This is a genomic window from Saccharopolyspora terrae, assembly GCF_004348435.1.
In the GTDB taxonomy this organism is placed as follows: Bacteria; Actinomycetota; Actinomycetes; order Mycobacteriales; family Pseudonocardiaceae; genus Saccharopolyspora; species Saccharopolyspora endophytica.
On the sequence record NZ_SMKS01000052.1, the window covers coordinates 1 to 43,272 of the forward strand.

The window sequence follows — 43,272 nt, forward strand, 5'->3', positions numbered from 1 at the left end:
GTGTGGGATGGGGGTGGGGTTGTTGCGGGTCGGGTGATCTGACCGATGTGTGCGCACCCTGCTCGGCGTGGGAGTGGCGGTGTGTGCCTGGGGCTCACCGCGGGGGTGCGGTGTACGCGACCCGGTCTCACGCCGAGCTGGAAGAGATCGTGCGCATTCCGCTGATCGAGTACCTGGTCGTGGCGGTGTTCGTCCTGCTCACGTGGCTCGGCTTGCGCCTTCCGCCTGTTCTGCAGGTCGGAGCAGCAGCGCGAACCCGTCGGGCAGCGCTAGTCGGAGGTCCAGAGCTCGTCCAGCGAGAGCCGGCCGGTTGGGATCGCCGATCGACCCGCCGGGCTCGGTGCGGGATGTCCCAGCGCGATCCCGGTGCGGACCTGCCACGGGGCGGAGAAGCCTGCGAGGGCAGTGACCCGCTCGACGTTGTCCTCCGGGAAGAAGGTCACCGGGCACGAGCCGAGCCCGAGAACGTGCGCGGCCAGCATGATGTTCTGCGCCACTCGGCCACCGTCGAACGCGGCGTCGCTCCAGCTGAGGTCGAGGGCGAGCAGCAGCACCACGGGCGCCGCTCGCAGGTGCACCGCGTAAGCGCCGCGGCGACTCAGCTCCGCGCGCGTGTCCGGACTCCGCACGGTGTGGAACCGCCAGGGCTGGCGATTGCGCGCGGACCCCGTCCACCGCGCGGTCTCCACCACCGACCGCAGCACGTCGTCGCCGACCGCGTCATCGGTGAACCACCGGGTGGCCCGCAACGACGCCAGCGCTCCGAGTGAATCTGCCATGCGGCCGACACTATCGGCCTGCGTCGCGGCTGGTGAGGCGAGTCGTCAGCACCCGCGCCCGGGCCTTTCGCCCCTGCCTGCCGGGAAGACCCACCGGCACCCTTCCGTACTACAGCCGGACAGCAGCCTGAGGGGGATCCGAACATGACCGCCGAACAGCCGTACTACCCGCGACCCGTGCCACCCGCGATGACGTCCCCAGCACCCACCAACGGCATGTCGGTGGCCGCGCTGGTCCTGGGCATTCTCGGGATCGCGCCGCTGGCAGTGATCTTCGGCCACCTCGCCGCGCGCGACATCAGGAACAACCCGCCGCAGTCGGGGTACGGCATGGCGATCGCCGGGCTGGTGCTGGGGTACGTGGTCCTGGCGGTGTGGGCGATGGTCTTCGTCTTCTTCCTCGTCGTCATGATCGGAGCCTCGACCATCCCCACTGCCTAGGGCTCCTGGCGGAGGGGTGGCCGGCCGGTGCCGGGGCAGGGGAAGGAGCACCGGCCGACCTGGAACCGGTCTCGGCGCGGAGCCCGGCCGAGCGGTAACGGGCCGCCTCGGCTGTAGTCCAGTGGTCGCCGATGGCCGTCCCAGGGCTGTTGCAGATCACCGAATACGCTCGCGCCGCTTCAGTCGCAGCGGGCCTGCCGACGAACGAGCTCGAAACCAGAGTGATGGTGAGGGCGTCACGTCGGGAGGTGCTGACCCGCAGGTCTCCTCTTCGGTTCCACGCCTTGATCGGTGAATACGCTCTCCGCGACCAGATCGGCACTTCCGAGGTCATGGCCGATCAACTCGCGCATCTCCGAGACATGGCCAGTCGCGAGAACGTGACGATCCAGGTCGTTCCATCGCTCGTAGGCTGGCATCCAGGGCTGGTCGGGCCGTTCATCCTGTACGAGTTCCCCGACTCTCCGGCGACGGTGCACTTCGAGCACTACAGCTCTGGTGCCTTCGTCGTCGATGTCGTTGATGTGCAGGAGTATCGACAAGCGATCGACGCGATCGGCAAGCTGGCTCTGAGCCCTGAAGCTAGCGCGGAGCTCATAAGCAGGATCGCGGAGGAGAAGGAGAGCGAGAGATGAGTGAGATCCAGGGTTGGCGGAAGTCCTCGCGCAGCCACCCGAATGGAAACTGCGTGGAGGTTGGTCGCGTGGTCGGCTGGCGGAAATCCAGTTTCAGCCACCCCAACGGCGACTGTGTCGAGGTGGGGGACTTATCCGGCCACGCTGCGGTGCGTGATTCGAAGGCGCCGGACGCGGGGTACTTCACCGCGACGCCGTCGCAGTGGGGGGCGTTCCTCGACGCGGTGAAGGGTGGTCGGTTCTCGCTCTGAGGGCATCGCAGCCCCGCCGTGCGCGACACTACTCATCGTGCAAAGCCGACTACGGAACGCCACTTCGCCTGAAGCGGACCTTCCGGGCGGTGGGTGCTCGCCGGATTCGCCGTGAATCGTTGCGCGTGAAGACTCGACCTGGCGCGTCGTCCCGACTAGACAGACACCCAACACAAGGACGACGGAACAACGAGGTTCAGCCATGTCGGACTCCGTGCAGCACGCTGCGGGCGCTGGTCGCACCCGGGATGAGAAGCGGTTGCTCGCCAGCACGCTCGTCGGGACGACCATCGAGTGGTACGACTTCTTCATCTACGCGCAGGCGGCGAGCCTGGTGTTCGCGCCGCACTTCTTCAAGCCCCTGAGCGCCGACGCACCGGGGGTTGCCAGCCTGCTGTCGCTGGCGACCATCGGCATCAGCTTCCTGTTCCGGCCGCTCGGAGCGGTCGTCGCCGGGCGGTTCGGTGACCGGCTCGGGCGCAAGGCGATGCTGGTCATGACGCTGATCATGATGGGGTCGGCGACCGCGCTGATCGGGCTGCTGCCGACCTACGCGCAGATCGGGGTCGCGGCTCCGATCCTGCTGATCGTGCTGCGCATCGTGCAGGGCTTCTCCGCAGGTGGGGAGTGGGGTGGCGCGGCGCTGATGGCCGTCGAGCACGCGCCGCACGGCAAGCGCGGGTACTTCGGGTCCTACCCGCAGACCGGTGTGCCGCTCGGGTTGATCCTGGCCACCGGTGTGCTGTGGGTGATCAGCTCCTCGACCAGCGAGGAGCAGTTCAACTCCTGGGGCTGGCGGATTCCGTTCCTGCTGTCCGTGGTGCTCATCGTGTTCGGCTACCTGGTGCGCCGGCTCGTCGAGGAGAGCCCGGTCTTCCAGGAGTTGCTGGAGCGCAAGGCCTACTCCTCGGCGCCGCTCACGGAGCTGTTCCGCAGCAGCAGCCGAGGCGTCGTGCTGGCCGCGCTCATCTTCATCGCCAACAACGCCGCCGGGTACCTGGTCATCGCCTACTTCCTCAGCTACGGCAAGACCCTCGGGCTGTCCCGCCCTACGGTGCTGGCGGCGACGATCGTCGGCGCCGTCGGCTGGCTGGTGTTCACCGTCTACTCCGGCGCGCTGTCCGACCGGATCGGGCGCGTGCGCACCTTCCAGATCGGCTACGCGGCGGTGTTCGTGTGGATGCTGCCGATGTTCCTGATGATGGAAACCGGCAGCGGTGTGATGTTCGCGCTGGCCATCGTCGTGCTCTCGTTCGGCATCGGGCTGTCCTACGGGCCGATGTCGGCGATGTACGCCGAGATGTTCCCGGCCAAGGTGCGCTACTCCGGCGTGTCCATCGGGTACGCCTTCGGCGCCATCCTCGGCGGGGCCTTCGCGCCCACCATCGCCGAGGCGCTGACCCAGGCCACGGGCAGCGCCTACGCGGTCGGCGCGTACATCATGGTGCTCAGCATCATCTCGATCATCGCCGTCACCATGGTCCGCGAACCCCGCGGCGCCGACCTGAACGCGTAGCCCCGTCCTCGGCGGTGCGGGGGGATTCCAATTTCGCGCGAAATTCGAGCCTCACGAAGCGGAGTCGAATTTCGCGCGAAATTGGAATCCCCCGCACTCCGGGCGGTTCCTCGCCGTATTGTCGCCGTGCGGTGGTCCGCAGCCGGGCCGGCGGTGATCGGAACGGGGTGTGAACGTGGGTGGCGCTGTGGTTGAGGGTGAGGAGCGCGATACCGGCGATGCCGCGCTCGAAGTGCTGCGGACGGAGCTGGCGAGGGCGGATGCCGCGATCGCCAGGACCGACACCAAGGCGAGCGTGCTGCTCGCGGTCTTCGGACCGATCGTGACGGTGGGCGCGGCGGCGGTCCAGCGCATCCCGCTGCCCGCGGCCGGGCGGATCGCGTTGTGGGGCGCGCTGGTGCTGATGCTGCTGGCAGTCCTGCTCCTGCTCGCCGTGGTGCGACCGCAGCTGCGCGGCAGCGGATTTCACCGCAGCAGGCGGATGACCGACGAGGAGATGGCGGGCTTCGTCGAGCGCATCGTCGAAGACCCGCAGCGCTGGTACCGCCAGCAGCTGCTCACCATCTCCCGCCTCGGCGCGACGAAGTTCCGCAGAGTCCGACTGGCAACGGCCCTCATCGGCACAGGCATGCTCACGGCAGTCCTCGCCGTGGCGTCATCGCAGTGGTGACACCACAGCTCAACGAGAAAGGCCGTTGCCTCTTCAACGAGAAAGGCCGTTGCCTCTGTGGTTTCCCCCTCGTTGTGCGGCGATGATGAGCGCGCTGACGGCCAGTGGGGGAAGTGCCCACAGGGCAGCGGTGATGTAGCCGTATTGGTCGGGCAGCAGCGCGCCGTTCGGGGTGGTGGCGGCGAGCAGGAAACCGGCGAGCGCGCTCCCGATGCTCATCCCGATGCTGCGAGCGATCTGGTTGATCGAGAGCACGCTGGCCGTCTCTTCCTGCGGCACACCGACGAGGACGAGCTTGGGCATGACCGCGAACAGCCCACCGACGGCGAAGCCGAGCAAGGCGATCGCGGCGAGCACGGCCAGGAGCGATCGGTTGGCGACGGCGAACAGCAGTGCGCTGCCTGCGGCGATCACGACCGAGAACGCGTAGGTCCCACGCTCGGTGATGCGTGTGATGAGGCTGGGCACCGCTCTTCCCGCCGCGAACCCGAGCAGCGAGAACGGAATCAGCGCTGCACCCGCGGCGACGCCGGGAAGCGCGAATCCGTAGTGGGCGCCCACCGGAGTTTGCACGAAGCGGGTGAACAGGCTGAACAGCAGGTACAAGCCCGTTCCGGCCACGAGTATTGCGAGGTTCGCGCGCAGGACGGGACCTTGGCCGAGCAGCCGAAGGTTCACCAACGGCGCTGTGGCGCGCAGTTCGAGGAACACCCACGCGGCGAGAATCGCGACGGTGCCGGCGAGGACACCACCGGCCAGCCACAGGTTCGCCCACATGGAAGGTGTGGCGATGACCAGGAGAATCCCGAGGGTTCCGAGCGCGAGGAGCAGAGCGCCCGCGACGTCGATCCGAGGTCGCTCTCCGGGTGTTTCAGCCGGCAGTGCCCGCCAGGCGATGGCGAGCGCGGCGGCGGACAGGAGGAGGCCGAGCCCGTACGCGGCGCGCAGGCCTGCGAGTTGGTCCAGGAGGCTGATCGCCGGATAGCCGACCCCGATGCCGACGGTCGTGGCGACCGACAACGCGGCGATCGTCGACGCCGACCGCTCAAGTGGCAGGTGTGCGCGGGCCACGCTCATCAACAGCGCTCCGACCGCCACTCCGAGTCCCTGCAAGCCGCGTCCGATCAGCAACGCCGCGAAGGGCAGCGGGAGCACCGTCAGCAGTCCACCCGCCATGACCAAGGCGAGGGTGACCAGGATCGTCACACGGCGGTACGGGCCGCTGCCGAGCCGCCCGAGGACGGGACCCGCGATCGCACCGCTGAACAGCGTCACCGTCAGCGTCCACTGCGCAGCGTCGAGGGAGACGTTCATTCCAGTGGCGACCGGAGTGATGAGGGGTGCTCCGACGCTGCCGATCACCGCCCCCGCCAACGCCGTGCACACCAGTGCGGTGCTCAACCGTCCGTCGCGCCGGGCTGAGACGTCGGTACGGGTGCTCATCGGTTCGTCTCGGTCGTGATGTGCGAGAACAGGCCCGACTGGATGCGGGTGCGGACACCGTCCGCCCACGCCTCGTCGACCTGCTCGACGTCCATGGCAGCGCCCGCGTTCAACAGCATCCCGAACGCGAGGAACGTCTTCACGGTCACCGGGTCGAGGCCTGTGCCTTCCTCGGCGGTGTTCCACATCCGCGCGAAGCACTCCCGCACCGCGTCCCGCACCTCCGGGTCACCACACGCGGCGAAGCCCTGAAGCTGCAGCAGCAACCCCGTCCGGTCGGCCAGCAGGTCGAAGTACTGAGCGCCCATCGCCGAGAGCGCGTCAAGGCTCGTCCTCTCCTCGCCCGCCTCTCGCATCCCGTCGCTGACGCGCTCGAACGCCGCCCGAATCAGCTCCAGAAACAAGGCCTTCTTCGTCCCGAACATCCGGAAGACGTACGCCTGCGTGATCCCCGCCGATTTCGCGATCGCCTCGGTCGATGCGCCGTGTAGCCCTTGTTCCGCGAACTCCGGCGCCGCGATGGCGAGCACCTGGGCACGGCGTTGGGGGCCGCTCATCCGTTCAGCCATGGCGGTAAGTTACCAGTTACTAACTACTAACTAAAAGGCTGTCGGTCCACCTCAACGCCTCCTCGCTGTGGCGTCAGCGCAGTGGTGACGCCACAGCGAGGGTCGGTGGCTCAGCGGGGGAGGTTGTCGCCCTTGTGGTTGATCGCGTTGCGGGCGATCTCCAGCGGGGCCCAGCCCTTGTCGGTGGTGAACGGGCCGCCGTCGTTCCCGTGGTGCCAGTACCTGAGGCAGAAGTCGCCGTCGCGGACCAGCCGGATCGCCTGGTGGTCGATGTTGTCCGGGCTGGTGCAGTCGGGATCGCCGTTGTTGTTCAGGTCCTCGTCGAAACCGTACTTCTGGTGGGCCCAGTAACCCTTGTCGATGGCGCGGTCGTAGTCGACCGTCGTGTCCTCCTCGGAGCCGACCAGGCTCCAGTCGATCCCCTCGGCCCACGGGTCGTCGAACCCCCTGTCCTTCGCGCCGTCCGCGGACTCGTGCAGCTTGCTGATGAATCCCGAGCCGCCGTCCTGCGCCCGCGTCATCTGCCACCACTGGTGCGAGCAGTCGGCGGGGTCCGAGCACGGGTCCTTGGTGATCCCGCCGTGCGGTGTGCCGAGCGTGACGACGTCGTCGACCTCGACCTTGGGCGGGAAACCGTCCCAGCCCTCGCGCGTTCCGAGCACCGCGACGCGGGTGACCAGGCCGCCCATCGAGTGGGCCACGACGTCCACCGACTGCCCCTTGCTCGTGTAGCCGGAGTAGATGTGGTTGGCGAACTCCTTCGCGAGGTCCTGGATCGGTGTCTCGTTGTCGTTGTTGGCCCGGCCACCGACGTACTCGTCGCAGCCCTCATCGCCCTCGTAGTAGCCGATCGTGCGCACCGAGCGCCCGTCGAACTCGGCGCGGGCGTTGCCCCACAGGTCTTCGCAGTTCGCGTCAGCGCCCTCGTTGTAGCCGTGGACCAGCAGAACCGGCTTGGAATCCGCGGCTGCCGGCTCGGCTGAGGCGACAGCGGGTGCGCTCATGCCCAGGCCCGCGGCGAGGACCGCCGCGGACGCTCGGCGCCATCGTTGATCGCGCATCGAACATCCCCCGGAAAATCGACGTTCGATCAACGCTAGGGCGATCTCACCGGGCCCGCAACCGAATTGAGGAGCAGGGATCCTCGTTCTCAGCGATCACAACGGTTGCTCAGCACATCGGGACCTCGGTGTTGAGCTGAGGTGCCGGCCTCCTGCGGCGGGTGAAGACCCAGAGGCGCAGCGCTAGGAACCTGCTGGTGCCTCCGAACAGGGCCATCGCGACGACGGCTGCGGCCTCGGCCGTGCTGGACGGGGTGTCGACGGCGAGACCGAGCAGCCACAACGCGATCTGGTTCGACGCGCAGTAGTAGAGGAACACCACGAACGTCTGCAGGTGCATCCGCGTCGGGTGCTCGTCGCGATCGGCGAACACCCACCGGCGGTGCGCGATGCTGCTGGCGATCGTCGTGATCAGCACCGAGAGGACGTTGGAGAGCTCGGCGCTGAACGTCCCGCGCAGCAGCACGTAGAGCACGGCGTTGGCCAGGGTGGTCGCGGCACCGACCGCGGTGAACATCGCGGCCTGACCGACGACGTGCCCGCGGAGCCCTCCCAGGAGCTCCGCGGCACGCCTGCTGTGACTGCCCATGACCCGCCCTCCCGCACCGTTCCGATCACCAAGGTAGGTGCGGAGTGCGGGCGTTCCGGGTGAACGACCTGGGAACGTGCTGGGAACCTTCGGTCAGCGGTCCTCGTGCAGCCACTCGTCGTAGAAGGCGGGGAGGTCCGAGGCCTGGCCGCGGAACTGCGGGTCGCGCTTCTCGGTGAAGGCCGCGACGCCCTCCGCGCCGTCGCCGATGCTCGTGTAGAACATCGCCAGCGAATCGATCCGGTGCGCGTCGCGGGGGTGGTCGAGGGCGCTGTTGCGGCGCATCATCTGGCGGGTGAGCGCCGTGGCGACCGGCGACTTGCCCTTGGTCCAGGCGTCGGCGAGCTCCAGCGCGGCCTCCAGCAGGGATTCGGGCGCGTGGACGGCGTCGGCGAGCCCGGCCTCCGCGGTGGCCGCCGAGTCGAGGATGTCGGCGCGGTAGGCGAGGTCGAGCGCCTTCGGCATGCCGACGATGCGCGGCAGGAACCACGTCGAAGCGGCCTCGGGCACGATGCCCAGCCGACCGAAGACCAGGCCGAACCGCGCCTTGCTCGACATCAGGCGCGCGTCCATGGCCAGCGTCATCGTCGCGCCGATGCCCACGGCGGCGCCGTTGATGGCAGCGATGACCGGCTTGCGGCAGTCGTGGACGGCCAGCGTGACCCGGCCGCCGGTGTCGCGGACGCGGCGGAGCTCGGGGGAGGAGAGGTCCTGCATGTCGGCGAGCGTGGGCGACTGCGACTCGTCCAGGCCGAAGACGTTGCCCTCGCTGCTGAGGTCCATCCCCGCGCAGAACGCCCGCCCCGCGCCGGTCACGACGACCGCCCGGATGGAGTCATCGTCGTTGACACCGACGAACGTCTCCTCCAGCTCGTCGGCCATGGTGGGGGTGAAGGCGTTGAGCTGGTCGGGGCGGTTGAGCGTGACGACGAGTACGCCGTCGGTGACGTCGTGGCTGATGGTGCTCAGTTGCACACTCGTCTCCTCGTGGTCGGGTCGTGGACCCTGCGCAGGCGGGATGGTTCACCGATGTTGACACAGCCGTGCGCGGAGTCGACGTGGTCCTGATCACGCGAAGCGGTTCAGCTCTTCCGCGAGGTCTGAGCGGGTACCCGCTCCTCCTCGTCCTCCTCCTCGGTCTCGTCTTCGGTTTCGTCTTCGAAGTCGTCGTCCTCGTCCGTCTCTTCGCCCTGGTCCGCCTTCTCCTCCTCGTCGAGCGCTTCCTCGTGGGTCTTGATGACCTCCTCGTCCCGGATCTCGCCGCGCCAGCCCTCGACCTCGTCCTGGTCGAGGATCGTGCGGGTCATCATGTGCCGCTTGATGTGCTTGAAGTCCGACCGCACGCGTCGACCCTGCGCGCGCCAGAGGTTGGCGGTCTTCTCGAAGAACCCCTGCGGGTAGTACTCGAGGACGAGCAGGATGCGCGTCATCGTCGGGGCGAGCTCGTGGAAGGTCACGGCGCCGTCGACGTAGCCCTTGGCTCCGGTCGACTTCCACACGATCCGCTCGTCCGGGACCTGCTCGATGATGGTGGATTCCCAGTCGCGGTGGGAGAAGAAGATCTGCGCCCGCCAGTTGATCTTCTCGTCGGACTCCTGCTCGACCTTCTCGACCTTCCTGGTGAAGCTGGGGAAGTCCTCGAACGTGGTCCACTGGTTGTAGGCGACTCGGAGCGGGATGCCGACGTCGAACTCCTCGATGATGTTGACGACCTTCGCGTCGCTGCTGCCACCACCACCGCCACCGCCGCCGACGGCTTGCTTGACCTTGTCCTTCGCCCCGGCCACTCCGGCGCCGAGCGCGGACTTCAGCGGAGACTTGCCCTCGGCGAGGTCCTTGGCGCCGGTGAGCGCCGCGGTCAGGCCGGAACCGCCGTTGTCGGCGACGCCGGTCAGCCTGTCGGTGAGGCCGGTGATCTTGCCGGTGACCGAACCGACCGCCCGGGAGACCACCGCTTCGAGGAGGTCCTGCCCGGCGTCCTTGAGGCGATCGAGCGGGAGCTCGTCCGCGAGGCTCTTGTCGCGCTGATCGGTCTCAGCCATCGTTCCCACCTGACCTGCGGTTCGATCCGCTGGACGACCCCGCCGAGGTCTTCTTCCTCGGGGTGGCCGCACGCGGGGCGGAGGGCTTGCGCGGGGCGCGAGTGCGCTTGCTCGACTCGCTCACCTGGTCGTCCTCGGATTCCGATGACGCCGTTTCCTGCTCGTCCTCGGACTTCGATTCCTGGTCGTCCTCGGTCGAGGTGCGCTGCTCCGGAGTCTTCGGTTCCTCCGAGGAGGCCGATTCCTGCTCGTCTTCTCCGGATTCCGATGAATCCGATTCCGGGGAGCGGAGTTTCGCGGCTCGTTCGGAGAGGTTGTCGCTCATGGCCTCGATCTCGTTGCTCGCCGCGGCGATGGCCGCCGTCCTGGCCGCTTCGACGAGGCGGTCGCGGAGCGCGCCGCCGACTTCGCCGGAGGGGGCCACCGCTCCACCCGCCTTCGCCAGCAGCTCCTTGGGATCGCCCATGCGGCGTCCGAGAACGACCCCGCCGACCATGAGCGCCAGTTTCATCCGGCGGCTGCGACCGAGGGCGTAGCCGAGCGCCACAGCCGTCGCGATCTGAGGTCCCTGCTTCATCCCGACCTCCTGCTGGAGCGATGAGATCCTCGGGCTGCGAAGTGCAGTCCGAGTCAGACCTACCCCCGGACGAGCGCCTGCACACATCGGCACCGCTGATCGTCCAGGTGCGAGCAGCCACGACGTTGGCGCTGGTCAACCCCATGATCGCGTGATGCGGCCAAGTCAGGTGCTCCCCAACGAACCTAGGAGCGCGCTGCCGCGGTTCGTAGAGTCGAAGTCCTCTTCTCCGCCGAGACCGCCACGACCAAGGCTGGAAGAACGTGGACCGCGCCTGCCCACACCGAAGGAGTGAGGGGATTCGACGATGGCCGAGAGGGACGAGCAGCAGGACGAGGGCCAGTACGACGCCGAGCTGGTGGAAGCTGGCACCGAGGGAGAACGGGTGTCCGCGTCCGCTGGCGGGCGCAAGGACGAGTACCCGGACGTCTACCTCGACATCCCCGTGGTCAAGGTCGACGAGATCAGCCTGGAGGTGGAGAACCTCCGCGCGCGGGTGTCCCTGCAAGCCGAGGTCCTCGACCTGCTCAAGCTCAACGTCGGTGTCGACGCCGAGCTCGGCCGCGTTGCGCTGCAGATCAAGGGCGTGGAAGCCCAGGCCCACCTCAACGTCCGGCTGGACAACGTCGCCAACGTCCTCGACCGGGTCCTGACGACGATCGACCGCAACCCCCAGATCCTGGAGAACCTCACCAAGAGCCTCGGACGCGCCGTGGAGGACGTCGGCGAGGGTGCCGGGTCCGCGGTGAAGGACGTGGGCGCAGGTGCAGGCGAAGCTGTCGAGGACGTGGGTGAAGGTGCGCGTTCGGCGGTCAAGGACGTCGGCTCCGGTGCCGGTAGTGCCGTGGAGAGCGTGGGTGAGGGCGCCGGGTCCGCGGTCGAGGATGTCGGCGCTGGTGCTGGAGGTGCGGTGGAGAACGTGGGCGAGGGCGCTGGGTCGGCGGTGAAGGATGTCGGCTCCGGTGCCGGTAGTGCGGTGGAGAGCGTGGGTGAGGGCGCGGGCTCGGCGGCCGAGGAGGTCGGGTCGGGCGCCGGAAGCGCGGTCGAGAGCGTCGGCGAGGGTGCTGGTGAGGCCGCTGAGCAGGTGGGTAGTGGTGCTGGTGAGGCCGCTGAGCAGGTGGGTAGTGGTGCTGGTGAGGCCGCTGAGCAGGTGGGTAGTGGTGCTGGTGAGGCCGCTGAGCAGGTGGGTAGCGGTGCCGGTGAGGCCGTCGAGGACGTCGGGAGCACTGCCGAAGAAGCCGGCAAGGGAGCGCGCGACGTCGTCGGCGACGGAAGTTCCGACGACGAGGGCGAATCCGAGAGGAAACCGCCTCGAAAGCGCCGCACCACAGGCGAAACCGAGCGCAGGACCCGCCGCACCAGCCGGGACACCACATCGCGTCCGTCCAGGAGGGAACGACGCCGATGACCACCGAGGACGAACCGGACGTGACCTTCACGAGCACCGTGCGAGCCGACGAGATCACCTTCAGCGAGGTGCCCGAAACCAGCGTCGACTTCCCCGGGGACATCGATGACCGCTCCACCTCCGGAAGCGACCGCACCAACCTCCCGAACCCGGTCCGACCGCACGTGACCTACCACGACATCCAGGTCGACTACCGCATCGAGGCATACCTCGACCAAGCGGACCGCACTGATTCCTGACCGCTGACCCGCACCGCCGAGTGCGGTTGCGGGGTTGTGGGGTGTTGCGTTGGTAGGGTCGCTGGCCGGTTGGGTGGTCTTGCGGTTCTGGTGGGAGGCGGTTCGGTGGACGCGTCGGTGATCGGGATCGGGGAGGTCGGGTCGTTCGGGTGGCGGGTGTTCCACGAGCGGCATCCGGTGATGATCGAGCGGCTTCTCTCGGCGCATCCGTTCGGGCCGGACGTGCGGGAGGCGTTGTCCGCGTTGTTGCGGCAGTCGACCGGGGGTGTGGTCGAGCCGTTGGAGGACGACGCGCCGGACCACGGGGTGTGGGCCGGGTGGATCGCCGATCAGGTCGGCCGGCCGTGGGCGGAGACCTCGTTCCTGTGGGCTGAGAGCTACTTCTTCCGGAAGCTGCTGGCGGCGACCGGGTTCTTCGCTCCGGGGCCTTGGCGGGGTGTGGACCCGTTCGCGCCGATGAAGCGGGCCGAGCTGCACAACGCGGCCACCGACGAGACGCTCAAGGCCCTCGACGAGCTCCCGCACCTCAGCGCCGCCGACCGGGACGCCGCCGTGGTCCAGGCCGCGGTGTGGGGCAACCAGGCAGACCTGGCGTTCCAGCTGTCCACCGACGCGAGCGGTGCCACGTCAGGCCTGGTCGCAGGCTCGCCCGAGGAGTTCTGGTCGTTGTTCGGCGAGCCCGGCGCGGTCCACCTCGTCGCCGACAACTCGGCGGGTGAGCTCGCCGCCGACCTGGTGCTCGTCGACCGGCTGCTCACCACCGGGCGCGCCGACCACGTCGTCCTGCACGTCAAACCGAACCCCTACTACGTCTCCGACGCCACGCCGTCCGACGTCCTCGAAGTGCTGAACCACCTCACCGGAACGTCCGGCGAGGCAGGCGACATCGGCCGTCGTGTCCAGGAGTCACTGCGAGCAGGGGAGATCGCGGTCCGATCGCATCCGTTCTTCTGCGCACCGGGGGATTTCAGCGAGATGCCGGACGACCTGCGCGCGGACTTCGCGTCGGCTGCGGTCACGATCTTCAAGGGCGACCTCAACTACCGCCGCCTCGTCGGAGACCGCCACTGGCCCGCCACGCGGCCGTTCGATGAAGCGGTGTCGTACTTCCCGGGACCGCTGGCCGCGCTCCGAGTCCTGAAGTCCGAAGTCGTCGTGGGCCTGAGCGCCGGCACGGTCTCATCCCTCGACGAAGGGGAAGAGCCCTGGCGGACCAAGGGCTCCCACGCCCTCATCCAGACCTCCGGCCAACGCTCATCGCCACGATGAGCCGTCGAATTCTGACAACCTGGATGGGTGCTTGAATTGCGCAGAATTGATTCGGACGCAGTTCGTCGATGACTGATCCGCTCCATGGGGGCGGATGCGGGAACCGGCTGCGGTCTGCGAGAAATTCCCCGAACCGCGAGTTCGGATGACGGCGTGCGACCGGGTCGATGACCATTCGCACATGGTGGGTGACCTGGGATGACGAGCCTTTCGCGTCTTCGGTCGACGCTGTTTCCGGAGAAGGTGGTTCGCTGAGATATCCGGGAATCCTCAACCGGGGTCGGGAAATCGAGGTAGCGTCGATCACGCGGCCGATGGGGGAATGTCGGTCGATTTCTCGTGTGGCGCGATACGAAGAGGAGATTTCCGATGTCCGACTTCGAGACCCGCTCGCATCTGAACAGGCGGTCCCTGCTGCTCGGGACCGCAGGTGCACTGGGGATGGCGACCTTCCTGCCGGCGACCGGCTGGGGCAAGGGGATGTCGTCGCAGCAGGAACATCCGCCGAACTGGCCTCCGATGGAGCCCTACGGAACCGCCGACACCCGCGTGGACCTGGAGCCCAGGGACGACAACTCCCGGATCCTCGACCTCGAACTCCGCCCTCGGGACGAGGAGCTGGGCCGGGTCTGGATGCGCGACACCTACGTCAACTGCTTCATCGTCGACGACCAGCCGGTCTACGTCGCCACCGGCACCACCCGGGTCCCCGGCCTGCCTGCCGCGTCGCCGTGGAACGACGGCATCTTCGCGTGGACCGCCCCTTCCCTGGACGGCCCGTGGAAGTTGGTGGACACCACCGGCATCCGGCCCGACGCGGAGAAGGGGAAGGTGTGGTCGCCGGAGTTCGTCAGCGAGAACTCACCCGGGCGGACCGTGGTCGCGCCGTGGCAGCGCTACGCGGGCGAGGGCGATGACAAGCGCGGCGACGTGTGGGCGCCGGAGGTGCACCACTTCCGGGGCGCTTGGTACATCGTCGCGTGCATGGGGGACCACTCGCGCAAGGTCGGATCGTTCATGCTCGTCAGCGAGGGCGGCGTCGAGGGCCCGTACCGGGTGGTGGAGGGCAACCTCGAAAAGCCCTTCGGCGAGCTCAGTCCCCGTGCGCCCGAGGGCGTCGACCCGAACGTCTACTACCACATCGACGGTGGCCTCTACGCCGAGGACGGCAAGGCCTGGCTGGTGCTGCACAACGACCTCTACGCCGAGTTCCAGGACGACATGGAGGACATCGTCCAGAAGACGAACCTCCCGAAGTTCCAGCAGACGCGCTACGAACCCGAGCCCTACCTCGAAGGCGCGCACGTGATCAAGCACGGAGGGAAGTACTTCCTCGTGCACGCGGCCTGGAACAAGACCACGGGAAGCGGCGACACCCTGCGGCACGCCTACACGCCCGACGGGGAACGGGACCAGTACGACGCGATCATCGCGGTCACCGACAACTTCGAAGGTCCGTACTCGAAGCGCTGGACCGGCGGCATCGGTGCGGGCCACAACAATCTCTTCGTCGACGCCGACGGGCAGCTCTGGGCCACGTTTTTCCGGAACCCGGTCGCGGGCCACTGGAGCGAGCCCGAGAACAAGCCGCACGCTGCGGTGGCGGGGGTGGTCCGCATGGAGTGGACCGGCCCCGAAGGCAACCGCGTCTACGTCCAGCGCCGGGCCGGGTAGCAGCGGTTGATGAGCGCAGCGAACCCGCTGTTTTCGGCTTCAGGTGTGGGACTCAACTTGCACCGCCGCGGGTTCTTCAGCGGCTTCGTGGCGAGTACGCCGCGACGCCGTGTATTGGACATGCATGAGTCGTGGCGCACGGAGTCCACGAAGCTGCTCAGGTTCCGCCACCCGCACCGCTGAGCAAAGCAACCACGAAACTAGGGCACGGAGACCTGGCCCGCTTGGTCCACGTGCAGGGTCCAGACCTTCTTGTCCTTCGGCACGCGGTTGTTGGTGTCGCTGCCGAAGTCGATCTGGCCCGTCACCAGCCCGTACTTCGACGGCAGGTCTTCGTCGGTCTGGTGCTGGTTGGCGTTGATCTGACGCCACACGGTGCCTGCGGTGATCGGGATCGGCCCGCCCCGGTCGAGCTGGTTGGCGGCCCTGAGCAGGACGCTCGCGGCGTCGTGGGCGAGCGCGGCGTGCCCGTCCAGGGACAGGTTCCCCTCCCTGGGCGGGCATTCGTCGGGAGGCATCGCCGGATCGTCCCCGGCGATGATGATGTTGAGCGTGCAGTAGAAGTCCAGCGCCGGGCCGACCACGGTGCCCCCGGAGTCGTTCGGGTCCGGCGTGCTCGGGGCCACCGCGAACGACTGGTAGTAGTACGGGATGCCGATCTTGGCGAAGCGCGCCGCCCGGTTGGCGACGTGGCTGGCCACGTCATCGCTGCCCAGGATCATGGGCGGGACGTCGGTCGGGCAGCCGCTGCCCACGCCGTCCAGGAACTCCCGGAACTCGGTGCCCCGCCCGGCGTAGTACACCAGCTCGTCCTGCGACGCCTTGCAGGCTTCCCGGCCCGCGGTGTGCGGGTCCTCGTTGAGCCACTGGACCGTCGCCCCGGGGTGGACCCGGCGGAACTCGTTCTCGACGTCGGTCCCGAGGTTGCGGCTGTAGGGGTCGACGCCGTCGCTGTAGATCTTGACCCCGGCGGTGCGGCCCCGCTCGCCCGCGAACTCGACGGCTCGCCGGGCTTGGGTGACGTTCTGCGGCGAGACCTGGAAGTACAGCGGTGAGCGGTCGGGGATGTTGTCGTAGGACAGCGTCGACGCGACCGTCGGAAGCCCTGCGGCACCGAGCCTTTCGATGACCTGGAAGGTCTCCTCGCGGCTGTAGTTGAGGCCGATCACGCCGATGGTGCTGGGATCCCGCTTGGCGAGCTCGGAGATCTGCCGGTCGACGACCTCCACGCCGTGACCCATGTCCTTGCCGCCGTTGGCGATGAGCACCCGGGCCAGCGGCGTGTTGGGCTCGAAGTTCTGGTCGTACTGGGCCACCGCGATGCCGGCGAGCGTCTCGTGCTGGGCCGAGAGGTTGAAAGCCCCCGCTCCCGGGGACAGATCGCCCAGGTAGATCAGCGTGAGCACCGGTCGGCCCGTTTCCGCGGCCTTGTCCAGCGCCAACTGGTTCTGCCGCGCGATCGTGTCACCGATGGCGCGCAGGCCGGTCAGGATCGGATCGGCCTCCTGCGCGGCCTGCTGGGTCTGGCCGGGCGGCGCGTCGTCGATGAACTCCGCGAGGAAGGTGCCGTCGGTGACGCCGACGCACTCACCCGCCTTGTTCTCCATGCTGGTCAGCCCGGGTGCGGCGCCGAGCCAGTACCAGGGCGGTTGGAAGAGGATGCCGCAGTGGCCGACGCTGAACGAGGAGTACGCGTAGATCCCGGCGCTGGCCAGCCCCAGCAGCAGAGCGACCGGCAGGGTGCGCCGCGACCACCACGGTGAGGGAGGCAGCGTGTACTTGTCGGCCGCGGCCAGGTGGCGCCGGATCTCGCTCTTGCGCGAATCCCCGGTCGCCGCCGGCGGAATCTCGACCGGCAGGTACCAGGTCATGTCGGTGCGCGCCCGGCGCGCCTCGTCGAGCTTGTGCCGCCACGCGCGGTACCCCTGCTCGTCGGCCTCGTGCGCTTGGGACACCACGTCCTGGACGTTGTCCACCGTCGGCTCGACGGCGTGCGGCGGGACCAGCGAGCTCGTGGTGATCAGCAGCAGCGGATCGACCAGGCCGGTCTCGTTGCGGATGTCGTTGACCAGCTTGAGCAGCGCGTAGCCGCCGTTGGAGCGGGTGACGTTGTCCAGCAGCACCGTCGTGTAGGTCGTGCGCCACTTGCCGCGCAGCCGCCAGGGGAAGCGGCGGTAGGAACGGCGCAGGTCCTCCAGCAGCGTGTTGATCAGGAACTTCGCGACCTGCTCGGGAACCTCCTTGTTCCACTCGTTCTCGGTGAGCCGTTCGGCGAATCCGAGGAAGTTCCCGGGTACTTCGGGTGCCAGGTAGCTCTGCCGCCGGAACCACCGGTAGCCGCCGATCAGTGGCAACCGCCAGTGCATCTTGAGCTGGAACCACAGCCACGGCACCAGCGCGAGCACCTTGAGCACCGACCAGACCGTCCGGTCCGGGGCGTCGGCGGTGTTGGTGTTGATCAGCTCCGCGATCCGCTGCGCGGGGTCGCGCCGCCACAGGCGCTTGCGCAGCTCGGCTTCTCGCCTCGGGATCTCGGTTCCGGACAGGTCCTGCCGCATCAACCACAGCGCCAGGCTGAACCGGGGGAAGCGCATCCGCCCGGCTTGGGCGTTGAGCGGGCCGTTGAGCTGCTCGGCGATGTCTGCGAGCAGTCCCCGGACGGTGTCGACCTCGGGCGGTGGCAGCGGGGTCTGCGCGGTGTGGTCGGCGTCCCTGGGATCGGCCGCGGCGGGCTCCAGGCGGATGTAGGCGTGCGGAACCCGGTGCGGTTCGGCGCTCTTGAGCCGCTCGCCGATCGCCGGCAGCAGGTCCTCCAGCTCACGCGGCCTGACCAGGCACAGCATCGGCAGACCGCCGCCGCTGTCGCTGCTGCTGGTCCGCTCGTGCCGCCGCCCGTAGAGCGCGCGGATGAGTTCCAGGACCTGCACGACCCCGTGGAACAGCGGTAACGACGGCGGACCGTCGTCCTTCACCGAAGCGAGAGTTCTGCTCATAAAGCCCAATCCCCACATTGCGCGCTAAGGCAGACGAAGAAGCGACGAGCGTAGCGGCGGTGGGGTGAGCGTGACAATGCGCCGATCCGGTCACGGCGGGGTGCTCCCCGGGCGCGGTGCCCGGGGAGCGCGCGGGTCAGTCCGTGCGGAAGTCCGCTGCCGTGGTCGCGTCGGTCAGGTGCGGCCAGCGCGGTTCTTCGCCCTTCGGCACGTCGCCGAGGATGGTGACCCGGCGGCCGACGCGGCGCTCGGTGTAGTCGTTGACCGCGTAGTGCTGCGTCGCCCTGTTGTCCCACATGGCGATCGCGCCGGGCTTCCAGCTGAACCGGCAGACGTTCTCCGGGCGTTCCGACGAGCTGAACAGGTGGCCCAGCAGCGCATCGCTCTCGGCGCGGCGCAGCTGCGGGATGCGCAGGGTGAACATGCGGTTGACGTACAGGGAGCGCCTGCCGGTGACCGGGTGCGCGCGGACCACCGGGTGCTCGGCCTCGAAGACGGTGCCGTGGGGGTGGGTGAAGGCGTGCACTGCCGTGAGCCCCTCGAGGAAGTCCCGCAGCGGTGCCGAGAGGTTCTCGTAGGCGAGGTGCTGGTTGCTCCACATCGTGTCGCCGCCGCGCGGCGGGCACTGCACGATCTGCAGGATGGAGGCGATCGGAGGGCTCGCCTGGAAGGTCACGTCGGTGTGCCAGACGTCGGCCTTCGCGCCCTGATCGGAGTCGAGGACGACGATCTCGTCGTGCCCGTCCAGCTTGGGCAGGAACGGGTGCACCTCCAGCTCGCCGAGGAACCGGCCGAACGCCTTGTGCGCCTCGGGGGAGAGCTGTTCGGCCTCGGGGAAGAACAGCACCAGGTTCTCCACCAGCAGCGCGTGCAGCTGCGCGAAGGAGTCCTCGGTCAGCGACTCCAGGTCGAGTCCGCGCACCTCGACGCCCAACGCGCCGGAGGCGGGACGCACATCGATGCTCGTCATGGGACGGTCACCTCAACTTTCCTTGGTGCTCAAGGGTTTTCGGGCATGCTCGCGCCAACGCGTGCCGGTTTCCCCGGCGTGTGGACGTGTTCTCGCCGCTGTCGTTGACGCGGTGTTCGGCGGTCGGTAAGGATGAAAAGCACGGAGGCGGACGGGTCTTCAATCCGGAAGAAAGCAGAGATCCATGGATTCCGAGGAATCGCGCGAAACGAGTCTCGAACTCGCCAAGCTCATCGACCTGGCAACACCTTTCGCCATCCGCGTCGCGGTGACGCTGCGGCTGCCGGAGCTGATCGCCGGCGGCACGACCGAGATCGGCCCGCTCGCGACCGAATCCGGCGCGCACCGCGAATCCCTCGAACGGCTGCTGCGCCACCTCGTGAGCATCGGCCTGTTCGCCGAGACCGGTGAGGGCTCCTACGGGCTGACGCCGCTGTCGCGCCAGCTGCTGGCCGAGGACGGCACGTGGCTCAAGGACTGGCTGGTCCTGGAAGGCCCGGGCGCCCGGATGGACATGGCTTTCAGCGGGATGCTGCACTCCGTCCGCACCGGCAACTCCGCCTACGGAACGGTCCACGGCACCCCGTTCTGGGACGACTACCAGCGCAACGACGACCTGCGGCGCTTCTTCGGCGACGTCATGGTCGCCTACGCCTGGCAGACCGGGCCGGTGCTGGCCGCGGAGTTCGACTGGGCCCCGGTGAAGAGCGTCATCGACGTCGGTGGCGGTCAGGGCGCGCTGCTGTCCGAGATCGTCCGCGCCAACCCGCACCTGGACGGCGAGGTCCTCGACCTGCCCGCGGTCGCCGCGGAGGCCGACGTGTTCCTGGCCGAGGCCGGGGTGGCGGAGCGGGCCAGGTTCGTCCCGGGCAGCTTCTTCGACGCGCTGCCGGAAGGCCGGGACGTCTACCTCCTCTCCCGCGTGCTGACGGACTGGAACGACGAGAACGCGGCCGCGATCCTGCTGCGCTGCGCCGAGGCCGCCGGTGACGGTCGCGTCGTCATCGTGGAGGTCCTCGCGGGCGACGCCCACGCCAAGCAGAACACCTCGTTCGACCTGCAGTCGCTGGTGCTGCTGGGCGGGCAGGAGCGCACGGTCGCCGACTTCGAGGTGCTGGCCGGTGAGGCGGGCCTGAAGGTGATCGAGACCCGGACCTGGCCGGGTGGCCTCGTCGTCGTGGAGTGCGGCAGGCCGTGAGGCGTGCGCGGCGCCGGTCCTCATGCCCATCGAGGCCGGCGCCGCGACCGCGGGTCGGGCAGCAGTCCGAGCTGGCAGAGCCGGTCGAACGGCGACAGCGGGTGCAGGCCCAGACCGGACAGGTTGTGCATGACGGTGAAGCTGAGCCGCTGGTTGGCGCCGGTGTTGCGCAGCGCCCGCCGTCCGATCGTGCGGCCCACCCACGACAGGTCGGTGAGCATCCGCGCCGCGTTGTGGCTGATGGTGCCGATCTGGTTGATCTCGGGCAGGCGTCGGGACTCGTACTCGCGCAACGCGGTGTCCACATCGGACTCCGCGGCGAGGCACGCGCTCAGGGCGTGCGCGTCGTAGATGGCGCTGTTCATGCCCTGCGCGGCCATCGGGTGCACCGAGTGCGCCGATTCGCCGACCAGCGCGATGCCCGGCGCCGACAGCCCGGAGGCCTCGAAGTGCGACACCGGGAGCGTCTGCCGGTCCGCCGCGCACGCCCGGAGCTGGTCCCCGAAGGCCGCCAGGTCGGGCAGTTCGGCGATCAGCTCGTCGGTCCAGCGCAGCACCGCGTCGTGGTCCACGCCCCGGAACTCGTCCGGCTCGATCTGGACGTAGAGCCGGACCCGGTCGCCCGGCAGCGGGTAGCGCATCCGCAGCCCGCGCGAGGTGGTGTGGGCGACGACCTCGCGGGCGGCGTCGGGAACGTCGGGGATCTCCAGCGCGACGAGCCGGTGCGGGTAGTCCTGCCGGTCGGCCTCGATGCCCGCGGCCCGACGCAACCGCGAGGACACCCCGTCGGCCGCCACCACCAGCGGAGCCCGGACCTCGCCCGAGCCCTTCAGCGCGACGCCGGCGATGCGCCCGTCGTCGCGGACCACGTCCTGCACCGGGGTTCCGCGGCGGAGGTCGACGGTGTCGGGCAGGTGATCGGCCAGCGCCGTCAGGATCGACTCGTGGTCGGCCGAAAGCAGCCAGTTCGAGCCCTCCGGCAACTGCGTGTAGTCCAGCGCCATCCGGCCCTTGACCTCCACGGCGACCAGCGACGAAAGGCGAACCGCGCCGCGCATTTCCAGGACCTCGCTGATGCCCCAGTCATCGAGGATTCGCAGGGCGCCGGGCTGCAGGACCTCGCCCTTGGGGATCCGGGGCACCGTCGTGCGCTTCTCGGCGACCACGACCCGCAGGCCCAGCGATCCGAGCGCGTGCGCGGCGGCCAGGCCGCCCACACCCGCCCCGCACACCACGACGTCCGCGCGTTCTGCGGCAGGGGAGCTCATGTCGGCAGGGCCTCCTTCTCGGCGATCTCGTGGCGCGAGCGCATCGCCGCCTGCGTCCAGACGCTGAACACCAGCACCGGCAGCAGCAGCGCGACCACGGGGACAACGGGAACGGTGAGGGCGAGGATCGCCGCGGCGAGCACCAGGCGTTCGGCCACCAGCACCTCGTGGGCCCGCAGCGCGCGGGCCTGGCTCAGCGTCGGCGCGAGCCACAGCAGCGGCAGCACCGCGATCAGCCCGGCGCAACCCGCCACCGCCAGCAGCACCGGGTACCCGGTCCGGTGCGGGAGCGTGAGACCCAGCGCGGCGATGCCGATCGCCGAGGCGTAGAGCAACACCGACAGCCGGGCGGCGTAGCGCTGGCCCCGCTGGACCGGCACCGACCGGTACCCGGCCGCGCGGTCACCGTCGACGTCGCGCATCGTGCCGACCAGGTTCGACGCCGTGTCGTGCAGCAGGAAGACCAGCGACAGCCCGAGCGCGGTCCATCCGGGCAGGGGAGCGGCCACCATCGCGCCGATGAGGAACGCCGTGGCCGTGATCAGCCCGCGCACCAGGTTCCCCGACAGCCCCTTGGCCTTGCAGAACCAGCTGTAGGCGATCACGCCCGACAGCGCGACCACGACCAGCGGCAGCGCCCTGAAGTTCGCCCAGGTCAGCAGTGCGGTCGCGGCGACGGCGAGACCGATCCCGCAGGCGAGAGCGGTACCCGGTGCCAATCGGCCCGACGGGATCGGCCGCTGCGGCTTGGCGACCCGGTCCAGCTCGCGGTCGAAGTAGTCGCCGAGGTAGTGCGCGGCGAGCCAGCCGAACGCCGTGCCGAACCCGGCGATGACGAACTCCGCGCGCCCGGCCTCACCGGTCACGCCCGCGCCCGCCACGCCCACCAGCACCGGGTAGCACAGGGTGTACGGGCGGAAGGTCTGCACGTGCGCCCAGAGGGTCCGGCGCGTGCGCGCCCAGCGGTCGTGCATGGCCTACCGGCTCCGGTCGATGGCCAGGTCGGCGATCGCGCGCATCTGCTCGACCGCCGCCGCGCCCGGCAGACCGTCCAGGCTGCCCCGAGCCGCCGCGATCTCCTCGGCCGCGCGCTGCCTGCTCCGCTCCAACGCCCCGGTGGCGATCAGCAGCTCGCGCATCAGCGCGTGGGACTCGGCGGGCAACCGGCCCGACAGCGCCTCGGCGAAGCGCTGCCTGGCGTGGTCGTCGGCGACCTCGTGGCCGACCAGCACCGGATGGGTGGGGCGCAGGTTGGCGACATCGCTGGTGGCCGGCTTCCCGGTCGAATCACCCAGGTAGGGAAGGAGATCGTCGAAGATCTGGAACCCCACGCCCAGGTGCTCGGCGTAGCGCGTGACGGCGTCGGCGTGCTCCCCGGTGGCTCCGGCCAGCACCGCCCCGGCCCGGCAGGCGCCCCGGAACAGCGCGCCCGTCTTCAGCGCCGCCATCTCCTGGTAGTCGCTCACCGGACAGCTCAGGTCACCGGCCATCTCGGCCTCCCGGACCTGACCTCGGCACACGTCGGAACCCGCACCGGCCAGCACCCGGGCGGCTTCGAGCACCGCCGCGGGCGGCACGGCCGTGCACTCCGAGAGGGAGGTGACCATGTTCAGGATCAGGAAGTCGCCGGTGACCAGCGCGTCGGCCATGCCGTACTCGGCGTGCACGGTGGGACGGCCGCGGCGCAGCCGGTCGTCGTCGATGATGTCGTCGTGCACCAGCGTGGCCACGTGCAGGTACTCCACGGCCAGCGCGGCCGGGAGCAGCTGGGCGCTGTCACCGCCGGTGGCCTCGGCGGAGTTGAGCAGCAGCACGGGCCGCAGCATCTTGCCGGGCGCCAGCAGGGCGTGCCCGGCCATCTGCTCGGTGCGATCGGCGACCGCCGACCACCGCTTGCGCATCTCGCGGCTGAGCAGCTCCACCCATTCCGGCGAGCCGATTCCGGTGTCGTCGGTCATCTCACGCGCTACCCGTCCGAGGGGCACCGGCCCTGTCACCGGCGAGGAAGCGCCGGGTCAGGTCCAGCACCAGGTCGTTGGCCTCGGCGGTGCCGACGGTCACCCGGACCCCGGCGCCGTCGGCGAGAGTGCGCACCTGCACGCCGAACTCGTCGCAGAACCGCACGAACTCGTCGTTGGCCTCGCCGAAGCGCAGCCAGTGGAAGTTGCCGTGGCTGCGCGGAACGTCCAGGCCCAGCTCGGTGAACCCGGTGTGCACCCGGTCGCGCTCGGCGGCGACCTCCGCGCACTGCTCGCGCATGACGTCCTCGGCCCGCAGCGCGGCCAGCGCGGCGTCCTGCGCCACGGTGCTGACCCGGAAGAAGTACGAGCCCGGCGTGAGCGCGCTGACCACCGCCTCGTTGGCGACGAGGTAGCCGACCCGCAGTCCCAGCAGCCCGTGGGACTTGGAGAACGTGCGCACCACCGACACCCGGGGGTCCTCGGCGGCCAGATCGATGCCGCGGGCGATCGCGGACCGGTCGGCGAAGTCCGCGTAGGCCTCGTCGATGAGAATCCGCACGCTCGAGGGGATCCGGTCGAGGAACGCGCGCAACTCGTCGTCCCCGAACACCGTGCCCGTCGGGTTGTTCGGGTTGCACAGCAGCATGATCTTGGTGCGGTCGGTGACGGCGTCGGCCATCGCGGCCAGGTCGTGGGCGTCATCGCGCAGCGGCACCGCGACCGGCGTCGCGCCCGCGCAGCGCACGAGCAGCGGGTACATCTCGAACGAGGGCCAGGCGTAGACGATCTCGCCGCCACCGACGAACGTCGTGAGGAACTGCTGGAGCAGCGCCCCCGAACCCGGGCCGACGAACACCTCGGTGGAGTCCAGCCCGACGTGCTCGGCGATGGTGCGCGTCAGCCCTGCCGACATCGCGTCGAGCGTCAGGTTGACCCGGTCGGAGCTGTGCACGATGGCCTCGCGCACGCCGGGCAGCGGTGCCGCGAAGTTCTCGTTGAGGGACAACTGGTGCCGAATGGTGGGCAACGGCTGATCTCCGTTCATGACGTGCGCACGCATTGTTCCGGCAAGCGCGCGGGCTCGACGCGGAACGTGGAAGACCGGAATCAGGCGGAATGGACCGGCGGGTCCCAGTGCGTCTTTCTCTCGCCGATGGCCTGACGGGGACGATCTTCATTCCTCGCCCTCGCGCTTGTCAACGAATCGTCGCTGAGAAAGGGCTTATTTGGAACCAATTCTCGGGAATATCGGTAAATCCGCAGCTCACGTCCGCAGTGTCAGAGACGGTTCACCGTGGACGAGACGAGAATTTACCGACTATCCGGGAAATTGCCGGTACTTCGGGGAAATCCATCGCCACCGGTCTGCGGATATGGTCGAAACGCGATCTGCTCGCGTAGAGTCCGGCCAGCCGAAACGGGCCAGCGGGCAACGAATCTCATCAGTCGATCCGCAGCCGCGAATTCGGCGACATCCTTGAGGAGGAGGCCGTGCCCGGTTCGCGCGCGGTCGGACTGGAGGAATCCGCATGACGACGGTGCAGCCCGAGCGTGACGCTCTCGACCAGGCGATCAGCGAGGGAGCGGAGGCGTTGTTCCTCGCCCAGCGCGCCGACGGCGTGTTCGACTACTGCGAGGACAACCTGACCTCCACGCTGGGCACGGTCGGTGCGCTGTCCGCGCTGCACCACGCCGACCCGCGGGGCAGCGCCGATCTGATCGAGGCCGGCGCGGGGTGGCTGCGGCGCACCCAGAACGCCGACGGCGGCTGGGCCATGGTTCCGGGCCTGGACAGCGAAGCCGGGCCGACGGCGGTGAGCTCGGCGGTGCTGCACCTGGTGGACCCGGAGGGCAGCGCCGAGGCCGTGCGCTCCGGCCAGCGCTGGATGGACGACTTCGGTGGCCTGGACGCGATCCCGCACCCCGAGGTCGTCTCGTGGTGCCGCCAGTACTACGGCTTCGTCGGCTGGCTGTCGCAGGAGGAGATGCGCCGGTTCCCGCTGGAAGTGGCGCTCGTCCCAAGCCTGTACCGCAGGCTGTTCGACCTGCGGATCCCGATGGCGTTCGCCCTCGGCCTGGCCCAGGCCAAGCACAAGCCGCTCAACCGCTTCCACCGCCTGCTGGCGAAGCTGGGAGAGGCCAACGCGCTCAAGGCGATCCGGCAGGTCCACGAGCACGAGGGCTCGACCGGGGCCTGGTGCGAGAACGCCTGGGTCACCGGACTGGTGTGCACCGGACTGGCCCGCGCCGAGCTGGCGCCGGACCTCGTCGACGCCGCGGTGAAGTGGTTCCGCAAGACCATGGACCCCGACGGGTGGTGGCAGACCGGTCCGCTCGACGCGGCGTGGACCATGTACGCCGTGCGCGGCCTCGCTGAAGCCGGCTACGCCGAGGACCCGAGGCTGGCGGCGTCCACCGAGCTGTTCGTGCGGTTGCAGCAGCACCGGCCGTTCCTCGCCTTCGGCTGCCCGCCCGGCTACTGGGGCTGGGCCGGGACCGCGGGCTGGCCGTCGACGCTGGAGACCAGCGAGATCCTGTCCGTGCTGTGCCGGATGCCCGGAGACGCGCAGGCGAAGTCCGTCGAGCTGGGCGTGGACTGGCTGACCCGGCTGCAGGACTCGCGCGGCTCGTGGGGGTTGTGCGTGCGCAACACCAAGGTCGCCAACAGCGGGCCGTGCCCGATGACCACCGTGCAGGCCGTCGACGCGCTGCTGGACTCCGGAATCCCGGCCGACGACAGCAAGGTTCGGCGCGCGCTGAGCTGGCTCGCCCAGGCCCAGCTGGCGGACGGCTCGTTCGAATCGGTCTGGTACCGCCACCACACGATGGCCACCGCCGCCGTGCTCGAAACCTTCTCCAAGGCCGGTCGCGCCGACGAGGAACCGGCTCGGCGCGCGAAGGCGTGGCTGGAGCGGGCCCGCAACGCCGACGGCTCGTGGGGCGACGGCCACGGCGCGCCCGCCACCGTCGAGGAGACCGGCTGGGCGATCTCGGGGCTGCTCGCCGCCGGCGCCTCCCCGGAGTCGATGCGCGACGGGCTGAACTGGCTGCTCGACCAGCGCGAACCCGGCGGCGGATGGCCTTCGGAGAGCGTCAACGAGTACGTCCGGCACGTCAGCCGCTACAGCAACCCGGCGCTGGCGCAGGGCACGGCGCTGCGCGCGCTCGGCCGCTACCGCGACGCCCTGCGCTGACCGCGGCACTTCACGGAATGGAGAACCCGATGACCGGTGCGACGCAGAAGGATTCCTTCACCGAGCACTACTGGCAGGACCCGCACGCGGCCTTCGCCGAAGCGCGCCGGACCTGCCCCGTCCAGGAGGTCGACTTCGAGGGCGGGCGCAGCTGGCTGGTCACCCGCTACGACGAGGTGAAGGCCGGGCTCACCGACGAACGCCTGGCCAAGGACTGGCGCTCCAGCCTGCCCGCCGAGGAGCGCGCCTCCGCCCCGCCCGGACTGCCCGCCCCGATGTCGCACATGCTGACCTCGCTCGACCCGCCGGAGCACACCCGGTTGCGCAGCCTGGTCACCCAGGCGTTCACCGGCCGCCGCATCGCCACGCTGCGCCCGCGCGTCGAATCCCTCGCCGAGGAACTGCTGGCGGAGCTGCCGCAGGACGAACCGGTCGACCTGGTGGCCCGCTTCGCGATCGTGCTGCCGATGGTGGTGATCAGCGAACTCCTCGGCGTCCCGGAGATCGACCGCGAGGAGTTCGCCCGACTGTCCACAGTGCTCATCGACGAGTGCCCGGACGAGGAGCTCGCCCGCGCGTCCGCGCAGATGGCCACCTACCTGGAAGGTCTGGTCGCCGCCAAGCGGGCCGCGCCCGACGACGCCCTGCTGTCCGCGCTGATCTCCGCCTCCGAGGAGGGCGACCGGCTCTCCGACCTGGAGATCGTCGCGATGGCCATGCTGCTGCTGATGGCGGGCCACGAGACCACCGCCGTGTTCATCACCAACAGCGTCCGGGCGCTGGTCGACGACGACTCCGCCCGCGCCCGCCTCGCCGACCCCGCGAAGGTGCCCTCGCTGGTCGAGGAGCTGCTGCGCTGGCTGTCGCCGGCGCTCAACGCCTCGCTGCGCTTCGCCACCGAGGACATGGAGATCGGCGGGGTGAAGATCGCCAGGGGAGACTCGGTGACGCTCTCCACCGGCGCGGCCAACCGCGACCCGGATCGCTACCCGGATCCGGACGTCTTGGACCCCGACCGGGACACCGGCGGCCACGTCGCCTTCGGTCACGGCATCCACCGCTGCCTCGGCGCGGCCCTGGTGCGCCTGGAGGGCGAAGTCGCCCTGGAGGCCCTGTTCCGCCGCCACCCGAACCTGCGCGTCGTCGCCGACCCGTCCGAGCTCACCTACCGCCACAGCGTCCACGTCCACGCCCCCCGCACCCTCCCGGTCCTCCTCACCCCGCCCGATCATTGACCGGACCGTCCGCAGCCCAACGCCATTCCTCGGTCTGGACGTCACCGTCGCAGGGACCGCTCAGCCCGCTACCGCGCTCGCCGGGGTCGCGACCACCAGGTTCAGGCCCCGGGCGTGGAAGGGAGCGGTGCTCGACGGGTTGGCCGAGTCGTCGGTGACGAGCGTCCAGTTCGGACTCAGCGGGGCGTGGGCTCGGAAGGGGCGCTGGCCGAGCTTGTCGGCGTGGACCAGGACGTAGACGTGGTCGGCCCGTCGGGCCATGAGCTCCTTGAGGCGGGTCTGCTCCAGGTCCGCCTCGCAGATGCCGTGCTCGGCGGTGACGCCATCGGCGCCCAGGAACGCGCGGTCGAACGTCCGGCGTTCCAGGGCGGCCTCGGTCAGCGGTCCGACGAACCCCTGGCTGAGCTGGCGCAAGGCGCCGCCCAGGCATTCGACGCGGAGATCGGCGTTGGCGAGCTCGTGCAGCACGGTGAACGACGTGGTGACCACGGTCAGGTCGTCGTCGCGGTGCGCCAGCTCGCGGGCGAGGGCCGCGGTGGTGCTGCCGGAGTCGAGCAGGATCGTTTCGCCGGGGCGCACCTGGTCGCAGGCCCAGCGGGCGATCGCATGCTTCGCCTCCGCGGCTTCGCCGTTGCGCTGACGCACCGATGCCTCGTGCCGCAGCGGCATCGCGCCGCCGTAGGTCCGGGCGAGCTGCCCGGCGGCCTGCAATTGCGCCAGGTCCCGCCGGATCGTCGACGCCGTCACACCGAACGCCGCCGACAGCTCGTCAACGCTGGTCAGCCCGGAGGTGTCGGCCAGCCGCAGGATCGCGGCGCGGCGCTCCTTCGCTCCGCGGGGCATCTCCGGTCGGTTCACGCGCACAGGTTGGCGGCCTGGCGGAGGGCCTCGACCATGCTGTCGGCGCTGGCCTTCCCCGTTCCCGCGATGTCGAAGGCGGTGCCGTGGTCGACCGACGTGCGGATCACGGGCAGGCCGACGGTGATGTTCACGCCCGTCTCGATGCCCAGCACCTTGACCGGTCCGTGGCCCTGATCGTGGTACATCGCGACGATGAGGTCGTACTCTCCGCGCGTGGCCAGGTAGAACGCGGTGTCGGCGGGTAGCGGGCCCTGGGCGTCGATGCCGTCTGCGCGCAGCTTCTCCAGCGCCGGGACGATCTTCTCGGCCTCCTCGCCGTGGCCGAACAGGCCGTTCTCGCCGGCGTGCGGGTTGATCCCGCAGACGCCGATGCGCGGCGACTCCACTCCCGAGTCGCGCAGCGTCCGGTCGCCGCGGCGCACCGTGCGCTCGACCAGGCCGGGTTCGATGGCGGCGACGGCGTCGATCAGTCCGATGTGGGTGGTCACGTGGATGACCTTCATCGCCGGGGTGGCCAGCATCATCGAGACCTCGTCGGTGCCGGTCAGTTGCGCCAGCAGCTCGGTGTGCCCCGGGAAGATGTGCCCGGCGGCGTGCAGCGCCTCCTTGTTCAACGGTGCGGTGCAGATGGCCTGCGCCGCACCGCTCGTCGCGAGCTCGCTGGCAACTCGGATGTAGTGGTAGGCGGCGTCACCGGCGACCGGGGACACCGCGCCCCACGGCAGCTCGGCGGGCAGCAGGCCCAGGTCGATGACGTTGATGCGACCAGGGGTGAAGACCGCGTCGTCGACCGAATCGACGGCGACCACCTCGACCTCGACGCCGAGGACGTCGGCGGCCTTCCGCAGCCGACCGGCGTCGCCGATGACGACGGGACGGCACCGGGTGGCGGTGGTCTCGTCGAGGAGCGCGCCGACGGTGACTTCGGGGCCGACGCCCGCTCCATCGCCCATCGTCACGGCGATCACGGGGGTGGGGGAGGCACTGTTCACTTCGTCAACCTTTCGATTCCTGCGGACGGAGGTGTTCCACGATCCGGGAGAGGCTGTCGCTCCCGCCGAAGCTGCCGGGCCGGGTGACCACGGAGGCGCCGGCGGGCGTGCGGCTGCGCACGGCCCCGTGGTGGATCTGCCCGACCGGCACCAGAGCGCGGACACCGAGTGCGTCGAGCACCAGCCGTGCGGTCTCGCCGCCGGTGAGCACCAGGTCGACCGGGCCGGGGGAGCGCTCGACGATGCCTGCGGCAGTGGATGCCAGTCCCCGCACCAGGTCTCGCGACTGCCCGGGTGCGATCGGTTCGGCGGAGTCGATGCTCAGCGCGGTTGGTCCGCGTTCGAGCGCGACGAGCGCGCGGGACAGGGCGGACTCGCTGGTTCCCCGGCCTATGAGGTCGGTGGGACTGCAACCTACGATGCGCGTTCCGCGCAGCTCGGCGACGCGCAGTTGCTCGGCGGCCTCGGGAGAGGCCGTGCCGACGACGATCAGCACCGGATTTCCGGTTGGTGGGGGCGGGGTTTCGGCTGTGGAAAGGCAGGCGGTGCGGCCGAGGGCGGCGGCCAGTCCACCGGAACCGGCGAGCCGCGCACCAGCGGGCGCTGCGGCGACCACGGCGTCGAGGTCGGCGTCGGTCTCCCCGTCGCAGACCGGAACCTCGCCCGCAGCAGCGCATTCGGCGAGCGCGGTGGCCAGATTCTGCGAGCGCACGGTCTTCAGCGAGATGGTGCGGCAGCTCAGCGGCGCGAGAGCTCCGGCGATGCTGCGGGGCGGGGACGTGCCCTCGACCCGCCACGCTTGCGAGCGGTGCAGCGCAACGCCGTTGAGGTGGGCGATGCCGTCCACGACGGTCCGGTGCAGCGCGGGCAGTGCCGGCGCGACGACCAGCGGTCGGTCCGCAGCGGCACCCAGCACCGCCGCCACGTTGCCGCGCAGCTGGGAGTCGATCTTGACGAAGACCGCGCGCTCACCCGCGCCGCGCAGGGCGGCGTGGGTGATGCGCGCCGCCTCGGCGGCCGTGAGCGCGCGGTGGTCGAGGTCAACCACAACCACGGATTGCGCGTTGTGCGCAACTTGTGGAGAGTCGGTCCGCGCGAGTTCGACCGTCGCGGAAGCGTCGATCGGTCGCAGGCAGGCGGCGGTCTCCACGGCCCCGGACAGGTCGTCGGCCAGCACGAGAAGCCCATTAGTCAGCAAGTTCAGCTCCTCGTCCTAGTTCGTCCCCGACGCCTCGGCTCGGAGGTCGATCGGTCTCGCAGCGTGGGTTTCACGCTAGCGCGTTTGCGCGTTTCGCGCCAATCTTCTTGCGCGAAACGCGCAACCCTGCAATGGTGAGCCAGGTAACGAGGCCGGGTGGCCATCGCCGTTCCCCCGAGGAGTCCCCGCATGACCGTTTCGCGTTTGGAGGTGCCCGGTGTCGAGGTGCCCATGTCGTCCCTCGTGCTCGGGACGATGACGTTCGGTGACACCGTCGACGCCGCCGGCGCGGCGAAGATGCTCGACACCGCGCTCGATGCCGGCATCACGGCGGTGGACACGGCCAACGGGTACGCGGGCGGCGAGACCGAGCGCATCCTCGGCGACATCCTGCCCGCCCGCCGGGACCGCATCTCGCTGGCGACCAAGGCCGGGATGCCGCACCCGGACGCGGGCGAGCACTCGCCGCTGTCCCCTCAGGGCCTGCGCGCCAGCGTCGACGGGAGCCTGTCGCGGCTGGGCGTGGAGCGGATCGACCTGTTCTACCTGCACCAGCCCGATCGCGCTTGCGCGCTGACCGACACGCTGGCCACGATCGCGAGCCTGGTCGCCGAGGGCAAGATCGGCGCGCTCGGCGTCTCCAACTTCGCCGCCTGGCAGATCGCTGAGCTCAACCGCACCGCCGACGAGGTGGGCGCACCCCGGCCGGTCATCGCCCAGCAGCTGTACAACCTGCTGGCTCGCCGCGTCGAGGAGGAGTACGTCGAGTTCGCCGACACGACCGGCCTGCTGACCATGGTCTACAACCCGCTGGCCGGGGGGCTGCTCACCGGGCGGCACAGCTTCGAGCGCGACCCGTCCTCGGGCCGGTTCGCCGACTCGCGGCTCGCCGAGATGTACCGCGCGCGGTACTGGGACGAGCGGCTCTTCGACGCCGTCGAACGGCTCACCGCGATCGCCGAGAACGCCGGGATCCCGCTGGTGGAGCTCTCGTTGCGCTGGGTGCTCGGCAAACCCGCGACCTCGGCGGTGCTGCTAGGCGGCTCGAAGACCGAGCAGCTCGAAGCCAACATCGCGGCGCTGGCGGCCGGACCGCTGCCGGAGGACGTGGTCGAGGCGTGCGACGCCGTCGGAGCGTTCCTGCGCGGACCGATGCCCGCCTACAACCGCTGAATCCGCATCGAACGAGAGGAAACACCTTGTCCGCAGCCGAATTCGCGCGCAAGTTGCGCGCCAGGGAGAGGGTCGTCGGGTACTGGGTGGTGCTCGACAACCCGATCGGCACCGAACGCATCGCCCGGCTCGGGTACGACTACGTCGCGGTGGACGCCCAGCACGGCCTGCTCGGCTACTCCGGACTGCTCAACGCCATGATGGCCATCGACGCCGGTGGCCGGTCCGTCGGCCTGACCCGGGTCGAGGCCAACGACCCGGCCGCCATCGGGCACGCGCTCGACGCCGGCTCGGCCGGGGTCGTCGTGCCGCTGGTCGACTCCGCGGAGGACGCCCGCGCGGCGGTGGCCGCCACGCGCTACCCGCCGCACGGCCGCCGCTCCTACGGGCCGATGCGTTCCGGGCTGCGGATCGGACCTCGCCCGGCCGAGGCCGACGAGAGCAGCGTGCTGCTGGCGATGATCGAAACCCCGCAGGGCCTGGCCAACGTCCGCGAGATCTGCGCGACCGAGGGCATCGACGGCGTCTACGTGGGCCCGTCGGACCTGTGCCTGGCGGTCGGCGGAGCGTTCCCGGGGGACCCGGCCGTGGCCGAGCAGTTCGAGCAGGCCGTGGCGGACATCCAGAAGGCCGCAGCCGAAGCGGGCATCGCCGCCGGCATCCACACGCCCGACGGAGCCACCGCTGCGCGCAGGCTGGAGCAGGGCTACACCTTCGCCAGCGTGGCCTGCGACCTGGTGCACCTGGAGCGGGTGGCGGGCGAGCACCTGGAGGCGGCGAAGTCGTGACCGAGCTGATCACCGACGGCGTGCTCCGCGAGATCGAGCCGAACCGCCGCGAGACCTACCTGAGCGCGGGGACCGCCCAGTCGCACGCGGCCAACCTCATGCCGCTGCCCAGCGGAGAGCTCGGCTGCGCATGGTTCGCCGGAACGCAGGAAGGGCTCTCGGACATCAACGTCTGGTTCGCCCGGCTCGACACCGAGGGGCGGTGGAGCGCACCGGTCCAGGTCTCCGCCGACTCCGAGCGCTCGGAGCAGAACCCGGTGCTGTTCCCCGCGCCCGGCGGCGAGCTCTGGCTGCTCTACACGGCGCAGATCTCCGGGAACCAGGACACCGCCGAGGTGCGCCTGGTCGTCTCCCACGACGAGGGCAGCAGCTGGAGCGAGCCGCGCACCCTCGTACCCGCCTCGGACACCGGCGGGGTGTTCGTCCGCCAGCCGGTCGTGGTGCTGGAATCAGGCCGGTGGGTGCTGCCGGTGTTCCACTGCGTGCGCCCGGACAGCGGCCGGTGGCGCGGTGACAACGACACCAGCGCGGTGCTCGTCTCCGACGACCGCGGCGCCACCTGGTCGCACCACGAGGTCCCCGGCAGCACCGGCTGCGTGCACATGAACGTGGTGCCGCTGGCCGAGGGCGGGCTGCTGGCGCTGTTCCGGCGTCGCCAGGCCGACGCGATCTTCGCCAGCCGGTCCGCCGACGGCATCACCTGGAGCGAGCCCGAGCCGACCGAGCTGCCCAACAACAACTCGTCGATCCAGGTCACGGCGTTGCGCGACGGGCGGCTCGCGCTGGCTTACAACCACAGCAGCGCCGCCGACGCCGCCGAGCGCCGCGCGTCCCTCTACGACGAGATCGACGGCGACTCGATCACCGAACCCGGTGCGGCGCACCAACAACCGCCCGGAACCGCGTTCTGGGGAGCCCCGCGCGCCCCGCTGACCGTCGCGCTGTCCGCCGACGGCGGGCGCAGCTGGCCGGTGCGCCGCGACGTGGAGGTCGGCGACGGCTACTGCCTGACCAACAACTCCCGCGACGGCCTCAACCGGGAGCTGTCCTACCCCTCGATCACCCAGACCGACGATGGCGACCTGCACGTCGCCTTCACCTACTTCCGCCGGGCCATCAAGCACGTTCGCGTGTCAACCACCTGGTTCGGCGTCTGAAACTCGGCCTTTGCAATGGAGCAGCCATGGCTAGTGAAGTCAACGCGAAAACCGCGGCGGTGAAGCACCCCGGACCACCCGAGACCTGGTCCGGCTTCCTCAGGAGCATGGGGCCGGGCATCGTCGTGGTGATGTCCTGGCTGGGGACGGGCGATTTCATCAGCGCCTCGGTCTCCGGCTCCACCTTCGGCTACGCGCTGATCTGGACGCTGCTGATCGCCACGTTCTCCCGGTACTTCATCGTCTCGTCGATGTCGAAGTACCAGCTGTGCAACTCGGTGGGCGACGAGACCATCCTGGACGGCTACGGCCGGGTGTGGAAGGGCTTCCCGATGTTCATCGGGGCGACCACCTGCGTGCTCGGGTTCGTCTACGTCTCCTTCCTGACCCTGGCCGCGGCGACCGCGCTCGACGCGCTGTTCCGGCCGGTGCTTCCGTTGGGCAGCTGGGGAGTTCCGCTGTGGGCGGTGATCACCACCGTCGTGGCCTACGCGCTGGCCTCGCGGCGCAAGGGGCACTTCCGCGGACTGGAGATCGTCGCCCAGATCACCATGGCCGTGCTGGTGATCTGCTTCCTGCTGGCGTTGATCGGGACCGGCATCGACCTGCCGAAGCTGTTCGGCGGTCTGCTGTTCGAGATGCCCGCGGGCGAAGCCGGTTACATCACCGCGGCGAGCACCGCGGTCGGTCTGATAGGCGCGGTCGGCGGCTCGGCGGCCAACCTGCTCTACCCGTACTTGATGCACGAAAAGGGCTGGCGCGGGACCGGATACCTCAAGTTGCAGCGGTTGGACCTGCGGTTCGGCAGCCTCGTGATGTTCGGCCTGGTGCTGGCCGTCTGGGTGGTCGCGGCCGAAACCCTGCACGGCACGGGCGAAAGCGTGTCCTCGGCCGACGGTCTGGCGAGCATGATGGAGAAGGCCATCGGCCCGGCCGGTCCCTCGATCATGTGGCTGGCGATCTTCTTCACGGTGTTCAACAACATCGTCACCCAGCCGCGGGTGTTCGTGCGGATGTTCGTGGAATCGCTGCACAAGTCGCGTCCCGAGCGGCTGGAACGCCTGCGCGCCAACCGCGACCTGACCGGTGTCGTGGACAAGGAGGCGTTCTCCTACGACCCGCTGTTCTGGATCATCCTCACCGTGATCATGACCGTGCCGATCGTCTTCTCGCTACCGGGGATGCCCGGCATGGTGATCATCACCTTGATCGGGAACTCGGTGAACGTGCTGACCGTTCCCATGATCATCGTCGGCCTGATCGTGATGACCTCGAAGCGCTCCCTGATGGTCGACGGCTACGCGAACAAGTGGTGGGAAACGACGATCCTCGCTCTCATCGGCGCAGTCGGGCTCTGGGCCACCTACGAGCTCTGCACCAGCATCGCGGGCACGCTCACCGGCTGACCTCGGCGACCTGAGCGCGGGCATCGCCCGGGGTGACGCGATCGCGGAGGTGATCGCGTCACCCCGGGAACCGGAGAAATCGTCTTCGGGAATCGGGTGCATCGAATTCTGAACACTTCCGCGCGGCGGTTCGCGGTAAAGCGAAAGGGCACGCGGAATGGAGTGATCCCCGGCACAGTCCCTTTTTGGTGCAGCTGTCGGAACCTGGGTGGATTAGGGGTTATGACCTGCCGTTTCGCCGGTTCATGCGGCTTCGTGGGTGGGGTGAGAAGAGGTGGTTATCGCCCCATAGGTGTCGGTTCTTTGACTTCGGTTCGAGATCGGCATTAGCTGGCGGGAGTCGCGATTCCACAGTGGCGCAACGGTGCGCGAGGGATGAACAGGGGAACGGCCGCAGCATGAGTCGTAGGGAAGATCCGGTCGACGATCTGAAGGTGACCGCGCCGAAGACGTGGGCCACCGGGGCGCCGGCGGTCGGGCACGCGTTGCAGTACTCGCTCAGCCAGACCTCGCCGCGTCGGACCGCGCTGACGCTGCTGAACCTCAACCAGGGCAAGGGAATCGACTGCCCCGGCTGCGCGTGGCCCGACCCGGACCCGAAGCACCGGCCGATGAACGAGTACTGCGAGAACGGCGCCAAGCACGTCAACGACGAGGCGACCTCGCACCGCGTCACCCGCGAGTTCTTCCAGCAGTACTCGGTCTCCGAGCTCGCCGAGAAGTCCGACTACTGGCTCAACCAGCAGGGACGCCTGACCGAGCCCGTGGTCAAGCGCTCCGACTCGGACTTCTACGAGCCGATCAGCTGGGACGACGCCCTCGACCTGCTCGCGGCGGAGCTGCGCTCGCTCGACTCGCCGAACGAGGCCCTGTTCTACACCTCGGGCCGGGTCAGCAACGAAGCCGCGTTCCTGCTCCAGCTGTTCGCCCGGGCCTACGGCACCAACAACCTGCCGGACTGCAGCAACATGTGCCACGAGTCCAGCGGTTCGGCCATGCAGGAGACGCTCGGCGTCGGCAAGGGCACCGTCAGCCTCGACGACCTGCACCACTCCGACCTGATCTTCGTCATCGGCCAGAACCCGGGCACCAACCACCCGCGGATGCTGACCGCCCTGGAACGCGCCAAGCACAACGGCGGCGAGGTCGTCGCGGTCAACCCGCTGCCCGAGGCCGGGCTGATGCGGTTCAAGAACCCGCAGAAGGTGCGCGGCGTGCTCGGCCGGGGCACCGCGATCGCCGACCAGTTCCTGCAGATCCGCCCGGGCGGTGACCTCGCGCTGTTCAAGGCGCTGAACCTGCTGCTGCTCGAAGCCGAGGACGCCGCCCCCGGCACCGTCCTGGACCACGAGTTCATCCGCACCCACACCACGGGCTTCGAGGAGTTCGCCCGCCAGGCGCGGGAGCTGTCCTGGGACGAGGTGCACGCCGCGACCGGGCTCACCCGCGCCGAGATCGAGCAGGTGCGCGACCGCGTCCTGGCCAGCAACAGCGTCATCGCCTGCTGGGCCATGGGACTGACCCAGCAGAAGCACGGCGTCGCCACCATCCGCGAGATCGTCAACTTCCTCATGCTGCGCGGCAACCTCGGCAAGCCCGGTGCCGGTGCGTGCCCGGTGCGCGGGCACAGCAACGTCCAGGGCGACCGCACCATGGGCATCTGGGAACGCGTCCCGCAGTCCTTCCTGGACTCCCTCGAAGCGGAATTCGGCTTCACACCGCCGAAGGAGCACGGTTGGGACTCGGTGGACTCCATCCGGGCCATGCTCGACGGGCGCGCGCGGTTCTTCCTCGGCGTGGCGGGCAACTTCGTCCGCGCCACGCCGGACAGCGAGGTGACCGAGAAGGCGATGCGCCAGTGCCGGCTGACCGCGCACATCTCCACCAAGCTCAACCGCTCCCACACCGTGTGCGGCGAAACCGCGCTGATCCTGCCCACTCTGGGCCGCAGCGACCGGGACGTGCAGGACGGGGTGGAGCAGTTCGTCACCGTCGAGGACTCGATGAGCATGGTGCACGCGTCCTTCGGCCGGCTCGAACCGGCTTCGGAGGCGCTGCTCAGCGAGGTCGCGATCCTGTCCCGGCTGGCCCGCCGGACGCTGGGGGAGGACCCGGCCATCCCGTGGGAGGAGTTCGAGGCGAACTACGACGCGATCCGCGACCGGATCTCCCGCGTCGTTCCCGACTTCGAGGACTTCAACCGGCGAGTGGCCGACCCGGCGGGCTTCCCGCTGCCGAACCCCGTCAACAGCGGTGATTTCCGCACGCCGAGCGGCAAGGCGGTGTTCAGCTCCAACGAGTTCGAGTGGCTCTCGGCACCCGACGGGTACCTGGTCCTGCAATCGCTGCGCTCGCACGACCAGTGGAACACCATCCCGTACGCCAACGACGACCGCTACCGCGGCATTCACGACGCCCGCCGCGTCGTGATGGTCAACCCCGCCGACCTCGACGAGCTCGGCATCGCCGACCGCTCCGCGGTGGACATCGTCAGCGTGTGGCACGACGGCGTCGAGCGGCGGGCCCCGAACTTCCGCGTCGTCGGCTACCCGGCGGCGCGGGGATCGGCCGCCGCGTACTACCCGGAGACCAACGTGCTCGTCCCGCTCGACAGCGTTGCCGACGTCAGCAACACGCCGACCTCCAAGGGCGTCATCGTCCGCCTGGAACCCGTCGCCGAAGAAGGCTGACGCTCGCGGAGGGCCGCACCGCACGCGGTGCGGCCCTCCGCGATGGGGTCACATCCTGGTGGAGCCGTCCTTGATGGCCTCCCGGATCCGGAAGTAGGTGCCGCAGCGGCACACGTTGCGGATCTCCTCGATGTCGGCGTCGGTGATCTCCCGGCCCTTCGCCTGGGCCTGCTTCACCTTGGCCACCGCCGCCATGATCTGGCCTGGCTGGCAGTAACCGCACTGCACGACGTCGTGGTCGAGCCACGCCTCCTGCATCGGGTGCAGCTCCTCGCCGACGGTGTCCGGCAGTCCCTCGATCGTGGTGATCTCATCGGAGGCTTCGACGTCCTTGACCTGCACGGAGCAGGGGTTGAACGCCTTGCCGTTGATGTGGCTGGTGCAGGCCTTGCAGACGTTGATCCCGCACCCGTACTTCGGACCCGTGACGCCGAGCAGGTCGCGGATGACCCACAGCAGCCGCACGTCGTCCTCGACGTCCACCGTGATCTGCTTGCCGTTCAGCTTGAAGGTGTGCTCGGGCATTCTGCCTCCTCAGTAGGTGTGGTCCAGGCCGTTGGTCGGCGACGGCGGCAACGGCGGGACGTGCGGGTAGGGCTCGAACGCGAGCGGATCGTTGTGGTTGATCGGGAAGTACGTCGGCGTCGTGCCGGTGGCCGCGCGGTAGGCGCACGCGGTGGCCGCGAACGCGGGAGCGACGCCCATCTCACCGCCACCGGAGGGCATCTCGCTCTCCTCGGCGGGCAGGATCACCGGTGTGAACTCGAACGGCAGGTTCCACTGCCTGCAGTAGAAGAAGTTGTCCCAGCTGGCCTCGGCGATGCGGCCCTCGTTGAGGTGGACGCTGGCGGTCAGCGCCTGCGCGAGACCGTCGATGAAGCCGCCCTGCATCATGGCTTCGAGCCCGAGCGGGTTGACCACGATGTGCCCGGGGATCGTGACGAGCACGCCCCGCGTCACCCGCGGCCCGGTGACCCCGTCGCGGATCGGCCGGTTGACCGTCTCCGGGCGGCAGTCGATCTCCACGAAGCAGGCCATCGTGTTCTTGTACTCGTGGTGCAGCGCGATCCCGTGGCCGACGCCGTCCGGTGTGGGCTGGCCCCACCCGCCGACCTCAGCGGCCTTGTCCAGCACCTTCAGCAGGTTCTCGTTCTTGACGTACTTGCGCCGGAATTCGTACGGGTTCATGCCCATCTTCTCGGCGAGCTCGTCGACGAACAGCTCCCGCGTGGTCGCGACGTCCGGCGAGTACACGTTGCGCGTGCTACCGGTGTTGAAACCGCCGCGCTTCTGGTTGTTGGCCGGGCTCTGGTGCGTCTCGGTCAGCAGCGTCTTGGTGACGCCGAAGTTGTACAGCGACGGCGTGGTCAGCGTGAAGATGACCTCCGAGATCGAGTACCCGGCCAGCGGCAGGCGGCTCGCGGTGGAGGTCAGCGCCTCGCCGAAGCCGTGGCTGAAGTCGGTGCGCACACCGGCGAGGTGCTGCTCCAGGCTGATCACGTCGTGGGTGAACGACGCCCGGATCGTGCCCACCGACATCGGGTGGACGCGGCCCTGCCTGCAGTCGTCGGCGCGGTGCCACATGAGCTTGACCGGCTTGCCGAGCTTCTTGGAGATCTCGGCGGCCTCGGACGCGGCGTCGTGGAACAGGCAGCGGCCGAACGAACCGCCACCGGGCACCACGTGCACCGTCACCTGGGGCTGCGCGAGCCCGAGCTCTTGGGCGATGGCCGCCTGCGCGACGATCGGGACCTTCACCGTCGACCAGATCTCGGCCCGGTCGGGCCGGACGTCGGCGATCGCGGAGTTGACGCCCAGCGCGCTGCCGTTGACGAAGCCGAAGGTGTACTGGCGCTCCAAGGTCTGGGTGGCCGGCGTCGGCGGGATCACCGGGGGTGGCGTCGCGGCCTTCAGCTTCTGCTCGACCGTCGCGTCGGACTCGTCGTCGACCGGGCCCGGTCCCCACGACACGTCCAGCGCGTTGACCGCGTCGATGCACTGCCCGAAGGTCTCGCCGCGCACGGCGACACCGCTGCTGATCTGCACGACGTCGGTGACACCCGGCATCGTGCGCACCTGGTCGATGTTGTTCACCGCGCGCACGGTGCCGTTGATCGTCGGCGGCCGGCAGACCATCGTCGGCTTCGCGTCGGGGACCTGCAGGTCGGTGGTGAACTTCTTGCGCCCGGTGACCGCCTCCAACGCGTCGATGCGCCTGGTCGGCTTGCCGACGAGCTTGAACTCCGATTCGGGCTTGAGGTCCACCTGGACCTCGGTGGTCGTGTCGCTGGCGGCCTTGTGCACGAGGTCGCCGTAGGGGATGGCGTTGCCCGCCGCCGAGGTGATCGTCCCGAGCTTGGCGGTCAGCAGGTCAGCCTGCTCGCCGAGGACGTGGCCTGCGGCCTCCAGCAGCCGGCCCTTGGCGATCGCGGCCGCGGTGCGCACCGGCCAGTACAGCGCGCTGATCGAGGCAGAACCACCGGTGAGCTGGTTGAACACCAGCTCGGGCCGGGCGTCGGCGAGGGTGATGTGCACCTTCTCCAGGGGTAACTCGAGCTCCTCGGCGATGAGCATCGCGATCGCCGTGCTCAGGCCCTGACCGACCTCGGTGCGGTTGAGCGCGAAGGTGGCCGAGCCGTCCTCGTTGAGCTGGATGGAGATGAGGTTCGCGGTGGGGCGTGCGGCGTAGACCAGTCCGTCGGTGAGGTCGACGTGGTCGGCGACCTGCGGGGTCGGTGGCACGCCCGCGCCGGTCGCGGCGGCTGCCGCGGGGCCGAGGAGGGATCCGCCGCCGAGCTCGGCGGCGGCCACCAGCGTGGGCGCCGCCAGCAGATATCCCAGGAAACGGCGCCTGCTGGGGCTGGTGGCGCCGGGTGCGGTGGTGTCCGTGCGACTGGAGCGCATGGGGCTCAACCTTTCGACGGGCTTGTCAGTTCGGAAGCGTCGCGAGGTTCGGGAAACTCGGTGTCGCGGTGGTATTTCCGTCTGGTGCGTACTCGTCGGTGCGAGTCGGTTGGCGAGTCATGTTGCAGGACCGGATTCCGCTTCCAATACCCCCGAGATGGGGTGATCGGGAGGTCACGGACAGTGCCGAGGAGGCGGAACCGGATCACCGGAGGTCAGGGGTCCGGGACTGTGACCGGCGTCATGATTTCGTTACGCGAAGTGCTCGAACAACCACCCGTATGGATGCCCCCGTAAGTGGGTAGGCGGGGCGTGTTGTGCGCGGAGGGAATCGTTTCAGCGGCCAAATGGCGGGTATAGTCGTGCAACTCAGTGCCACTACGGAGTGGGTGTCTTCGGCGCGAACCGGAACGTGTCGATCAGCCGATGGAGGACGGACACTATGGCCGGCAGCGGAGACGGCAACGGCGCCGTGACGCGGAGACCTGACGACCGGACGAACGGCGAAGCACGTCTGCAGCCCGACGATCGCGACGCGCTGCGCGCTGAACTGCGCTCGGTGTCGTCCGAATCGGACTTCCCGGTCGCCTTCGGCGGCGAGGTCACCAGCTCCAGCGTCCGGCTCACCGAGTGCTTCGGCACCTTGACCACGCGCCTGCGCGACCTGGAGGTGCACGAGGGCAGGGGAGTCGGCGGCCAGGCGCTGGCGTTCGGCAGGCCCATCGGTGTCGTCGACTACGGAACCGCCCGGCACATCACCCACGACTACGACGGCCCGGTCATGGCCGAACGGCTGTCGGCGGTGCTCGCGGTCCCCGTGCGGGTGCGCGGGAAGTGCCGCGCCGTCCTCTACGGAGCGATCCGCCAGCGGGTCGCCGTCGGGGACCGGGCGCGGGACTCGCTGGTCGCGGCCGGTCGGCGCCTGGCAGCCGAACTGGCGGTCCGCGACGAGGTCGACCGGCGGATGTCGATGGCCGAGGCGGTCGCGGCCACCCGGCGCCCCGACGTCGCCGACGTGGCCAACCTCGAAGAGCTGCGGTCGGTGCACTCCGAGCTGTGCGCGATCGCCGGGTCGGTGGAGGACGCGAACCTGCGGACCCGGATGTACGAGGTCGCGCAGCGCCTCACCGACCTGCGGTCGGGCGAGACCGAACCGGCACCGCAGCTCCGGCTGTCCCGGCGGGAGATCGATGTCCTCTCGCAGGTGGCGCTCGGCTGCACCAACGTCGAAGTGGCGGAACGGCTTTCGCTCGCGCCCGAGACCGTGAAGGCGTACCTGCGCGCGGCGATGCGCAGGCTCGGGGCGCGCACCCGGCACGAGGCCGTCGTGCGCGCGCGATCCGCCTGGCTGCTGCCGTGACGTCCGGGCCTACCCCAATTCGGGTGTAACGCGGGCACGTTCCCGGTCCCTACTGTGTGCGGTCACGAACACACGCCACCTGCCGGGAGGAATACGTGCCTGCGGTCGAGCTGTCCTACGCGTCCGGTGTTTCGGACGTGCCGTTGCTGGGCGACACCATCGGGGAGAACCTCGAACGCACGGCCTCCCGCTTCCCCGACCAGGACGCGCTGGTGGAGGTGTCCACGGGTCGCCGCTGGACCTACCGGGAGTTCCTCGCGGAGGTCGACGTCGTCGCGGCCGGACTGCTCGAAGCGGGCGTGGCGAAGGGAGACCGGGTCGGGATCTGGGGTCCCAACCGCGCCGAGTGGACGCTGACCCAGTACGCGACGGCGAGGATCGGCGCGATCCTGGTCAACATCAACCCCGCCTACCGTTCGCACGAGCTGGAATTCGTGCTGAACCAGGCCGGGGTTCGGATGTTGGTGTCGGCGAAGTCGTTCAAGAGCTCGGACTACGTGGCCATCGTGGAGGAGGTGCGCGGCAGGTGCGCGGCGCTGGACGAGGTCGTGTACTTCGACGACCCGAGCTGGCAGCGGTTGCTCGATGCGGGGCGCGCGGCCGACCGCGAGCGCGTCCGGTCGGTGCGGTCGACGCTGTCGGCGGATGATGCGATCAACATTCAGTACACGTCGGGGACGACGGGTTTTCCGAAGGGTGCGACGTTGTCGCATCACAACATCCTGAACAACGGTTTTTTCGTGGGGGAGTTGTGCGGGTAT

Annotated in this window: 37 protein-coding genes and 1 pseudogene; 19 read left to right on the forward strand and 19 right to left on the reverse strand. The window is 69.5% G+C overall.

The window, feature by feature from the left end; genetic code table 11:
* Window positions 1-269: 269 nt before the first annotated feature.
* On the reverse strand, window positions 270-779 hold the full coding sequence (locus E1181_RS23425) for a nitroreductase family protein (protein WP_132677883.1): 510 nt from the start codon (window positions 777-779) through the stop codon (window positions 270-272).
* 144 nt (window positions 780-923) lie between these two features.
* On the opposite strand from E1181_RS23425, the gene E1181_RS23430 reads away from it, so the two are divergent.
* The 5 genes and pseudogenes from E1181_RS23430 (at window position 924) to E1181_RS23450 (ending at window position 4,292) form a co-directional block, all read left to right on the forward strand.
* The gene (locus tag E1181_RS23430) at window positions 924-1,220 is read left to right on the forward strand and encodes a DUF4190 domain-containing protein (protein WP_132677885.1); all 297 of its coding nucleotides are present in this window, start codon (window positions 924-926) and stop codon (window positions 1,218-1,220) included.
* Between the two features lie 113 nt (window positions 1,221-1,333).
* A pseudogene (locus tag E1181_RS23435) lies at window positions 1,334-1,855 on the forward strand (DUF5753 domain-containing protein); the annotation flags it as partial.
* Complete coding sequence (locus E1181_RS23440) at window positions 1,852-2,106, forward strand: DUF397 domain-containing protein (RefSeq protein WP_132677888.1); 255 nt, start codon at window positions 1,852-1,854, stop codon at window positions 2,104-2,106. The pseudogene E1181_RS23435 and the gene E1181_RS23440, both read left to right, overlap by 4 nt.
* A gap of 202 nt (window positions 2,107-2,308) precedes the next feature.
* Window positions 2,309-3,622, forward strand: coding sequence for an MFS transporter (locus E1181_RS23445; protein ID WP_132677890.1), 1,314 nt, complete (start codon window positions 2,309-2,311; stop codon window positions 3,620-3,622).
* Window positions 3,623-3,809: 187 nt separating this feature from the next.
* Window positions 3,810-4,292, forward strand: a complete 483-nt coding sequence (locus E1181_RS23450) for a Pycsar system effector family protein (protein ID WP_235876981.1) — start codon at window positions 3,810-3,812, stop codon at window positions 4,290-4,292.
* Window positions 4,293-4,325: 33 nt separating this feature from the next.
* Here the strand turns inward: E1181_RS23450 and E1181_RS23455 are convergent, their stop codons facing one another.
* The 7 genes from E1181_RS23455 to E1181_RS23485 form a co-directional block, all read right to left on the reverse strand.
* The gene (locus E1181_RS23455) at window positions 4,326-5,735 is read right to left on the reverse strand and encodes an MFS transporter (RefSeq protein WP_132677894.1); all 1,410 of its coding nucleotides are present in this window, start codon (window positions 5,733-5,735) and stop codon (window positions 4,326-4,328) included.
* Window positions 5,732-6,304 (reverse strand): TetR/AcrR family transcriptional regulator, encoded by a 573-nt coding sequence (locus E1181_RS23460; RefSeq protein ID WP_235876982.1) that lies wholly within the window; start codon window positions 6,302-6,304, stop codon window positions 5,732-5,734. Before E1181_RS23460 ends, E1181_RS23455 begins: the two co-directional genes overlap by 4 nt.
* Window positions 6,305-6,414: 110 nt before the next feature.
* Window positions 6,415-7,365 (reverse strand): esterase/lipase family protein, encoded by a 951-nt coding sequence (locus E1181_RS23465; RefSeq protein WP_132677896.1) that lies wholly within the window; start codon window positions 7,363-7,365, stop codon window positions 6,415-6,417.
* 109 nt (window positions 7,366-7,474) lie between these two features.
* The gene (locus E1181_RS23470; RefSeq protein WP_132677898.1) at window positions 7,475-7,954 is read right to left on the reverse strand and encodes a GtrA family protein; all 480 of its coding nucleotides are present in this window, start codon (window positions 7,952-7,954) and stop codon (window positions 7,475-7,477) included.
* Between the two features lie 93 nt (window positions 7,955-8,047).
* Complete coding sequence (locus E1181_RS23475) at window positions 8,048-8,929, reverse strand: crotonase/enoyl-CoA hydratase family protein (protein WP_132677899.1); 882 nt, start codon at window positions 8,927-8,929, stop codon at window positions 8,048-8,050.
* Window positions 8,930-9,036: 107 nt separating this feature from the next.
* Window positions 9,037-9,996, reverse strand: coding sequence for an SRPBCC family protein (locus tag E1181_RS23480; RefSeq protein WP_132677900.1), 960 nt, complete (start codon window positions 9,994-9,996; stop codon window positions 9,037-9,039).
* The gene (locus E1181_RS23485) at window positions 9,989-10,573 is read right to left on the reverse strand and encodes a hypothetical protein (RefSeq protein WP_132677902.1); all 585 of its coding nucleotides are present in this window, start codon (window positions 10,571-10,573) and stop codon (window positions 9,989-9,991) included. The genes E1181_RS23480 and E1181_RS23485 overlap by 8 nt, the downstream gene beginning before the upstream one ends.
* 307 nt (window positions 10,574-10,880) lie before the next feature.
* Here E1181_RS23485 and E1181_RS23490 point away from each other — a divergent pair, with 307 nt between their 5' ends.
* The 4 genes from E1181_RS23490 (at window position 10,881) to E1181_RS23505 (ending at window position 15,163) form a co-directional block, all read left to right on the forward strand.
* Window positions 10,881-11,981 carry a hypothetical protein gene (locus E1181_RS23490; RefSeq protein WP_207922272.1) on the forward strand — a complete coding sequence of 367 codons (1,101 nt, stop codon included), beginning with the start codon at window positions 10,881-10,883 and terminating at the stop codon, window positions 11,979-11,981.
* Complete coding sequence (locus tag E1181_RS23495; protein WP_132677904.1) at window positions 11,978-12,220, forward strand: hypothetical protein; 243 nt, start codon at window positions 11,978-11,980, stop codon at window positions 12,218-12,220. Before E1181_RS23490 ends, E1181_RS23495 begins: the two co-directional genes overlap by 4 nt.
* Before the next feature lie 105 nt (window positions 12,221-12,325).
* A complete protein-coding gene (locus E1181_RS23500) occupies window positions 12,326-13,489 on the forward strand; it encodes a damage-control phosphatase ARMT1 family protein (RefSeq protein WP_207922273.1) in 1,164 nt (387 codons plus the stop codon).
* A gap of 369 nt (window positions 13,490-13,858) precedes the next feature.
* Window positions 13,859-15,163 carry a family 43 glycosylhydrolase gene (locus E1181_RS23505; protein ID WP_132677905.1) on the forward strand — a complete coding sequence of 435 codons (1,305 nt, stop codon included), beginning with the start codon at window positions 13,859-13,861 and terminating at the stop codon, window positions 15,161-15,163.
* Between the two features lie 200 nt (window positions 15,164-15,363).
* On the opposite strand, the gene E1181_RS23510 is transcribed toward E1181_RS23505, so the two are convergent.
* Window positions 15,364-18,156 carry a type 1 periplasmic-binding domain-containing protein gene (locus E1181_RS23510; protein WP_132677907.1) on the reverse strand — a complete coding sequence of 931 codons (2,793 nt, stop codon included), beginning with the start codon at window positions 18,154-18,156 and terminating at the stop codon, window positions 15,364-15,366.
* Between the two features lie 136 nt (window positions 18,157-18,292).
* Window positions 18,293-19,126, reverse strand: coding sequence for a TauD/TfdA dioxygenase family protein (locus tag E1181_RS23515; protein ID WP_132677909.1), 834 nt, complete (start codon window positions 19,124-19,126; stop codon window positions 18,293-18,295).
* Between the two features lie 184 nt (window positions 19,127-19,310).
* Between E1181_RS23515 and E1181_RS23520 the strand changes: the two genes are divergently transcribed.
* Window positions 19,311-20,324 carry a methyltransferase gene (locus E1181_RS23520; RefSeq protein ID WP_132677911.1) on the forward strand — a complete coding sequence of 338 codons (1,014 nt, stop codon included), beginning with the start codon at window positions 19,311-19,313 and terminating at the stop codon, window positions 20,322-20,324.
* A gap of 20 nt (window positions 20,325-20,344) precedes the next feature.
* Here the strand turns inward: E1181_RS23520 and E1181_RS23525 are convergent, their stop codons facing one another.
* Genes E1181_RS23525 through E1181_RS23540 form a run of 4 tightly spaced genes read right to left on the reverse strand, consistent with a single transcriptional unit; the run spans window position 20,345 to window position 24,580 of the window.
* Window positions 20,345-21,592: an FAD-dependent oxidoreductase gene (locus tag E1181_RS23525; protein WP_132677913.1), complete on the reverse strand. Its 1,248-nt coding sequence runs from the start codon at window positions 21,590-21,592 to the stop codon at window positions 20,345-20,347.
* Entirely contained in the window at window positions 21,589-22,566 is a 978-nt protein-coding gene (locus tag E1181_RS23530) for a UbiA family prenyltransferase (protein WP_235876983.1), read from the reverse strand. Before E1181_RS23530 ends, E1181_RS23525 begins: the two co-directional genes overlap by 4 nt.
* A gap of 3 nt (window positions 22,567-22,569) precedes the next feature.
* Window positions 22,570-23,550, reverse strand: coding sequence for a polyprenyl synthetase family protein (locus E1181_RS23535; protein ID WP_132677915.1), 981 nt, complete (start codon window positions 23,548-23,550; stop codon window positions 22,570-22,572).
* 1 nt (window position 23,551) lies between these two features.
* Complete coding sequence (locus E1181_RS23540) at window positions 23,552-24,580, reverse strand: aminotransferase class I/II-fold pyridoxal phosphate-dependent enzyme (RefSeq protein ID WP_235876984.1); 1,029 nt, start codon at window positions 24,578-24,580, stop codon at window positions 23,552-23,554.
* Between the two features lie 502 nt (window positions 24,581-25,082).
* On the opposite strand from E1181_RS23540, the gene E1181_RS23545 reads away from it, so the two are divergent.
* Window positions 25,083-26,747, forward strand: a complete 1,665-nt coding sequence (locus E1181_RS23545) for a prenyltransferase/squalene oxidase repeat-containing protein (protein WP_132677919.1) — start codon at window positions 25,083-25,085, stop codon at window positions 26,745-26,747.
* A 29-nt stretch (window positions 26,748-26,776) separates the two neighbouring features.
* A complete protein-coding gene (locus tag E1181_RS23550; RefSeq protein ID WP_132677921.1) occupies window positions 26,777-27,982 on the forward strand; it encodes a cytochrome P450 family protein in 1,206 nt (401 codons plus the stop codon).
* Between the two features lie 60 nt (window positions 27,983-28,042).
* Here E1181_RS23550 and E1181_RS23555 read toward each other — a convergent pair whose 3' ends face one another.
* From E1181_RS23555 to E1181_RS23565, 3 genes are read right to left on the reverse strand one after another with little or no spacing between them, the layout of a single operon-like run.
* Window positions 28,043-28,840 carry a DeoR/GlpR family DNA-binding transcription regulator gene (locus tag E1181_RS23555; RefSeq protein WP_235876985.1) on the reverse strand — a complete coding sequence of 266 codons (798 nt, stop codon included), beginning with the start codon at window positions 28,838-28,840 and terminating at the stop codon, window positions 28,043-28,045.
* Window positions 28,837-29,835, reverse strand: coding sequence for a 4-hydroxythreonine-4-phosphate dehydrogenase PdxA (gene pdxA, locus E1181_RS23560; RefSeq protein ID WP_132677922.1), 999 nt, complete (start codon window positions 29,833-29,835; stop codon window positions 28,837-28,839). Before pdxA ends, E1181_RS23555 begins: the two co-directional genes overlap by 4 nt.
* A gap of 4 nt (window positions 29,836-29,839) precedes the next feature.
* On the reverse strand, window positions 29,840-31,033 hold the full coding sequence (locus tag E1181_RS23565; RefSeq protein ID WP_207922275.1) for a four-carbon acid sugar kinase family protein: 1,194 nt from the start codon (window positions 31,031-31,033) through the stop codon (window positions 29,840-29,842).
* A 189-nt stretch (window positions 31,034-31,222) separates the two neighbouring features.
* Here E1181_RS23565 and E1181_RS23570 point away from each other — a divergent pair, with 189 nt between their 5' ends.
* The 5 genes from E1181_RS23570 (at window position 31,223) to E1181_RS23590 (ending at window position 38,247) form a co-directional block, all read left to right on the forward strand.
* Entirely contained in the window at window positions 31,223-32,206 is a 984-nt protein-coding gene (locus E1181_RS23570) for an aldo/keto reductase (RefSeq protein WP_132677926.1), read from the forward strand.
* Window positions 32,207-32,232: 26 nt separating this feature from the next.
* Window positions 32,233-32,994, forward strand: a complete 762-nt coding sequence (locus tag E1181_RS23575) for an HpcH/HpaI aldolase family protein (protein WP_132677928.1) — start codon at window positions 32,233-32,235, stop codon at window positions 32,992-32,994.
* Window positions 32,991-34,151, forward strand: a complete 1,161-nt coding sequence (locus E1181_RS23580) for a sialidase family protein (RefSeq protein ID WP_132677929.1) — start codon at window positions 32,991-32,993, stop codon at window positions 34,149-34,151. The genes E1181_RS23575 and E1181_RS23580 overlap by 4 nt, the downstream gene beginning before the upstream one ends.
* Before the next feature lie 26 nt (window positions 34,152-34,177).
* A complete protein-coding gene (locus E1181_RS23585) occupies window positions 34,178-35,557 on the forward strand; it encodes an Nramp family divalent metal transporter (RefSeq protein ID WP_132677931.1) in 1,380 nt (459 codons plus the stop codon).
* A gap of 398 nt (window positions 35,558-35,955) precedes the next feature.
* Window positions 35,956-38,247, forward strand: a complete 2,292-nt coding sequence (locus tag E1181_RS23590; RefSeq protein ID WP_132677933.1) for an FdhF/YdeP family oxidoreductase — start codon at window positions 35,956-35,958, stop codon at window positions 38,245-38,247.
* Window positions 38,248-38,295: 48 nt separating this feature from the next.
* On the opposite strand, the gene E1181_RS23595 is transcribed toward E1181_RS23590, so the two are convergent.
* Entirely contained in the window at window positions 38,296-38,772 is a 477-nt protein-coding gene (locus E1181_RS23595; protein ID WP_132677935.1) for a (2Fe-2S)-binding protein, read from the reverse strand.
* Window positions 38,773-38,781: 9 nt separating this feature from the next.
* Window positions 38,782-41,151 (reverse strand): molybdopterin cofactor-binding domain-containing protein, encoded by a 2,370-nt coding sequence (locus tag E1181_RS23600; RefSeq protein WP_132677937.1) that lies wholly within the window; start codon window positions 41,149-41,151, stop codon window positions 38,782-38,784.
* A gap of 442 nt (window positions 41,152-41,593) precedes the next feature.
* On the opposite strand from E1181_RS23600, the gene E1181_RS23605 reads away from it, so the two are divergent.
* Both E1181_RS23605 and E1181_RS23610 read left to right on the forward strand, forming a co-directional pair.
* Window positions 41,594-42,511, forward strand: coding sequence for a response regulator transcription factor (locus E1181_RS23605; RefSeq protein ID WP_132677939.1), 918 nt, complete (start codon window positions 41,594-41,596; stop codon window positions 42,509-42,511).
* Between the two features lie 95 nt (window positions 42,512-42,606).
* Window positions 42,607-43,272 (forward strand): AMP-binding protein (locus tag E1181_RS23610; protein WP_165944724.1); only part of this gene is annotated, 666 nt, incomplete at its 3' end.

What these genes read in the sequence shown, in the direction of transcription:
- E1181_RS23425 (WP_132677883.1), bottom strand. Translation starts at nt 779, where the DNA reads ATGGCAGATTCACTCGGAGCGCTGGCGTCGTTGCGGGCCACCCGGTGG.
- E1181_RS23430 (WP_132677885.1), top strand. Translation starts at nt 924, where the DNA reads ATGACCGCCGAACAGCCGTACTACCCGCGACCCGTGCCACCCGCGATG.
- E1181_RS23440 (WP_132677888.1), top strand. Translation starts at nt 1,852, where the DNA reads ATGAGTGAGATCCAGGGTTGGCGGAAGTCCTCGCGCAGCCACCCGAAT.
- E1181_RS23445 (WP_132677890.1), top strand. Translation starts at nt 2,309, where the DNA reads ATGTCGGACTCCGTGCAGCACGCTGCGGGCGCTGGTCGCACCCGGGAT.
- E1181_RS23455 (WP_132677894.1), bottom strand. Translation starts at nt 5,735, where the DNA reads ATGAGCACCCGTACCGACGTCTCAGCCCGGCGCGACGGACGGTTGAGC.
- E1181_RS23460 (WP_235876982.1), bottom strand. Translation starts at nt 6,304, where the DNA reads ATGGCTGAACGGATGAGCGGCCCCCAACGCCGTGCCCAGGTGCTCGCC.
- E1181_RS23465 (WP_132677896.1), bottom strand. Translation starts at nt 7,365, where the DNA reads ATGCGCGATCAACGATGGCGCCGAGCGTCCGCGGCGGTCCTCGCCGCG.
- E1181_RS23470 (WP_132677898.1), bottom strand. Translation starts at nt 7,954, where the DNA reads ATGGGCAGTCACAGCAGGCGTGCCGCGGAGCTCCTGGGAGGGCTCCGC.
- E1181_RS23480 (WP_132677900.1), bottom strand. Translation starts at nt 9,996, where the DNA reads ATGGCTGAGACCGATCAGCGCGACAAGAGCCTCGCGGACGAGCTCCCG.
- E1181_RS23485 (WP_132677902.1), bottom strand. Translation starts at nt 10,573, where the DNA reads ATGAAGCAGGGACCTCAGATCGCGACGGCTGTGGCGCTCGGCTACGCC.
- E1181_RS23490 (WP_207922272.1), top strand. Translation starts at nt 10,881, where the DNA reads ATGGCCGAGAGGGACGAGCAGCAGGACGAGGGCCAGTACGACGCCGAG.
- E1181_RS23495 (WP_132677904.1), top strand. Translation starts at nt 11,978, where the DNA reads ATGACCACCGAGGACGAACCGGACGTGACCTTCACGAGCACCGTGCGA.
- E1181_RS23505 (WP_132677905.1), top strand. Translation starts at nt 13,859, where the DNA reads ATGTCCGACTTCGAGACCCGCTCGCATCTGAACAGGCGGTCCCTGCTG.
- E1181_RS23510 (WP_132677907.1), bottom strand. Translation starts at nt 18,156, where the DNA reads ATGAGCAGAACTCTCGCTTCGGTGAAGGACGACGGTCCGCCGTCGTTA.
- E1181_RS23515 (WP_132677909.1), bottom strand. Translation starts at nt 19,126, where the DNA reads ATGACGAGCATCGATGTGCGTCCCGCCTCCGGCGCGTTGGGCGTCGAG.
- E1181_RS23520 (WP_132677911.1), top strand. Translation starts at nt 19,311, where the DNA reads ATGGATTCCGAGGAATCGCGCGAAACGAGTCTCGAACTCGCCAAGCTC.
- E1181_RS23525 (WP_132677913.1), bottom strand. Translation starts at nt 21,592, where the DNA reads ATGAGCTCCCCTGCCGCAGAACGCGCGGACGTCGTGGTGTGCGGGGCG.
- E1181_RS23530 (WP_235876983.1), bottom strand. Translation starts at nt 22,566, where the DNA reads ATGCACGACCGCTGGGCGCGCACGCGCCGGACCCTCTGGGCGCACGTG.
- E1181_RS23535 (WP_132677915.1), bottom strand. Translation starts at nt 23,550, where the DNA reads ATGACCGACGACACCGGAATCGGCTCGCCGGAATGGGTGGAGCTGCTC.
- E1181_RS23545 (WP_132677919.1), top strand. Translation starts at nt 25,083, where the DNA reads ATGACGACGGTGCAGCCCGAGCGTGACGCTCTCGACCAGGCGATCAGC.
- E1181_RS23550 (WP_132677921.1), top strand. Translation starts at nt 26,777, where the DNA reads ATGACCGGTGCGACGCAGAAGGATTCCTTCACCGAGCACTACTGGCAG.
- E1181_RS23570 (WP_132677926.1), top strand. Translation starts at nt 31,223, where the DNA reads ATGACCGTTTCGCGTTTGGAGGTGCCCGGTGTCGAGGTGCCCATGTCG.
- E1181_RS23585 (WP_132677931.1), top strand. Translation starts at nt 34,178, where the DNA reads ATGGCTAGTGAAGTCAACGCGAAAACCGCGGCGGTGAAGCACCCCGGA.
- E1181_RS23590 (WP_132677933.1), top strand. Translation starts at nt 35,956, where the DNA reads ATGAGTCGTAGGGAAGATCCGGTCGACGATCTGAAGGTGACCGCGCCG.
- E1181_RS23595 (WP_132677935.1), bottom strand. Translation starts at nt 38,772, where the DNA reads ATGCCCGAGCACACCTTCAAGCTGAACGGCAAGCAGATCACGGTGGAC.
- E1181_RS23600 (WP_132677937.1), bottom strand. Translation starts at nt 41,151, where the DNA reads ATGCGCTCCAGTCGCACGGACACCACCGCACCCGGCGCCACCAGCCCC.
- E1181_RS23605 (WP_132677939.1), top strand. Translation starts at nt 41,594, where the DNA reads ATGGCCGGCAGCGGAGACGGCAACGGCGCCGTGACGCGGAGACCTGAC.